Source organism: Parapedobacter sp. 2B3 (assembly GCF_041925275.1).
Taxonomy (GTDB): domain Bacteria; phylum Bacteroidota; class Bacteroidia; order Sphingobacteriales; family Sphingobacteriaceae; genus Parapedobacter; species Parapedobacter pyrenivorans_A.
The window spans coordinates 1-57,671 of record NZ_JBHEUZ010000016.1; the positions used below are offsets into that span (position 1 = coordinate 1).

At 51.9% G+C, this 57,671-nt stretch carries 44 protein-coding genes (1 of these 44 running past the window's edge); 17 read left to right on the plus strand and 27 right to left on the minus strand.

Annotated elements, in window-relative coordinates; translation table 11 throughout:
• Window positions 1-75: 75 nt before the first annotated feature.
• The 4 genes from ACEVG1_RS16535 to ACEVG1_RS16550 are packed head-to-tail and all read right to left on the minus strand — an operon-like array spanning window position 76 to window position 6,828.
• Window positions 76-1,497, minus strand: coding sequence for a DUF4185 domain-containing protein (locus ACEVG1_RS16535; protein ID WP_374744831.1), 1,422 nt, complete (start codon window positions 1,495-1,497; stop codon window positions 76-78).
• Between the two features lie 6 nt (window positions 1,498-1,503).
• Complete coding sequence (locus ACEVG1_RS16540; RefSeq protein ID WP_374744832.1) at window positions 1,504-1,917, minus strand: DUF4945 domain-containing protein; 414 nt, start codon at window positions 1,915-1,917, stop codon at window positions 1,504-1,506.
• Between the two features lie 16 nt (window positions 1,918-1,933).
• A complete protein-coding gene (locus tag ACEVG1_RS16545; RefSeq protein ID WP_374744833.1) occupies window positions 1,934-3,691 on the minus strand; it encodes a RagB/SusD family nutrient uptake outer membrane protein in 1,758 nt (585 codons plus the stop codon).
• Window positions 3,692-3,702: 11 nt separating this feature from the next.
• Window positions 3,703-6,828, minus strand: a complete 3,126-nt coding sequence (locus ACEVG1_RS16550) for a SusC/RagA family TonB-linked outer membrane protein (RefSeq protein WP_374744834.1) — start codon at window positions 6,826-6,828, stop codon at window positions 3,703-3,705.
• Between the two features lie 416 nt (window positions 6,829-7,244).
• Between ACEVG1_RS16550 and hrpB the strand changes: the two genes are divergently transcribed.
• Window positions 7,245-9,710 carry an ATP-dependent helicase HrpB gene (gene hrpB, locus ACEVG1_RS16555; protein ID WP_374744835.1) on the plus strand — a complete coding sequence of 822 codons (2,466 nt, stop codon included), beginning with the start codon at window positions 7,245-7,247 and terminating at the stop codon, window positions 9,708-9,710.
• Between the two features lie 91 nt (window positions 9,711-9,801).
• Here the strand turns inward: hrpB and ACEVG1_RS16560 are convergent, their stop codons facing one another.
• Window positions 9,802-10,059, minus strand: coding sequence for a DUF6364 family protein (locus ACEVG1_RS16560; RefSeq protein WP_374744836.1), 258 nt, complete (start codon window positions 10,057-10,059; stop codon window positions 9,802-9,804).
• A gap of 141 nt (window positions 10,060-10,200) precedes the next feature.
• On the opposite strand from ACEVG1_RS16560, the gene ACEVG1_RS16565 reads away from it, so the two are divergent.
• On the plus strand, window positions 10,201-12,228 hold the full coding sequence (locus tag ACEVG1_RS16565; protein ID WP_374744837.1) for a M3 family metallopeptidase: 2,028 nt from the start codon (window positions 10,201-10,203) through the stop codon (window positions 12,226-12,228).
• Between the two features lie 161 nt (window positions 12,229-12,389).
• Here ACEVG1_RS16565 and ACEVG1_RS16570 read toward each other — a convergent pair whose 3' ends face one another.
• From ACEVG1_RS16570 to ACEVG1_RS16610, 9 genes are all read right to left on the minus strand, one after another.
• Window positions 12,390-12,764: a VOC family protein gene (locus tag ACEVG1_RS16570; RefSeq protein ID WP_374744838.1), complete on the minus strand. Its 375-nt coding sequence runs from the start codon at window positions 12,762-12,764 to the stop codon at window positions 12,390-12,392.
• Between the two features lie 232 nt (window positions 12,765-12,996).
• Window positions 12,997-14,241, minus strand: coding sequence for an efflux RND transporter periplasmic adaptor subunit (locus ACEVG1_RS16575; protein ID WP_374744839.1), 1,245 nt, complete (start codon window positions 14,239-14,241; stop codon window positions 12,997-12,999).
• Between the two features lie 8 nt (window positions 14,242-14,249).
• Window positions 14,250-18,602: a CusA/CzcA family heavy metal efflux RND transporter gene (locus ACEVG1_RS16580; protein ID WP_374744840.1), complete on the minus strand. Its 4,353-nt coding sequence runs from the start codon at window positions 18,600-18,602 to the stop codon at window positions 14,250-14,252.
• A 130-nt stretch (window positions 18,603-18,732) separates the two neighbouring features.
• Window positions 18,733-19,047, minus strand: a complete 315-nt coding sequence (locus tag ACEVG1_RS16585) for a DUF6660 family protein (protein WP_374744841.1) — start codon at window positions 19,045-19,047, stop codon at window positions 18,733-18,735.
• Window positions 19,048-19,075: 28 nt separating this feature from the next.
• Entirely contained in the window at window positions 19,076-20,233 is a 1,158-nt protein-coding gene (locus ACEVG1_RS16590; protein WP_374744842.1) for a PepSY-associated TM helix domain-containing protein, read from the minus strand.
• A 4-nt stretch (window positions 20,234-20,237) separates the two neighbouring features.
• Window positions 20,238-22,826 (minus strand): TonB-dependent receptor domain-containing protein, encoded by a 2,589-nt coding sequence (locus tag ACEVG1_RS16595; RefSeq protein WP_374744843.1) that lies wholly within the window; start codon window positions 22,824-22,826, stop codon window positions 20,238-20,240.
• Between the two features lie 41 nt (window positions 22,827-22,867).
• Window positions 22,868-23,833, minus strand: a complete 966-nt coding sequence (locus ACEVG1_RS16600) for a FecR domain-containing protein (RefSeq protein ID WP_374744844.1) — start codon at window positions 23,831-23,833, stop codon at window positions 22,868-22,870.
• A gap of 59 nt (window positions 23,834-23,892) precedes the next feature.
• Window positions 23,893-24,438, minus strand: a complete 546-nt coding sequence (locus ACEVG1_RS16605) for a sigma-70 family RNA polymerase sigma factor (protein WP_353130307.1) — start codon at window positions 24,436-24,438, stop codon at window positions 23,893-23,895.
• Window positions 24,439-24,665: 227 nt separating this feature from the next.
• Complete coding sequence (locus ACEVG1_RS16610; protein ID WP_374744845.1) at window positions 24,666-24,893, minus strand: hypothetical protein; 228 nt, start codon at window positions 24,891-24,893, stop codon at window positions 24,666-24,668.
• Between the two features lie 152 nt (window positions 24,894-25,045).
• On the opposite strand from ACEVG1_RS16610, the gene ACEVG1_RS16615 reads away from it, so the two are divergent.
• Window positions 25,046-28,519 carry a TraB/GumN family protein gene (locus tag ACEVG1_RS16615; RefSeq protein ID WP_374744846.1) on the plus strand — a complete coding sequence of 1,158 codons (3,474 nt, stop codon included), beginning with the start codon at window positions 25,046-25,048 and terminating at the stop codon, window positions 28,517-28,519.
• A 33-nt stretch (window positions 28,520-28,552) separates the two neighbouring features.
• On the opposite strand, the gene ACEVG1_RS16620 is transcribed toward ACEVG1_RS16615, so the two are convergent.
• A complete protein-coding gene (locus ACEVG1_RS16620; RefSeq protein ID WP_374744847.1) occupies window positions 28,553-28,822 on the minus strand; it encodes a hypothetical protein in 270 nt (89 codons plus the stop codon).
• A 115-nt stretch (window positions 28,823-28,937) separates the two neighbouring features.
• Between ACEVG1_RS16620 and ACEVG1_RS16625 the strand changes: the two genes are divergently transcribed.
• Entirely contained in the window at window positions 28,938-30,068 is a 1,131-nt protein-coding gene (locus ACEVG1_RS16625) for an SPFH domain-containing protein (RefSeq protein WP_374744848.1), read from the plus strand.
• A gap of 30 nt (window positions 30,069-30,098) precedes the next feature.
• Complete coding sequence (locus ACEVG1_RS16630; RefSeq protein WP_374744849.1) at window positions 30,099-31,214, plus strand: hypothetical protein; 1,116 nt, start codon at window positions 30,099-30,101, stop codon at window positions 31,212-31,214.
• A 129-nt stretch (window positions 31,215-31,343) separates the two neighbouring features.
• Here the strand turns inward: ACEVG1_RS16630 and ACEVG1_RS16635 are convergent, their stop codons facing one another.
• Entirely contained in the window at window positions 31,344-32,354 is a 1,011-nt protein-coding gene (locus ACEVG1_RS16635; protein ID WP_374744850.1) for a helix-turn-helix transcriptional regulator, read from the minus strand.
• A 458-nt stretch (window positions 32,355-32,812) separates the two neighbouring features.
• Window positions 32,813-33,109: a hypothetical protein gene (locus ACEVG1_RS16640; protein ID WP_374744851.1), complete on the minus strand. Its 297-nt coding sequence runs from the start codon at window positions 33,107-33,109 to the stop codon at window positions 32,813-32,815.
• Between the two features lie 45 nt (window positions 33,110-33,154).
• Between ACEVG1_RS16640 and ACEVG1_RS16645 the strand changes: the two genes are divergently transcribed.
• The 4 genes from ACEVG1_RS16645 (at window position 33,155) to ACEVG1_RS16660 (ending at window position 37,437) form a co-directional block, all read left to right on the plus strand.
• Window positions 33,155-34,249 (plus strand): slipin family protein, encoded by a 1,095-nt coding sequence (locus ACEVG1_RS16645; protein WP_374744852.1) that lies wholly within the window; start codon window positions 33,155-33,157, stop codon window positions 34,247-34,249.
• Between the two features lie 60 nt (window positions 34,250-34,309).
• Complete coding sequence (locus ACEVG1_RS16650) at window positions 34,310-35,743, plus strand: RtcB family protein (RefSeq protein WP_374744853.1); 1,434 nt, start codon at window positions 34,310-34,312, stop codon at window positions 35,741-35,743.
• An 89-nt stretch (window positions 35,744-35,832) separates the two neighbouring features.
• Window positions 35,833-36,177, plus strand: coding sequence for a YciI family protein (locus ACEVG1_RS16655; RefSeq protein WP_188506337.1), 345 nt, complete (start codon window positions 35,833-35,835; stop codon window positions 36,175-36,177).
• A gap of 3 nt (window positions 36,178-36,180) precedes the next feature.
• The gene (locus ACEVG1_RS16660; RefSeq protein ID WP_374744854.1) at window positions 36,181-37,437 is read left to right on the plus strand and encodes an RNA polymerase sigma factor; all 1,257 of its coding nucleotides are present in this window, start codon (window positions 36,181-36,183) and stop codon (window positions 37,435-37,437) included.
• Between the two features lie 494 nt (window positions 37,438-37,931).
• On the opposite strand, the gene ACEVG1_RS16665 is transcribed toward ACEVG1_RS16660, so the two are convergent.
• Window positions 37,932-39,125: a serine hydrolase domain-containing protein gene (locus tag ACEVG1_RS16665; RefSeq protein ID WP_374744855.1), complete on the minus strand. Its 1,194-nt coding sequence runs from the start codon at window positions 39,123-39,125 to the stop codon at window positions 37,932-37,934.
• Between the two features lie 348 nt (window positions 39,126-39,473).
• Here ACEVG1_RS16665 and ACEVG1_RS16670 point away from each other — a divergent pair, with 348 nt between their 5' ends.
• Together ACEVG1_RS16670 and ACEVG1_RS16675 are read left to right on the plus strand one after the other, a co-directional pair.
• Entirely contained in the window at window positions 39,474-40,382 is a 909-nt protein-coding gene (locus ACEVG1_RS16670) for an alpha/beta fold hydrolase (protein ID WP_374744856.1), read from the plus strand.
• Between the two features lie 152 nt (window positions 40,383-40,534).
• Window positions 40,535-41,314, plus strand: a complete 780-nt coding sequence (locus tag ACEVG1_RS16675) for a hypothetical protein (protein ID WP_374744857.1) — start codon at window positions 40,535-40,537, stop codon at window positions 41,312-41,314.
• Between the two features lie 298 nt (window positions 41,315-41,612).
• Here the strand turns inward: ACEVG1_RS16675 and ACEVG1_RS16680 are convergent, their stop codons facing one another.
• The 4 genes from ACEVG1_RS16680 to ACEVG1_RS16695 form a co-directional block, all read right to left on the minus strand.
• Entirely contained in the window at window positions 41,613-41,813 is a 201-nt protein-coding gene (locus ACEVG1_RS16680) for a helix-turn-helix domain-containing protein (RefSeq protein ID WP_374744858.1), read from the minus strand.
• 4 nt (window positions 41,814-41,817) lie between these two features.
• Window positions 41,818-42,462 carry a DUF2975 domain-containing protein gene (locus tag ACEVG1_RS16685; protein ID WP_374744859.1) on the minus strand — a complete coding sequence of 215 codons (645 nt, stop codon included), beginning with the start codon at window positions 42,460-42,462 and terminating at the stop codon, window positions 41,818-41,820.
• 142 nt (window positions 42,463-42,604) lie between these two features.
• A complete protein-coding gene (locus ACEVG1_RS16690; RefSeq protein ID WP_374744860.1) occupies window positions 42,605-43,570 on the minus strand; it encodes a hypothetical protein in 966 nt (321 codons plus the stop codon).
• Window positions 43,571-43,595: 25 nt separating this feature from the next.
• Entirely contained in the window at window positions 43,596-44,453 is an 858-nt protein-coding gene (locus ACEVG1_RS16695; RefSeq protein WP_374744861.1) for a family 16 glycosylhydrolase, read from the minus strand.
• Window positions 44,454-44,693: 240 nt separating this feature from the next.
• On the opposite strand from ACEVG1_RS16695, the gene proB reads away from it, so the two are divergent.
• Together proB and ACEVG1_RS16705 are read left to right on the plus strand one after the other, a co-directional pair.
• Window positions 44,694-45,728 carry a glutamate 5-kinase gene (gene proB, locus ACEVG1_RS16700; protein WP_374744862.1) on the plus strand — a complete coding sequence of 345 codons (1,035 nt, stop codon included), beginning with the start codon at window positions 44,694-44,696 and terminating at the stop codon, window positions 45,726-45,728.
• A 9-nt stretch (window positions 45,729-45,737) separates the two neighbouring features.
• On the plus strand, window positions 45,738-46,985 hold the full coding sequence (locus tag ACEVG1_RS16705) for a glutamate-5-semialdehyde dehydrogenase (RefSeq protein WP_374744863.1): 1,248 nt from the start codon (window positions 45,738-45,740) through the stop codon (window positions 46,983-46,985).
• Between the two features lie 477 nt (window positions 46,986-47,462).
• On the opposite strand, the gene ACEVG1_RS16710 is transcribed toward ACEVG1_RS16705, so the two are convergent.
• From ACEVG1_RS16710 to ACEVG1_RS16725, 4 genes are all read right to left on the minus strand, one after another.
• Window positions 47,463-48,194 (minus strand): YggS family pyridoxal phosphate-dependent enzyme, encoded by a 732-nt coding sequence (locus ACEVG1_RS16710; protein ID WP_374744864.1) that lies wholly within the window; start codon window positions 48,192-48,194, stop codon window positions 47,463-47,465.
• Window positions 48,191-48,802 (minus strand): MarR family winged helix-turn-helix transcriptional regulator, encoded by a 612-nt coding sequence (locus tag ACEVG1_RS16715; protein ID WP_374744865.1) that lies wholly within the window; start codon window positions 48,800-48,802, stop codon window positions 48,191-48,193. Before ACEVG1_RS16715 ends, ACEVG1_RS16710 begins: the two co-directional genes overlap by 4 nt.
• A 50-nt stretch (window positions 48,803-48,852) precedes the next feature.
• Window positions 48,853-49,116 (minus strand): DUF2024 family protein, encoded by a 264-nt coding sequence (locus ACEVG1_RS16720; RefSeq protein ID WP_374744866.1) that lies wholly within the window; start codon window positions 49,114-49,116, stop codon window positions 48,853-48,855.
• 255 nt (window positions 49,117-49,371) lie between these two features.
• Window positions 49,372-49,605 carry a thioredoxin family protein gene (locus tag ACEVG1_RS16725; protein WP_374744867.1) on the minus strand — a complete coding sequence of 78 codons (234 nt, stop codon included), beginning with the start codon at window positions 49,603-49,605 and terminating at the stop codon, window positions 49,372-49,374.
• A gap of 139 nt (window positions 49,606-49,744) precedes the next feature.
• On the opposite strand from ACEVG1_RS16725, the gene ACEVG1_RS16730 reads away from it, so the two are divergent.
• The 3 genes from ACEVG1_RS16730 to ACEVG1_RS16740 all read left to right on the plus strand — a co-directional run bounded on the left by ACEVG1_RS16730 (window position 49,745) and on the right by ACEVG1_RS16740 (window position 53,618).
• Window positions 49,745-50,332 (plus strand): TIGR00730 family Rossman fold protein, encoded by a 588-nt coding sequence (locus ACEVG1_RS16730; protein ID WP_374744868.1) that lies wholly within the window; start codon window positions 49,745-49,747, stop codon window positions 50,330-50,332.
• 297 nt (window positions 50,333-50,629) lie between these two features.
• Complete coding sequence (locus tag ACEVG1_RS16735; protein WP_374744869.1) at window positions 50,630-52,216, plus strand: ABC-F family ATP-binding cassette domain-containing protein; 1,587 nt, start codon at window positions 50,630-50,632, stop codon at window positions 52,214-52,216.
• A 121-nt stretch (window positions 52,217-52,337) separates the two neighbouring features.
• The gene (locus ACEVG1_RS16740; protein WP_374744870.1) at window positions 52,338-53,618 is read left to right on the plus strand and encodes a sugar MFS transporter; all 1,281 of its coding nucleotides are present in this window, start codon (window positions 52,338-52,340) and stop codon (window positions 53,616-53,618) included.
• Between the two features lie 96 nt (window positions 53,619-53,714).
• On the opposite strand, the gene ACEVG1_RS16745 is transcribed toward ACEVG1_RS16740, so the two are convergent.
• On the minus strand, window positions 53,715-56,747 hold the full coding sequence (locus ACEVG1_RS16745) for a ThuA domain-containing protein (RefSeq protein ID WP_374744871.1): 3,033 nt from the start codon (window positions 56,745-56,747) through the stop codon (window positions 53,715-53,717).
• 183 nt (window positions 56,748-56,930) lie between these two features.
• Between ACEVG1_RS16745 and ACEVG1_RS16750 the strand changes: the two genes are divergently transcribed.
• Window positions 56,931-57,671 carry the 5' portion of a DUF6695 family protein gene (locus ACEVG1_RS16750; RefSeq protein ID WP_374744872.1) on the plus strand. The gene runs 321 nt beyond the window's last position, so the window shows 741 of its 1,062 coding nt (coding positions 1-741); its start codon is at window positions 56,931-56,933; the stop codon falls past the right edge of the window.

The following is a 57,671-nucleotide window of genomic DNA, read 5'->3' on the forward strand; positions in this document are numbered from 1 at the left end:
GAACGGTATGCCGGGTGGTGTGAGAGGTCGGAAAATAGAATAGGAGGAAAACTATTCTATTTTCCTCCTACTCGATTAGAATTCACCCATATCCGCCAGTTCGGCCTTCATCAGGAATACATTGTAGGGCAACCACATCGACATGAGGAAGTAGATATCGTGGCCCGTCACCGATAATGGATGGATATAGGAACCATACAGCTGGGCATATTGGCTGCCCGGCGCCAATGTATAGGGGGCGCTCCAGGGCCCGGTTATGTCATCGGCCGTACGCAGGGTCAGCTCGTACCGGTCGCCGTTGAAATAGGCAATTATCCACTTTTCAAGGGTTTCATTGTAGATGAACGAAAGTTCGCCCACCTTGTCGTCAATCAACACCGTGGCCCTGCCTTCATCGCCCCGTACCCACTGGCCCGCCGTGCCGTCCCAATATTCGTAATCCGGCAGCTTTTCGATATCAGCCTCCAGGAACCGCGCAAGGCGTGCCGGGCTATCACGCCCCGTCTGCGTGCCAACCATGTACACATAGCCCCCCTCCTTGAAGTACCCCACCTGCCCGAACGGGCTGTTAGACGAAAACCCCACGTCTTCGCATCGGCCCCAGGTCTGGCCGTTATCGGTCGATTTGTAAAGCCCCGAATAGTTGGTTACCCACCCTGTCCACGACCGCATATTGAAATAATGCACGTAATCCGCGCCGTTGGCCCGGATGGCCGCCGTGGGGATCGATGTCCAATCGCCATTGCCCGACACGTCTTTTGCGCTATAGATAATCTCGCGGGCATTCCCACCATTATCCGTAGCCATGCCACTCAACGTCAGTCCGTCTTCCAGGTCACCATCTGTCGAGAATGCCAGCACGTTGCTCCGCCAGCTACCGCCGTTGGGTCCGGGGCTGCTCGGATTGGGGGCAAAATCATGGCCGTACGTGTCGCCAAAGAAGAGCCCATATGTTCCCGGCGCCATTTCCCACACCACGCCGAGGTCCGTGCCGCCCACGTTCCATGCGGTAGCGGTATTGTTCGGGCTGGGGAACGCTTCCTCGGCGATGGGCCTTCCGGTTACCCGCGCGATGCGGGTAACTTCGCGGATGAAAAAACCCCATCGGTTGTCTACCTTTAGGGATAACTCGTTCGATACATTCCCGTCATGGTAATGCGCGGTCAGCACCAACCGGAAAGACTCGGGGTCGGACGATTGGATGGCGTATGTGAGCACATACGATGCAGAGAGCTCGGACCGGTCTATCTTGGCTGAAAACTGACCGCCGCCGCTCTTCCTTACCATGAGATAGGCAATGGCATCAAGATCGTTGAAACCCAGCGTGGCAGATACCGTTTTCGCCTCCTTGTCGGGAACGAGGGTCAGCGCCGACGATGTGATTTCATCGCTCGGTACAAAGGGCGGACCATCCTCGCGGCCACATGCGGTCAACAAGCACAGCCACCCCATTATAACGGCGCATACACGCGTACGCTTTGCGTTCCTTGGCCTCATCGCACGTTATTGGACCTCAAGCACCAGGCCGGACGAATAGACCCGATCCGGTTTTCCGGTTTCCCGGGCCTCGTCTGATAGATTGCCGGCGAGCTTGACCACAAACCGGTAGGACATACTTGGATCAATCGGAATCTCAGCTGACGTGTTCTCGCCACCAGCGATGATGACGTCCCGGTAGATATCGTTTTCTACTTTCTGTATACTCACCTCCAATGGACGCCGGAATGCGGGCGATATATCCGCCGGGAAACCCCACGTGATCTTCACTGTATTTCCTGTCTTCGTGTAAGCCAGGTCATCTACGTTAGGCAACGAATGGTCGAAATCTTTTGCATCTACAATGCCTCGATCGTAACAACTTGAAAACAGTCCGATGGCAAGTATAACCAGCAGGACATGAACTGAAAATCGCTTCATAACTAATGATTTGTTATTAATACCCAACATTTTGTGTATAATTCCCTTTCGCCCAGTTGATCTGCGGTTGCGGAATGGGGAAATACTCGTCGCGCCCCGCCGTAAAGCGTGCCACGCCCATCCACGAGAACCTATCTTTTTCAACTTCGAAATAGTCATTCATCGTTTCCTCTAAAATACCCCACCGTTGCAGATCGAAGAAGCGGCGCCCTTCGGCGGCCATTTCCAGGCGGTTTTCCCATTGCATGGCCTTCCACGCGAATTCCTTGGTCCATTCACAATTTACGCCGGGCTTATAGGGTTCGATATGATAGTCAAGCGAAGGCGTTCCATCTGCCATCACCAGCCGGTCCGTGCTGTTGGCCGCACGTTCGCGGATTTTGTTGATCAGCGGCAGCGACTCGTCCCACCGATCCAGCTGGATCAGCACTTCGGCTTTCCACAATAGTACTTCGTCGTAGCGGATCATCCGTTTATTCATCGAGTTAAATTGCCATCCGTCATACAGCAAACAATCGCAATCGGGCGGAACCAACTCCTTGATCGATTTGAAATAGCCATAATCGCCCGCATTTCGGATGCCGGCTTTTTCGAATAACATATTCGGAACATATTTCCACGGCAGGCCGGGCGCGGCAACGGTATGGCTGAAACGCGGGTCGAACGTATTTTCTTCAAAATATGCCGCCTCGCCGTCTGCATAGCTGGTCCCGTTGTAGGTATCAAACAACGGCAGTCCGTCGGGCCCCGTTTTAAACGCATTAGCCATCGTATAGCTGATCTGATGGAAACCACAGCACTGGTAACCACCCCAGTTGAACGGATGGTTCAGGCCTTCACTCCGGTTTATTTTGCCGCCGCTTGAGCTACCGTCATCGATGGAATACTGGATTTCCCAAATCGATTCTTTGGTGTTATTATCAAAAGCGATGTCGAAGTTTTCCGCAAAATCGGGCTGCAGGCCCACCTTTGCACCTTCCTGATCGGTCAATTTATTCAAGTACGTCAATGCCTCGGAAAGCCGTTCCTTGTTCACGTTCGTCACCTGGTTCCGGTCGTCCTGCTCATAGGCCATGAACATGAGTATCCGGGCTACCATTGCGGTCGCTGCATTTTTATCAATCCGTCCCTTCTCGGTTTGTACCGGTGGCAGCAATTCTTCCGCGCGCTTGAAGTCGGCCAGCAGACGCTCCCAAAGGTATTGGTCATTCGGTTGCGACAAGTCCCGGTTAGCAACGGCTTCAAATTCTGCCGAAGTACCGACTACATTTTCATCGATGTAGGGAATATACTTGAAGAATTGCTTTAACCGGAAGTGCGTAAAGGCCCGGAGGAACGTTACTTCACCGATACGGGAATTCTTATCCGGGAATTCCTCCTCCGTAACGGTATTCAACCGCTGGATGGCCGTATTGCACCGCTGGATGATTTGGTAAGACACGTACCACGGATAGTCAAGGGGCCACCCGTTCGGTTGCAACGTGACGAAAATTTCCATATTGTGCCAGCCATCGCCGTCCCAAGTGCCGCCGCCCCCTTTGTATGAATCGTCCGACCGCAAGGAGCCGGTCCACCATGGGGAGAAAGGCGAATCCCACGAGGGGATATCCGTTATCCGGGCATAGGCCGCGGTTACGAACCCTTCCATATCGCTGGGCTTCGTGAGCAGCGACTCATCCAATACTTGTTTAGGTGCCACATTCAGGGAATCGGCACACCCCATCACCGTGGCCAGGGCAAGGAGGGATAATATCGTGAATTTAAACTTTTTCATAATCAAACAATTTAGAAAGTAACGTTAAGACCAAAAGTCAAAAAGAACGGCGTCAGGTAACCGTAGCCCGGCATCTCCGGGTCAATGCTGGTAAACCGATCGTCTCCCCAGCTCTTCTTTAACGTCAATACGTTTCGGGCCGAAGCGTATAAACGCAAATGCTGCATCATCAGCTTGCTCGAAGCAGCTGCGGGAAGCGTATACCCGAGTTCGATGTTACGCAGCTTCAGGTAAGACCCGTTTTCCACGTAATAGCTCGAAAAGCGTTGTTCCGCATTTTGGGTCGAGTTGGAAATGGCAGGGATATCGGAGTTTGGGTTATCGTACGACCAGCCATCCAGTATACGCACTTCGTGGTTCTTGTGTGCCGGCACGGTAATGTTCCACAGGTCAGATTCGCGCTTCCAGGCGTTATCCACCTGGTTGCCGAACACACCTTGGAAAAATACGTTCAAATCGAAGTTCTTGTATCCGAGGTCGAAGGTCACACCGCCGAAGAAGTCGGGGTCGGTGATGCCGATATAGGTACGGTCAAAATCCTGCACAATACCGTTACCGTCCAAATCCTTATACCGGATACGTCCCACCGCTTTGCCAGGTTGTTCGGCGTGGGCATCCACCTCAGCCTGCGTCTTGAAAATACCATCCGCCACCAAACCATACAAGATGTGGGGTGTCCGGCCCAATACCAAATCATACACCCCATCGCCGGGGTATTTATTGATCACGTTTTCGGGCAGGCTGACGATCTCGGTTTTATAGGTCCCCAGATTGGCCGAGATGGCATACCGGAATGCGCGTTGCGGATCGTTGCGGTAACCGATTTCAAATTCAAACCCTTGGTTGTTCATATCGGCGCCGTTGATCCAGGGTTCACCGCCTTCACCCATGGCGGCGATGTAAGGCGTTTGTACCAGGATATCGCTTGTTTTTTTCAAATAGTAACCCAACGATCCGGTCAGCCGGTTATCAAAGAGACCGAAATCAACCGCCACATCGGTTTGTGTGGTGGTTTCCCATTTCAGTGCCGGGTTCCCCAGCCATGTACGGCGATAGCCGGAGTACAGATCTCCGCTCTCATTACCTTCTATGGGATACGAGGTGCCGAAGTAATCGGTGGTAAACGGTGTGGAGGTATAGCCCCGCGGTAGTCCCTGTACGCTTCCGTTTGCGCCCCATCCCGCACGGAGCTTGAGATCGGATATGACCTCATGGCCTTGCATGAACGGCTCGTTGCTGATCCGCCATCCGGCAGAAAACGCCGGGAATATTGCGTATCTATTTTCGGCACCGAAAAGCGATGAGCCGTCGCGGCGTACGGTGGCGGAGAACAGGTACTTCCGGTCGTACACATAGTTTGCCTTGGCAAACAGCGAGAAATACACATATTCATCTGCCGAACTGCCCAGTGAATATTTCGAGCCGGTGGTGATACCGAGGTGGGCGAAATCGCGGTCTTCCAGGTAAACCCCTTCCCGCCGGGCCCAGAAGCCCTCCTGGACAAACCGGGTGTATTCAACACCCGCCACAGCATCGAGGCTATGTTTATCACGGTTCATGTTGTATGACAACGTATTGGTCCACACGTAACTCAACGGATGGGATTGGTCGCTCCGCACGTAATTCTCGCCATCGCTGTTCCGGCCACCGGTTTCCGACCATTCTTTCTCCAGGTTGCGGCTATATGCATTCCCGTAGTCAACGCCGAATTGCGTCCGTGCGGAGATACCGTTCCAGATATCCAGGTCGGCATACACGTTTCCGATGACTTTCACGTAGTTGGCAATATTGTCCTGGTTGTCTGTGAGCACGCGTACCGGGTTGGTAAAATCGTCAAATCCGGCTGCTCCGGCCCATCCGCCGTTGATGTCGTAAACCGGGCCCGCGGGCGGATTGATCAGTGCCCAACGCAGCTCGTTTGCATCGCGGTACTGCAAGTAAGAAACAGCCAGGTTCTCTCCTATCCGCAACCGGTTGTTGATGAGGCTATACTCGTTATTGGCACGTATGGAATATTGCCTGAAGAAGGTGTGTATCTGTGTTCCCTCATTGTCGTAATAGCCCAGAGACAACAAGCTTCTCGACCGCTCCGTTCCGCTGGACACCGTCAGCTGGTGGTTGGTCATCACCGCCGGACGGAGAATTTCGCCCAGCCAGTCCGTGTCGGAGCCGCGGACGGTCTGTTCGGTATTCAACCATTCCGCCGGTTTCACCGATTCCAGTACCGGCCGGCCGTTTTCGTCACGGTGCCATGTAAAATCATAGGTGGCGGGCAAGTTCATCGCCATACCGTACACTTGCTCATCGTAGGCATACGCCCGGAATGTGGCAATGCCATATTGCTCCGCATTCAACAGCGTAGGCCGGTTAATCACGTTGCTCATAGCCACGCTACCGTTGTACTCCACCTTGGTCTGGCCGATCTTACCCTTCTTTGTTTGGATCAGGATAACCCCGCCTGACGCCCGTGCGCCGTAAATACTGGCCGATGCGGCATCTTTCAGCACCTGTATCGATTCGATATCGGCGGAGTTGATGTCGCGGAGGTTCAGGTTTTCCGTCGGCATGCCATCCAATACGATCAATGGCTTTACGCCTCCTGATAAGGAAGAGAGCCCCCGCACCTGTACGGTTACCCCCTCCGCGGGGTTACCCCCGTTGGTGGTGATGTGTACCCCGGCCAGCTTTCCCTGGAGGGATTTCATGGCATTTGCCGATGGATTTTTGGCAATATCATCGGCCGTGGCCATCGCAATCGAACCGGTCACATCGGCCTTCCGCTGGGTCATGTACCCGATGTACACTTCCTGCAGCATGGTCTCGTCTTCCCCCATCACCACGTTGATGAGGGAGAGGCCCCTTACCGGGCGTTCTTCGGTCTTCTTTCCGGTGTAGGAAAACACGAGAACGGCATCTTCATCGGCCACGCCGATCTCAAACACCCCTGTGGCGTCTGTCACGGTCCCTACGGTTGTTCCCTTGATGTAAATACTGGCACCTGCCAACGGCTGGTTGGTACCTTCTTCCGTAACTGTTCCCCGCACCAATTTGGGCTGCCACAGGATGTGTGGCAACGCGGTGGCATAGGCATGAACAGCGAGGCCCAGCAGTAAGCAGGCCAACATGGTTTTGTTCATCGCATTTTTCATAAAATTTATCATAATTGGTAATCGCATTTATCAGGTTCACCCGGATCCATTCCGGTCATCTTCTCGCAATAAAACCAGCACCTTTCGGCTGTGTAACTTAAAACTATCGGTCAGTACGTTGTCAATTCGTCATACGAAGGTCGGTGGTATTCGCGCTCCATCACACCTCTTCGTTAACCAATGATGACTGTATTTTATCATTTCAATGATATTAAATAAGTGTTAAACCCACATTTGAGGGCAAATACACCTTTTTTTTAGCTTATACTGACTGTATTTTATCACAACCTGTTTGCGGTTCCTCCGTGGCGGCACGGCCGGGTTATCTCCGGGTGGTTTGCATTTTCTATCTTTGCCACCTCGAGGTTATGCCGATCGATTTTTCACATATCGCGCTTCCGATTATGGAAATAGTGCCGCAACTGCGGGAGCGACTGGCTGTGCACAACAATGTCGTTGTGGGTTCGCCACCGGGGGCCGGCAAAAGTACCATTGTACCTCTTGTGTTGCTGGATGAACCGTGGCTGCATGGCCGGAAGATCGTGATGCTCGAACCGCGCCGCTTAGCCGCTAGCACCATTGCCCGCCGTATGGCTACCCTGCTTGGCGAAAGTGCCGGCGAAACAGTGGGCTACCGTGTACGCTTCGAAAACCAAACCTCCTCGCGCACACGCATCGAAGTGGTTACCGAAGGCATCCTTACCCGCATGCTGCATCACGACAACGCCTTGGAAGACGTGGGTGCCATCATCTTCGATGAATTCCATGAGCGGCGGCTGCATACCGACCTATCCCTGGCACTATGCCGCGAGAGCCAACAGGTACTGCGTCCCGACCTGCGCATGCTCATCATGTCGGCTACGCTGGATACAGGGCCACTGGCCGATCTGCTCGATGCCCCCGTGGTAAGAAGCCAGGGGCGCCTATATCCCATTACCATCATCCACACCGAAGAACCAGACCGCCGTGAGTTGCCGATACACTGTGCGCGTACCATTACCCGTGCATGCCGGGAGCAACCGGGCGATATCCTTGCCTTCCTCCCCGGCGAAGCCGAGATACGGGCCTGCGAGCAATTGCTGCTGGCCAACCCGATGGGGGCCGCCATCCACCCGCTATACGGGCAGCTCTCTCTGGCAGCGCAACACGCCGCCATCCAGCCCCACCGGGGCGGGCAACGCAAGATCGTATTGGCCACCTCCATTGCCGAAACCAGCCTCACGATTGAGGGTATCGGTGTGGTGGTAGATTGCGGCTACACGCGTACGATGGTGTACGACCCGCCATCGGGCCTCTCCCGCCTCAAGACCGAGCGTATCTCACAGGATGCCGCCGACCAGCGGGCGGGCCGCGCCGGACGCGTTGGCCCGGGCACCTGCTACCGCATGTGGTCGCGTGCCACCGAACAGCGCATGGCTGCCTACCGCACCCCGGAAATGCTGCAGGCCGACCTCACCCCGCTGGTGCTCGATACGGCCAAATGGGGCGTGCAAGACGCAGCACAGCTGGACTGGATCACCCCACCGCCGGCAAGCAGCGTGGCGCAGGCAAACGATCTCCTGCATGCACTCGGCGCACTACGCAATGGCAAGATCACCCCCCATGGCCGTGCCATACATGCCCTGCCCTGCCACCCCCGCATGGCCCACATGCTGCTTGAAAGCAAGCACATGCGTCAACCCGCTCTCGCCACCGATCTCGCGGCACTGCTGGAAGAGCGCGATCCACTCGGCCGTGAGACCGGCATCGACATCAACCTCCGTGTCGAGGCATTACGTCGGCACCGCGCGCACGGCAAACAGGGCAAGCGCTTTGATAACCTCGAGAAAATAGCGCGCTCTTACCGTAAATTGCTCGGCATTGAGGCCGATAACGGCACGGCCGATGCCCATGCCACCGGACGGCTGCTCACCTACGCTTATCCCGAGCGCATCGCCAAGGCACGAAACGACGGCCGGGGCACTTTTCAACTGGCCAACGGCAAACGGGCGGCGGTACCCCAGGGCGATGACCTGGCCCACGAAACGTGGTTGGCCATCGCCTTGCTCGACGCGCGCGATGGACTGGGCAAAATATTCCTGGCATCGCCCGTGTACCCGGAAGACTTGGCTCCGCTCGCCAACGAAACCGAACGCATCGTGTGGGACACCAGAAAGGGAGGCATCATTGCTACGAAAGACAAGCGCATCGGCCATATCACGCTGCAGTCCGTGCCGCTTGCCCAACCTACCGACGGGGCCGTGATGCCCGTACTATACGAGGCCATCCGTACCGAAGGCCTCCAGTTGCTCACCTTTTCCGATGCCGTGGAGCAATGGCAGAATCGCGTTGGCAGCCTTCGGCATTGGCACCCCAACCAAGGGTGGCCCGACATGAGCACCACCACACTCCTACAGCAGCCCGAAGACTGGCTTGCGCCTTACCTAATGGGTATCCGAAAAATGGAAACATTGCAGAAGCTGGATATACACAACATACTCACCAATAGCTTAACCTATGATCAGCAGCAGGTGCTAAACCAACTTACCCCAACAACGCTTACAGTGCCTAGTGGATCGGCCATCAGACTCCATTATTCGCCAATGGGCGAACCGCCCGTACTGGCCGTGCGCCTACAGGAAGTATTCGGTTTGCTGGATACGCCGCTCGTCAACGGCGGCAAAACACCCGTGGTGATGCACCTGCTGTCGCCGGGATTCAAACCCGTCCAGGTCACAGCCGACCTCCGCAGCTTCTGGCAAACCACCTACTTCGAGGTCCGCAAGGAACTCAAACGGCGGTATCCCAAGCATGCATGGCCCGACGACCCGCTCCTTGCCAACGCCGTTCGTGGCGTGCCCAAGAAATCAACGGTTTCCAAAGTGCGCTAGGCAGTTTTCACAATCAACCGCCGGGCGTGGCTAAACAAGGGATACTCCTTATTCAGTACTGCTATCAGTACATTGGCATCGAGGAATAACTTCATTTGCGGGTGGCGAGGTATTCGTCTTTTACAGCTTTGCGGCTGCGCGGCGAACGTTGGTATTCAACGGACCCTTCTGCAAGCATATTCACCCAATCGGAAATGGGCAACTCTTCCAGACTATCGTACGTTTTGTGCGCGAGCTGCCGATAGATAAACTCAGTAAGCCGTGAAAGGCTGATGTGATGGGCATTGGCAAATTCCTTGGCTTGCTTTACAACGTCTTTATCGAAGGAAAGGGTTATTTTGGTATCCATGTCTCACACATTACAGGTTAATACGACAAAAATAAAAATTCAATACGTGCAAACAAAGAGATTCCTTACTTTTAGGTAAGACCAACGGTCTCGCCATTCGGTGTATTTTTAGTAAATTCGCCCATTCATATTTTCAAATACATGAGCAATCCGTTGTTGAAGCCATTTGGCACCCCTTTCGATAGCATTCCCTTTGAGGCCATAAAAACCGAACACTTCAAACCCGCCATCCTGCAATTGATCGCTAACGCCAAGAAGGAAATCGACGCCATCGTCGACGACCCGGCACCCGCCACGTTTGCCAACACCATTGCGGCGATGGAACAAGCCGGCAACGCGCTCAGCATCGCTTCGGCCACCTTTTTCAACCTCGATGCGGCCGAAACGAATGACGACATCCAGCAGTTGGCGCAGGAGCTTTCGCCCATATTGGCAGAATACAGCAACGATATCATGCTCAACGAAGGCCTTTTCAGCCGCGTTAAACAGATGCATGACGAAGCCGACCCCGCCACAATCACGGCCGAGGAGGCACGGCTGCTAGACAAGACCTACCAAGGGTTTGCGCGCAATGGGGCATTGCTTTCTACCGAAAACAAGGAAAAACTCCGCGATATTGATAAGCAGCTGGCCACGCTGACCATGAAATTCTCCCAGCATGTGCTACAGGAGACCAACGCCTACCATCTGCATGTGCAGGAGGCATCGCAACTGGCGGGCCTTCCCGATTCCATCCTGGCGGCAGCCAAGGCCGAGGCAGAAAAACGCGACCTGGAAGGCTGGGTATTCACCCTGCATTTCCCCAGCTACGTACCGTTCATGAAATACGCGGCAAACCGGGCGCTGCGCGAGGAACTCTATAGGGCCTCGGCCACCCGCGCCCTGAAAGACAACGAAAACAACAACGAGGGCATTGTACGCGATATCGTCGACCTGCGCGGCCGCAGGGCCAGCCTACTGGGTTTCGGCACCCATGCCGACTTCGTACTGCAGGAACGCATGGCCGGCTCGCCAGCGATCGTGTTGGGCTTCCTGAACGACCTGCTGGTCAAGGCCAAACCCCACGCCATCCGGGAAGTGGACCAATTGAAAGCCCTTGCCGCGAAAGATGGCATCGGCGAACTGATGCCCTACGACCACGCTTATTACGCCGAAAAGCTGCGGGAGGCGAAGTTCAACTTTTCCGACGAGGCGTTGAAACCCTATTTCCCACTGGCGCAGGTACTCGATGCCGCGTTTGCCGCTGCTGGCCAGCTCTATGGGCTTTCTTTTTCGGTACGTACGGACATCCCCACCTACCACCCCGAAGTAACCGTGTATGAGGTGCTCGAAAATGGCAAGCACAAAGCACTGCTGTATACCGACTGGCACCCGCGCGACGGGAAGCGTGCCGGGGCCTGGATGACCGCCTACAGGGGCCAATGGATGGAAAACGGCCAAAATATACGCCCCCATATTTCCATCGTTTGCAACTTCGCCCGGCCCGTTGGCAATACGCCCTCCCTCCTCACCTTCAACGAAGTAACCACTCTCTTCCACGAGTTCGGCCACGCCCTGCACGGCATATTGGCAGACACCGTGTACGAAAGCCTATCGGGCACCAACGTATATTGGGATTTCGTGGAGCTGCCCTCGCAGTTCATGGAAAACTACTGCTACGAAAAGGAATTTCTCCGTTCGTTTGCGCACCATTACCGAACCGGTGCCCTGCTGCCCGATGCGGAAATCGATAAGATCGTCGCTGCCGCCAATTTCATGGAAGGTTACCAGACCATGCGGCAGCTTAGCTTCGGCTTGCTCGATATGGCCTACCATACCGGCAAGCTGGATGCAGACCTATCCGTCGAACATTTCGAAAAGGCAACCATACGTGATACGCAGCTTTACCCCGACGTACCTGGCACGGCACAGAGTACCGCCTTCTCGCACATCTTTGCCGGGGGATATTCCGCCGGCTACTACTCATACAAGTGGGCCGAGGTGCTCGACGCCGATGCCTTTGCTTATTTCAAAGAGACGGGCATCTTCAACGCCGAGACAGCGGACAAGTTCAAAGCCCTACTCAGCAGTGGAGGTACGGTAGACCCCATGGAGTTGTACATCCGGTTCAGGGGCCGGAAACCCGAGCCCGACGCTTTGCTGAAGCGGGCCGGGCTGATTGCATCTTAGGAGCTGCGGGGCCTGCCGATCATGGAAGCGGCCTCCCCTTACCACAACGCTCCCGCACGCGAAACAGAGCTCGGCATCACTCACCGGCAGCGGCCCAACGTCGCGCACCGGTTTGCCGTTCCCATCCAATAACGTGGCACAGTATCGACATGGAACAGATTTCATGCGTTGTTGAAATGTGGATTGTAAATCAATCCGATAAGGTTACCCCAGGGATCTTCGACTTTCGCCACCACAATACCGCCGCCCACCTCCCTAGGCGCTTCGTGCGGTTCGGCGCCGGCCTCTATGAAATGTAGGTACGCTTCGCGGAGATCCTTCACACCCCAATAGGCCACCACGCTTTCGGGTCTGTGGTCAGGGGCGGTGTCTTCCGGTTGTAATCCCAGTTCAAAGCCGCCGATATCGAACCCGATGTAAAAAGGCTCGTCAAAATAGGGTGGCACGTCGAACGCCCGGGCATACCACCGCTTGGCAGCGTTGAGGTCTGTTACCCGATAAATGGCGGTACGGAGGCCTAAGATGGGATCTTTCATAATCGTTGTCTTTTAAACACCTTCAAATATAAAACTAATTTAATTAGCACACAACTATTATGGAAAAACTTCCCTATCAGCGGGCCGACACAGCTTCCGTGCGTTTCGTTTCAAACAAAATCTGACCTTGTAGGTTTATGCTATGAATAACAACGCAACACGATGGGCATAGAAAATCTTCAAAACCGGGAAGCCAGTGAAAAACCGACTTGTCGCATGGCCCCGACTATCCTCAATGGGCGTGTCCATGTTCTCCGGTATCACCCATCTTGGCATAGACGAAAAATGCTCCCTTCACCACGATGGGTGTGCCCGGCACGATTTCACGGACAGGCGTAATTGCCGTATAGCCCAATCCGGCAGCACCCTTCATCACTTCCATCTTTTCGAAGCGCAAGCCATGGTCGTGTTCCTCTCCACCATGCTCATGCGGCTCTTCTTCCTCCCCGCTAACCAAAAAGATATAATACCTGCCATCGGCGTTCACGATGGCATCGTTGGGCACAGCCACGCTTGCTTCACCCCCCAGATCCACGGTGCCGGTGATATTCATCCCGTCTATAAGCCCCGTCTTATCACCGATTACCTTGCAGTGTATCGCAATGGTTTTGCTCTCGCTGTTGAACGATGAACCGATGTTATAAACCTCAGCCACATATGTTTTGTGCGGGCTGTTGGTTACCACGAAGTCTATTTTCTGACCGACCTTAATAGATGGGATATCCTTTTCAAACACTTGCAAGTCCAAATGCAAGGCCCTGTTTTCCACCAATTCGGCGATGGGCGAAGAAACATCCACATAACTCCCTATCTTCGCGAACACCTCACTCACGGTGCCATTTATCGGACTGGCAACGACCAACGATGATCGAAGGGTGGTAATCGAAAGCGAAGCCGGATGGATGCCCATCAACTGCAATTGTTGCTGCAGCGACGCTTTCCGCGTCTTTAGCGTATTCAATTCGGCAACGGCGCGTTGTAGGTTTTTCTTCGCTCCCACATCCCCTTCGCTCAGGTCCTGTTGCCGGGTGAGTTCCTGTTCGGCAAATTCGATGTCGCTGTTGAGCCGCAGGTATTCTTCCTGCGGCTGTATGAATTGCGGATTGGAAACGGTCGCAATGGCTTGTCCTCTCTTTACGTCATCCCCTATCTCTACGTCGAGGGTCTTTACGATTCCGCCGAACAGCGACGTCACGTTCGCCTTGTTCGTATTGGGTACCCGCAAGAAACCGTTGGCTTTCATCGTGGCAGAAAGCTGCTTCAATTCGACGGAGCCGATCTCAATTCCCACGGTTTTCAGCTGCTCGTCGGTAAGTGTGACTGTATTTTCCGTGTCGTGTGCAGCTTGCGACGTTTCCGACGGCGTACCGTGGTCGTGCCCGCCGCCTGCGGCAGGTTGGTTTGTACACCGATACAGTAATGTGAACGATGCAGCCATCAAAACCCCAAAAAACAACTTATTTATCGTGCGTTGCATAGCATGTCTTATTTATTCATTAGTGAGTGGATAAGCATTACAGTCTCGTTGATTTGCTGTATGCTCCTTAGGTAATTAAGTTTGATGTCGGCCATGGTCTGCAAAGCATGGAGGTATTCCAGGTAAGAAATATCGCCCGTGCCATATCCCAAGCCGGCGGCCTCTATCATTTTATCAGCGTTCGGAAGCGCCTGTTGTTTGAAGTAATCGAACCGTGCCCGGTAATGCGCGTATTGGTTCAGCAAATTGGCCAGTTCCGTTTCCAGCTGTTGCTCCTGCCATTTCGCATCCGCCTCCAGCGATTGCGTTTGAAGGTCAAGCGCACGTATCTTCGCTTGGGACGCCCCAAATGCCAACGGCACAGCGATACCCACATCGAAAAAGCTAAACCGCTGATCCCTGCCATAAAACTGCTCCACCCCATTCTTGCTATGCATCCCGATCAACGAAATATTGTTGTAGCCCACGGTAAAGTCGGGCAATGCGTTTGCCCGTTCTACCTTCTTACGCTGCTCGGCCACCCGGACGTCCTGGTATAGGGCCCGGATACGCGGATGATGTCCAACGGACGGACCCTCGATCGAAGGGCTTAAAAGCAGTGGTTCATCATCCGACGGGGTTTCAATCATAAAATCCTCCTGCACCTGCATGAAGGTCTTCAGGCTTTTATACGCGTTTTGTCTGGAAACCTCATTTTCCTGAACCAATAGAAATATCTCCCCCTTTTTGGTAACGGCGGTATGGACGTCCAGTTTACCGATCTCTCCCGTTTTATACCGCAGTTCGGCAACCCTGATAAAATCGGCATAAATACTGTCTAGGCTTTTCAGCACCGCCGCCGTGTGCGTTAAATAGGCGAGTTGGTAAAAGTGACCCCGTACCTGCCTTTTCAGTTCATTCACCGTCACGGCCCTGGCCAACTCTTCCCTTTTCACGTGTGCTTCGGCCAGCCTTTTCTGCGCCCCGAAGCGCGTGGGAAACGGTACCTCCTGCGAAACCTGCATACCGTCATTGTATTCAAATCCGTCGGTGTTGCCGTATTGGAAATTAAACGCCGTTTTGGGCAGTTCAAAGGCAGCTTTGCTCATCCGCTGGGCCGATTGGATGGCCAGGTCTTTCGACAGGATTTCGGTGTTGTTCCGCAGGGCGATTTCGATCGCCTCGTCCACGTCGATGGTTTGCGCGTTGCTGTTTTGGGACAAACCCAGCCAGGCAAACACCAACAGCGTTCCGGCTTTACATTTACGGCTCCGGGGCCATTCCCTGTTTTTCATAAATACCAGGTACAGCAGCGGGAGTACAAATAACGTCAGCGCCGTAGCGGTAATCAATCCGCCGATAACCACCGTGGCCAATGGTTTTTGTACTTCGGCACCCGCACTGGTGCTCAGTGCCATCGGCAGAAAACCCAGACTTGCCACCGAGGCCGTCATCAATACCGGGCGCAACCTTGTTTTGGTTCCCTCTATGACCCGGGGCACCAGCTCATCCCAGCCCTCCTTTTCCAATCGGTTGAAGGTGGCAATCAACACAATCCCGTTTAAAACGGCCACACCAAACAAGGCAATGAAACCGACACCGGCCGAAATGCTGAACGGCATATCCCGTACAAGCAGCGCAAACACGCCTCCGATGGCACTCATCGGGATGGCGGTGTATACCAGCACGGCCTCCTTGAGTGAATGGAAGGTGAAATAGAGCAACACGAAAATCAAGAGCAGCGCAATCGGCACAGCAACCAACAGCCGGTCGGTTGCCTTCTGAAGATTCTCGAACTGGCCTCCATAGGTAACATAATAACCCGTAGGGAGTTTGACCTGTTCGGCCAATCTATCCTGGATTTCGTTTACCACACTTTCCACGTCCCTTCCCTGCACATTGAAGCCCACATAAATCCTACGCTTGCCACCTTCGCGGCTGATTTGTGCCGGGCCCAGCCGATAGTCGATCGTGGCAATCTGCGAAAGCGGTATCTGGTCTCCGCCCGGAATGGGAATAAACAGGTTATTCACATCTTCAATGGCGCCGCGATGCGCTTCATCCAGCCGTACTACCAGATCAAACTTACGCTCGTTTTCATAAACCACGCCTGCCACTTTGCCCGCAAACGCCGTACTGACCACGTCATTTACCTGCGCTATGTTCAAGCCGTAGTTGGCTATCCGTGTACGGTTGTATTCAATATTAATTTGCGGCAGGCCGGCCACCCGCTCTACCTGGGGGGCTGTGATGCCAGCTACGGATTGGATGACCGTACTCACCCGGTTGGCATATTCCAGCAGCGAATCCAGGTCCTCTCCAAATATTTTCACCGCTACGTCTTGCCTTATACCTGTCATCAGCTCATTGAAACGCATTTGTATGGGCTGGTTGGCCTCGAAAAACACGCCGGGGATGCTTTCCAGCTTTTCCATCATTTCGTTGGAAAGTTCGTCGTACGATTTCTTTGTCTTCCATTCCTTTCGGGGCTTCAGGATAATCATCAGGTCGGTGGCTTCGGGCGGCATGGGGTCTGTGGGCACTTCCGCAGCGCCGGTTTTGCCTACCACCATCCTCACTTCGTCAAACTCCTTGATCATGCGCGATGCCTGCATCGACGTTTCCAGGCTTTGGCTCAATGATGTCCCCTGCGGCAAGATGCAATGGAAAGCGAAATCGCCCTCCCCCAACCTGGGCAGGAACTCACCGCCCATTTTTGAGAATAAAAAAAGGCTTATCGCAAAAAGGCCCACCGCCAACGCGATCACCAGGTATTTTATGCGTATGGCCCGCTGCAGCAACGGTTGGTAGATGCGTTGGAAATGGCCCATCATCCTATCCGCGAAATCCAGCTTCGCAGCGGGGTTTTTGGATAGGCACAGCGCACTCATCATCGGCACGTAGGTAAACGATAGGAGCAGCGCCCCCAAAATGGCAAAACTGACCGTTTGCGCCATGGGAGTGAACATCTTCCCTTCGATTCCCACCAACGTCAATATCGGGATATAGACAATGAGGATGATGACCTCGCCGAAAGCCGCGCTTGTACGGATTTTCCGGGCCGATTCGTACACTTCCTCGTCCATTTCTTGCTGGGTAAGCCGGCCGGCCGATTTCCGCAGACCCAGGTGGTGCATGGTTGCCTCCACCACAATCAACGAGCCGTCCACGATCAACCCGAAATCAATGGCCCCCAAACTCATCAGGTTCGCACTCACACCAAACAGCCGCATCATGCCCAATGCAAAGAGCATGGATAGCGGTATGGCAGAGGCCACGATCAAGCCCGCCCTGAAATTCCCCAAAAAGAGGATGAGCACGAAAATAACAATCAGCGCACCTTCAATGAGGTTTTTCTGCACCGTGCTGATGGCCCGTCCCACCAAGTCTGTCCGATCCAAAAAAGGCTCTATGACCACGTCGTCGGGCAGCGACTGCTGTATTACCGGTATCTTTTCTTTGATGCGGCTTACCACGGCGGCACTGTTCTCTCCCTTCAACATCATGACGATGCCCCCCACGGCATCCACCTCGCCGTTGTACGTCATGGCACCATACCGGGTCGCGTGTCCAAAACGGACTTCCGCCACGTCTTTGACGAATATCGGTATACCACCGGTGTTCTTCACCATGATATCCCCCACATCTTCCAAGGACGTGGCCAGCCCCACCCCCCGGATAAAATACGCATTCGGCTTCTTATCGATATAGGCACCCCCCGTATTTTCGTTGTTGGTTTCCAGGGCAGTGAAAATATCAGGAATGCTCACATCCAGCGCTTTCATCCTATCGGGGTCAACCGCCACTTCATATTGCTTGAGCAAGCCACCGAAACTATTGACTTCTGCAATCCCCGGCGTGCCGTAAAGTTGCCGGGCCACGATCCAATCCTGCATCGTGCGTAGGTCCATGGCAGAATATTTCTTTTCACTGCCGGCCTTCGGGTGGAGAATGTATTGGTACACTTCCCCCAAGCCTGTGCTGACCGGCGCGAGCTCGGGAGTCCCGATCCCTTCAGGAATCTGCGCCTCCGCTGCCTTGAGTTTTTCATTGACGAGCTGCCGGGCAAAGTAGATGTCCACATCGTCTGCGAATACCACGGTCACCACCGAAAGCCCGAACCTCGAAATACTTCGTATTTCTTCTACTTTCGGAATATTAACGAGGCTCTGCTCAACGGGAAAAGTAACCAGTTGCTCCACTTCCTGTCCGGCCAACGTAGGCGATAGGGTAATGATCTGTACCTGGTTGTTCGTTATATCAGGCTGGGCATCAATGGGGATTTCCGTGGCACTCCATACCCCCCAAACGATGAGCGATAAGGTCATCAACCCTACGATGAACTTATTCTTTATGGAGAATTTTATAATACTGTCTAACACGATTGCAACGATTAATGATGAATGAGTAAAGTAAATCGTAACGATTACCGATTCGGGGGACACGACGTATCGCCCAAAACGTGCGCTCAATACCAGCTGGATCAAGCGATAATGACAAAAACATTAAGAATTACGCATTCACCTTTGGCGGTTGCCAAATTTCCCCGAAGTAGCGGGGTGTAAATAGAGAGATGTACGGAGAGATCGGCTTCGCCAGGTCCGTTGCCCTGATTTCGCCGCTATTGATAGCCTCCCATTGGAACACGGCACCCGAGCCCGTTCCACAGCAATTGCACAGGCAAAAGGGGCCGCATAGATCGGCCGCCGCCGGGTGGTCGTGACTGCCCTGTTGAGCCGCAAGGGTTTCTTTCGCATAGCTATCGGCACACGGCATTAGAAATACCGCCAACATGTACAGTGCCAATATGGGAGCAAATATCCTCATGTATCGGACCAAAGGTAATAAAAATACATTATCGGGTGCGCATCTTCGTCCGCTTTCCCCACTTCCTGTTATACCAAATGAAAAAGCCGGTAACGGGTAAGGACGCACAAACCAGCGAAGCGATAAACATGAGGATTTTGCCACCCATACCCATAAACGATCCCACATGCAGGTCGAAATTCATGGCCCTGATCTTTTCCCCACTATTGAGGTCGGCCGTACCGTAGCTCGACAGGAAGTTGCCTGAACTCCGGTCGTAATACGCCCATTCAAAGTGGTAGGTACGGCTTTTCACCTTGCGCACCTGGAAATCAAACGGCGCCGTATCCTTATCGCGGAACCGCATAGAAATCATATCGGCGTCGGGATGGACCGCCAATACATGGGCAAACGCTTGATCCATGGGAACACCCGAAGTTACCTGTTGTGCCTGCGACAGCGGCACTTCCCGCACCACCTTGGCCCGGCCGCCGCTGAATACGAAATAAAAAGAATCGGCCACCCATTGAAAGGAAAACACCAAGCCCGTAAGGGCGAGGATAAGTGCCGGTACAAGCAGATAAAACCCCCATACGTTGTGCAGGTCATAGTTGAGCCGCTTGGTTCTCGCACGCCACTTCACCGTAAAACTTCGGCGGAGTGCTTTGGGGCTCCATTTTTTTGGCCACCAAAGGACTAGTCCACTGATAAGTAACAACACGAAGATCAACGTCGAATACGCCACGATGGGTTGGCCGATCTTATGGCCAAGCAACAAGTGGGTGTGCAGCGCCAATACGATCTGGAAGAACTCGCGGTTGGTATTTTCAACATGGATCACCGCTGCGGTATAGGGATCTACATACACCCGGAAGTTGTAACGGAAATAATCCCAATGGCCAATGCCATCGGGATTAATATCCAACGCCCTAAAGACCCAGCTTCGATCGCGGGCCGGCTGGAAGTCGCACCTGCTTACCGCATAATCCGGCCCCAGCGCATCCTGTACGTTGGTAAGCATTTCCGAAACCGGCCTGAACGCTGCCTGCTGCGGTTGCACGAACAACCGTTCGTGGTAGGCCAACGCTTTAAACTCATCGATAAATACATAGACGCACCCTGTGATGCTCACCACGAAAACAACCAGCCCCGTCAGTAATCCCAACCACAGGTGCAGCCACGCATTCAACCGGCTCAACATCCCCATGCGATCAGAACGAATAGGCGATGTTCAGGTTGGCCTTTGCCCCATTGCCCATGGCATACCGGACCCCGCTGGCATTATACTGGCTGTAAAACGGGAAGTAATCTTTATTAAACAGGTTTTCCACTCCCAAGCTGACCAACACCGCACGATTTACCTGGTAGGAACCACTGAAATTAAACAAGCTGACTGCCTTTACAGGCCCTTGCGCCGTGGCATACGTACCATCGGGTTTGGGGTCAAACCGATCGCGGCTTCCGTTGTAGATCCAGAACAACTGGAGATTCAACCGGTCTACCGGTACGTATTGCACAAAGGCGGTAGCACGCGGCGGCGCGATACGCGCATAGCCGAGGTATGTTTTGCTGCCATCCTCATTTTCAGATTTACCCTCCACGTAGGCATACGTTGCACCCAATGACCACCGGTGGGTCAGGCGCGCATCCGCCGTCAACTCATACCCATATACCCGCTCCGGCGCACGGGCCGGCAATAGGGTACCGTGCTCGTTGGCCACCAGATTCGCCCCCAGTTCGGAGGTACTCACGTAGTATGCTCCCGTCAGATGGAACACCGAGAACCGGCTGCTTGCCCCCACTTCGTAATTGTTGGTGATGATGGGGTCGGTCTGCAACTGCTGCAACGTATTCTGGTCGGCCGCGCGGACAATGCGGCCAAGCTCGTTGAGGCCGAAAGCCTGCGAGAAACTCACAAACGGATTAAATGCCGGAAACTGCGTATAGCGCAGGCCCGCATTGAACATCGTGGCGCTGTAGTCGATCGTGCCACCGGTTACAGCGATGCTCCCTTCTCCATTCGGCCCCTTGGCCAACGTTTGGAAATCAGCAATCTTCACCGAAGCATTCTCATACCGGAGTCCGCCCTTGAAAATCAGGTGTTCAAAAAAGTCCGCCTTGACCTGTAAGTATGGCGCAATGTTGGTCATATCCATGTTGGGTATATATATCCGCCCATCAAGCAGCGGTTGACTGGTCACATCTCCCAACAGGTCGAGGCCATAGGTTACGCTTCCCTTTACAACGCTGCTGTTCCACGGTGTATAAAGGTTCAGCCGGATACCCCTTTTCTTCGAACTGATCTGCGTCTGCCCTGGTCCGTACCAACCATTGGCCTGCGCTACGTAGCGATTGGTAGATAGGAAACGGTTGAAATACCCCGTCAGTTCGAGCGATGAGCCGAACGGCAGCGCTTCCTGGCGATACGTCAGGAACGCATTGTGGTTTTGCGGGGTACCGGAAGGCGCTCCCGGATCATCGCCCTTGATACCCACCGCTGGGCGCACACCATACTCACCTGCTACGTTGATGTAATCACTTTCCTGCAAACTCCGGAAAAAGCTATAGGCCGCACTGATGCTGGCAGCGGGAGTAAACCGGTAAATCGCTTTCGCAAAGAGGTTGGTCGAAGCCGACTGCGACAAGCCATCCTCCTGCGCCAAGATATTCCCCTCACCATCCTTGAAAACCCCCAGGTAATTGTGCGTACCGCTTACCGCATAGGAAAATTTATCCAGCGTCCCATCAAACGACTGCGAAAAGCGGTAGCCTACCGAATTGGCCGGATGGAACGGGTGCGCATTGGTACCTACCGTGGTACGGCCGCCGATCTTCCGATCGGAGCCCGGCGTTTTGGTGATGTAATTGATGATACCCCCACCGGAGCCATTGCCGTAGATGGAGGTAGCGCCTTTGATGATTTCCACGCGTTCGATGATCGCCGGATCGAGTGAGCGGATATCCCGGTTGCCATTCATCAATGGGGTAGACTGCGGCACCCCATCGATTAGCACGAGCACACTGCGCCCCCGGAGTGTCTGCCCCGAATTCGTCGCCTTGTTGGTCGACGGGCCGAGCCCCGGCACCGTATAACCCAGAATTTCGCTGATGGAATTGTTGATGTTCACCTGTTGCTCGATGGTCGCCGCACTCAATACCGTCACCGAAGAAGGTACCTCATCGATGCTTTCCGGCATCCGGCTAGCGGTGACCACCACTTCCGAAAGCTGTCCCTGCTGCTGCAGGGTCACGACCAGGTCAGTCGTCTGCTGCGCCCCCACCGTTACTTGTTCCGTTTGGGGTTGATACCCCACCGCCGAGGTGCGCAGCGAATAGCGCCCCACCTCCATGTCGGCCAGTTTAAACCGGCCTTCGCCGTCGGTCTGCACACTGGCATACCCAGGTATGCCCACCGTTGCATAGGCTGCGGGTGCACCGTCGGGCGTCTGCACCCGGCCCGATATCGAACCTTTGCCGCGTGAAGCCTGGATCAGGATCTGGTTACCCCGGCTACGCGCAGCGATGATGCCATCACCCAGCAGTTGCTGCAGCGCATCGGCCACCGTCACGCCAGCAAATCGGAGGTCTACCGTCCGATCCAGGTCTAAGCCCGTATTGCTATAAGAAAACGAACAATCAGCCGCATCACCGATGCGGTTTAGCGCTTCAGCCAGCGAGATTCCGGTCGCCTGCACCGATATACGGCGATCCAATGGGTTGTTTTGGGCGATTAAAGGCAAGGCATAGAGGCATACCAAAACAAAGGCCAGCGCCATTCGTGCACGTAGGTTAATATTCATATTTTTGTAACGTATACTGGTTAAATTAAACAATTAGTGTATTAGAAAATTATAAGCTCCTTTTCCGATAGGCGATAATGGAATTGCATGACGAAGGCCAGGTCGTCCATCACCGTTTTCAGCGGCGCCTGTGCAAACGACCCCGTAAATGTCATGGTTTTCAGGTCGGGTCGCTCGATGGTGACCGAAACGCCATACCACCGCTGCAGTCGGACGGCTATTTCAGCCAATCGATGGTTGTTGAACACCAGTCGCCCTTCTTTCCACGCGAGCCGATTGCGCGGGATCTCAGCGATCGGCACCAGTGTGCCCGATTTCGCCCAACGCGCTCCCTGCCCAGCGTTCACGATGCGTGTGTCATCGCTGCTTTTTACCTCGAAACGCACTTTACCCGCCTCCACCAGCAACGTATGCGATTCGTCGGGATAAGCCGTCAGGTTGAATGCCGTGCCAAGTACCTCGGTAGTGGTATTTCCCGCGTCAACGACAAATGGCCTGTTCGCATCATGTGCAACGGCGAAGAACCCCTCGCCCACCAACTTCACCAAGCGAGTCCCTTCACCAAACACCTCCGGATATTCCAAGCGGCTACCACCGTTCAGGTGCACCAGGGTTCCATCATTCAGCGTCAGTTGGGCCTTCCTGCCGGGCGGTACGTCAAGTACGCTGAGCGGCACGGCCTCGGGTACGGCTTCATCGTTGCCCACTGGCCAAAGGAATAGGATTATGGCGACCACCGCCGCTGCGCCGGAAAGCAGGACTGCCGGTAGCCATCGTCGTTTTGCCGGGTGGCTCAGGTTTCCTGCTGCTTGCCCCCCTTCCACGGGCAGCCGGCTTTCCATGTCAGTCCACAACCGCGTCAGCTCATCGCCATCGCGCCTAAGCTGCGGTGGCTCAAACGCCTCCATTTCCTCGTCTGCCAACCAGCGTTCCACGGCTTCACGTTCAGCGGCCGTGCACTGCCCCAGGTGGTACTTTTCAATCAGTTGCGGAGTTACGTTTATCATCGCGTTCTGTAGTCATTAACGGATGATGGCAATCTTTTCCTAATGCCTAATGAAAAAAATCAGCTATTGCCAAATTTGGTGATTTCGCCCCGGATAAGGTGAACGGCTTTGTATAAATGGTACTCTACGGTCTTTTCTGAAATACCGAGGCGTACCGCGATCTCCGGCTTACTGAGTTCTTCTTCGTAAGCCAGCCGGTATACTTCCTGGCATCTGCACGGCAATGCCGCAATGAAGCGGCTGATCCCCGCCGTCAATTCGTTGTAATACACCGTATCTTCCGTATCGCAGCAAGCCCGGCAATCGTGTACTTGGCACTGATCCAGGTGCCGTTTCACGGAAGCACAATGCCTGTGAAAATCAAAGATCTTGCGTTTCGCCGCACGGGTCAGGTACTTGATGACCCCCCCATCCACCGGGCCGATATCTTCCCGCCGTTCCCACACTGCCAAAAAAATATCGTGGACCACCTCCTCGGCCAAGCAAAGGTCTTGCATGTGGTGATAGCAATAGTCGCGTAGCTGGATTGCATATAACCGGTACAGCGCCTCGAATCGCTTCCGGTCAATCGGTTGAGGTATATTTGCCGCTGTGTCACCTGTCATAGCGGAGGCAAATATATAATTATTTAGATTAATTTTAAATAACAAGCCCAATCAATTTTCGCCCCTCCGGCTTCGGAATACCAGTTTAGGCATTTAACTACCTGTAGCTGGTCATCAAAAAATCTTCCGAGAATCTCGTCTTTTCATAGATACCCTTCCCCATCGCCGATGCTTGCAGCGTAATGCGCTTTTTACCCCCGTCGGCGCACGGTTCAATAATACCGCCATCACCTCTTCCGGCACCCCCCGTTTCCGGAAGGCGGGTATAATCCCCATGCCATGGATGCCGACGGTATTCCCGTTTCGAAGGTGATGGCGGTACCGATGGCTTCCTCGCCGATGTAGACCGAGTAATAGCCAATCTGGTGCATGGTTTGGATAACCGTTTGGGCGGCGAGCTCGCCGTTGCCGTCAATCAATGCTCTGTAGCGCTGGTACCTGCAAAGGCAGTACACAAAAATAGGGTTAATAGGCAAGTTGACAAAAACCGAAACGGCATTACTTTTTCCAACAGAATATTGAAAATATAAAAATCAAACTTATCTTTACTCCATAACGAAAAAAAGTCATTCGATAACACGCACTTATTCAATTCAACCATCAACCGATGACGACAATCAACCGCTCCTTAAAAATTGCGCTATGGCCACTTTTGGTTGTGCTGGCCGTTATACCGGTGCTTAGCCAGCCACGCAGCAATTATACGTTACTTTGGCAAATCAATGGAAATGGATCGAAAGCCCCGTCCTACCTGTTTGGTTCGGCACACGTCAAAGACAATCGGGCATTCCAATTCAGCGACTCGGTGATGCTAGCCTTGGATGCCTGCGATCTATTCGCCTTGGAACTCCATCCCGATTCAGCGGTCCGGGCGGCACTAGCCTATCGCCAAAAAATAAAGCTGCATCCGAAGAACCACCAACTGACTTCAGAGCAGGCGGCCGAGGTAATCAAACGATATGAGGCGGAATATGGACATACGCCAGATTCATCTATTTTGAACAACCCGCTTCTGATTGAACACCTGATGCGGCCCGTCGCTTCGAAGCCCGACGACCGGATAAGCACTGTGGACACGTATCTTTTGGGTATCGCGCTCACGCGGCATAAGCATCTACGCGGCCTTGAACATATCGATGATTTATCAACGCGGTTCGGTGCTGACAAATCACTCTCGGGCCTGTTTACTGACGACAAGGGCACCCACGATGCCATGCTGGAAGAGGTGCTTTCCGCTTATGGTACGGGTGATTTGGATAAACTATGGCGTGTAATCGGACGCTATGCGACAGCCGACACAACCCTCAAACGCCGAAACGTAGAAATGACCGAAAGCATCATTCAATTGATGGACGAAGGCTCTCTTTTTGCTGTCGCCGGCGTTGCCCATTTACCCGGTGAACAGGGGATTATTGCTCTATTACGGAATGCCGGATTTACCGTGCGGCCTGTGGAAGCTACATTTACAGGTCTAGCAGGCCAGTATGCGGTAGACGTTTCGGCAATGCGCTGGCATCCGGTTAAGGATAGCATCTACGCTTATCAGATAGACCTGCCGCCTGGCCACTTTCATTATGAACGATCAGGTCTTTCTAGCTCACTCCAATATATGGACCTTATCAACGCTTCGGAACTACATGTTTCAACGCGGATCGTAGGCCCTGCCGGCACGATAGACGCCGACGAGTATTTGGAACAAGAGCTAGACCGCTATGTTGCCACGAAAAAAGTGTCTTTGTTAAAACGCCGTTTCTTTAAAAAAAATGGCATCCCAGCACTTGAAATGGAGATGCGGGTAGGGCGAAACTATGAACGGGCACAGGTATTCATCCGCGATAACATTCAATACACACTCAGCCTGTTATATACGTCAGAAAAGGTCGACCCCGCCCTCCCATCGCGTTTTTTTGATTCATTCGCCTTATTACCGTTCGCACCGCACGATACCCCTCAGGCGATTTTCAAACATCCGGTGGGTGCATTTGAAATACGGTTTCCCACGATACCGGAAAAAACAGTGTCCGAACTGGAAAACCCCAATTTCCCCAATCATGAGCCACTTAAGCTACACCTCTTTTCGGCTTTCGACCGGGAAAAGCATGCACTATATGTGGTACGCTACAGTGATTTCCCAACGGGAATGTACCTGATGAACAAAGAAATAGCCATCGACGGCCTTATCCAGCATGCCGTGGGATTAGGCGAACTGATAGGCACAACCAACGAAGTGGTTCGGGCCGGTCTGGTTGGAAAGGCGGCCGCTATCAAAAGCAAGGACGGCGGCCTCGTTGACATGGAGGTGTTTACCCGCGGCAATCGCGTGTACCTATTGATGCGAAACAGTATTTCTGGCATTCGCCCGGTCAATGACGATCATTTTTTCAGTTCGTTCAACATCCTTCCTATCGAGCCGACAACCTTTCATCCGTATGCGCTGGCCGCAGTCGCTACCGAGGTGCCCGGCACGCCCGTCATCCAACCAGCCGACCCCGATGACACCAGCCCTATCATCACCACTTCGCAATCCGCATACACCTTCGATCCAAATTCGGGCACGGTATACGGCATGGAGAACTTAATCTTCGCTGCCTTTGCCAAATTCGATGTCGACACGTTTTACAGTGACATCATCAATAATATGTTAGACGACGACGATGCCATCGTGGAAGACCTCGATATCATTATCGACGGGCAACCCGGCAAAGAATACCACACTGAACGCGCCGTGGCAGGTACGGGAAATCGTATACGCATGTGGGTAAGCGGCGATACTTTCATCATACTCCAAGCGTTGGGCAGCCGAGCGCATATTCATGGCTCCGAAACGGATCGATTTTTTGACAAAGCGTACGCTACACCAAACAACCCCAGCTTTGACGCGCACACCTCGAAAGCAGCAGCTATCATCCGTGATTTGCGGAGTGCTGACACTGCAGCACAATCGCAAGCACACCAAGCCCTCCACTATTACTACACTTTCGATAGTACCGAGGTTGTGTACCTACGCGAAGCGCTTGGCTATTCGTACGCCGATGATGATTCGGTCTCCCAAAATACCAGACGGCAGTTAATCAGCGAGTTAGCCACCCTTCGGGATCGGGAATCTGCGCCCGCACTGCAAGGTCTATTTGACGACGATAGCACATCCGGTCCAATCAAGGCCGCTGTGCTTGAACACATCACCACGTTGGATTCAACAACGTTTGATTGGTATTTCAATACCTTAACAACCAATCCCCCCACCGAACCAAATTGGAACTACGCGCTCTTATCCCCGCTTTACGATTCGCTATCGTATGTTGCCCAACATTTTGAGCAGCTGGCACCGCTGCTGGATGTGGATCATTACCGGCCTTATATCCTTTCGCTCGCGACATCCATGGTACATGCGGACACGCTGGCCAGCCGGCGGTTATCGAACGCTGCAAAGGTCCACCTCACCCAACATGCGCTGTCCGATCTGGACACCTTTCTGAACCAACTCGGGCAGACCGATGTCTATCCGAATTACGGCGCAATGTATAGCTACCTTAACCTCCTACCCGAGTTTGGTACTGCGGCGTCGGTTCAAGCCTTTACAACTCCGTTATTAACATTGGAAGATAACATCCAGTTGCAAGCGTCAGCCGTGGCTGCATGCATCCGAACTGGCATTAGGGTAACCGATGAAATTTTGTACGCACGTCTGGATGACTTGAGCACGAGACGCGAAATCCTTACGGCATTCCACCGCGTCGGTCAGCTAGATCAGGTACCCGTCGTCTACTTTACCAACGAGGCGATAGCTGCCCTCTCGCTGTTCGACTATGCCGTCAACTACTATGACTATCCCGAAAGCGCCAATTTGTTGGGGCTGTTGAGCCAAGGAGAAGATTCGTACTATGCCATGGAGTGGACATGGTTGGACTACGAAGGCAACGTTTTGCGTTATATCGGGATATGTAAGTCCACAGATCTGGCCTTTACCGACGGACAATTTGAATTGTATCCGTGTTACTCAGACTTCGAGGAGGTCGAGCTAGAAACCGATTGGAAAGCATATGCCGAAAAGCTCATTGCGCTGATGCTTGACGCAGGATAAGGCTTTCCTGCCTTCTTAGCCGACCGGCAGTCGTCAATGATCTGCCTTACTGGTATGCAGCGGTATCATCCGGAATTTCTTACCCAGCAGGCTGATCAAACTGTCGGGCGGTATCGGCGAAGCGGCCTTAAAATCGATATCTACCAACGCGTCGTCGACGTACCACATACCGGGTGTTCCAATCCGGTCCACGATGTGCTGCAATGTCGCCTGGCGCACATGCACCGTATCGATGCCCGCCTCCTGCCCGTAAATACGAATGTGTTCAGGCCGCTCCGAAAATGCATATTGGGTAACGTTCACGCAGTTGGAAAGACCAATTTGCACCTGCAATTAAAGAAATTCCAGGGTTTAGATGGAATCCTTCTGGCTCCTCTTTTAAAAAAATCCTGTATCTTTAGTGGCAAATAACAGCAACATGGGACTATTTGATAAACTCCGGAACGAATTTATCGACATCATCGATTGGGTCGATGAGCACAAGGACACCCTCGTGTGGAAATTTCCGCGCTATCAAAATGAAATCAAGATGAACGCCAAGCTCACCGTGCGCGAGTCGCAGGTGGCGGTATTTCTCAATGAAGGCACCATCGCCGATGTATTCATGCCGGGCATGTATACACTCACTACACAAAACATGCCGATCCTCTCTACCCTCAAGGGATGGAAATACGGGTTCGACAGCCCCTTTAAAGCGGATGTGTTTTTCGTGAGCACCCGGCAGTTCACCAACCAGAAGTGGGGAACGAAAAATCCGATCATGCTGCGCGACGAGGAGTTCGGTCCGGTGCGGTTGCGGGCCTTTGGTAGCTACGCCTTCCGTGTGCAAGACGCCGGCCTTTTCCTGAAAACCATCGCCGCAACGAACCCCACATTCGTGGTGGACGATATCAACGAACAGCTGCGCAACCTGGCGGTCTCCCGCTGCATGGACGCCGTTGCCGAATCAAAAATACCCGTCCTGGACCTGGCGGCAAACTATGACGAGGTATCGCAGTTCATCACGGATAAGATCAAGCCCGAATTTGCGGAGCTGGGCTTGGAACTGACCAAATTCCTCATCGAAAACATCTCACTGCCTGCAGAGGTCGAAGCGGCGTTAGACAAAAGAAGCAGCATGGGCATCGTGGGCAACCTGGGGGCCTATGCGCAGTTCCAGGCAGCCAATGCCATGGAAAAGAGCGCCGAGAACCCCGCCAGTGGCGGCATCATGGGGGCCGGCATGGGGGCCGGTTTCGGGGCAGCCATCGGCGGGCAGCTGGGCAATGTGTTCCAGCAGAACACGGCGCAGGGAAGCACACCTCCCCCCACGGCCGGTGCGACAACACCGCCGCCCATCCCCGCGCCCCCCGCATACTATGTGGCCGTCAACGGCCAGCAAACAGGCCCCTTTCCACTCAGCGAGATCCAATCGCGTATCGCTGCCGGCACGATCGTCCGCGACACGCTGGTCTGGACAACGGGTATGGCCGGTTGGTCCGCCGCAGGCGGGGTAGACACCCTCGACATGCTATTCGGACAGACACCTCCACCGTTGCCCGGCGAGTAAGCGCCCCGCGGAAACGAATCACCTACGTCCGTGGAAACGAAAAATGCCGACATCAACGATACGCTGAAGTGCAGAAGCTGCGGCGCAATACTACACTTCGCGCCCGGTACCACCCAGCTGCGCTGCGATTACTGCGGCGCTGCCAATGACATCGCCCCCACCGAACCGGCGGAAATCCGGTCGTTCGACTATGCCGAGTTCATCCAGTCCGATGGCCTGCCGCCAGCGGATACGGTGGAAGCCGACGTGGTGCAATGCGGCAACTGCGGGGCGCACACTACGCTGCCCAACGGGGTGACCAGCGACTCGTGTGGATTTTGTGGCTCGCCGTTAGTGATGGCCAACGCACAGCATAGGCAACTCCTGAAACCGCACTACGTGCTCCCCTTCCTATTTGACAGCCGCGAGGCGGAACGACGCTTCCACCAATGGATTGGCAGGCTTTGGTTCGCTCCCAATGCGCTGATCAAAAACGTAAAGCAAATCCGTCGCGACCACTTCAAGGGCACCTACCTTCCCCATTGGGCCTATGACACCGAGACGACGACCGCCTACAACGGTCAGTGCGGTATCTACTATTATGTAAGTGAATCGTATACCACCACCGAAAACGGCCGCACGGTACAGCGCACGCGCCAAGTACGGCATACCCGCTGGCACTCGGTTTCGGGCCGGGTGCATTGTTCCTTCAAAGACGTGCTCGTGCTGGCCAGCCACAGCCTCTCACGAAAAGTGGCCGACCGGCTGGAGCCCTGGCAGCTAGCCCGCATGCAACCCTTTGACGAGCGGTACCTGAGCGGCTTCCGGGCAGAGACCTATGCGGTCGACGCCCGCGCGGGCCTGGAACTGGCCAAGCAAAAGATGCACCCCACCATCGTGATTGCCATCCGCCGGGACATCGGAGGCGACGAGCAGCACATCGAATACCAGCAAAGCGACTATACCGATATCCGGCTCAAATACAACCTGTTGCCTATCTGGATATCCGCCTTCACCTTCAAAAAGAAAATCTACCAGATCGCGGTCAATGCGAGCACCGGCGAGGTGATTGGCGAGCGCCCGTACAGCGTCGCCAAAATCATCCTGGCTGTTGTTGGTGGCATCATCCTCGTGGTTATTGTTTTCTTGCTCCTGCAGGGCATTTGACCGATAGGTTATCGCAAAAAACACTCGATGATGTCTTACTACGAGGCCCTTTAGCTCGTTCACCCGCAACCTTCAATTGATTCTATTTCCCTATGTTACGACAGGATAACGATAAGAAATGGGCCCTGTTCAGACATATAGCGCACGCATCTGCGCGATGCGTTTTGCCACCCGCTGCTGCAGGTCACGCGGCGATAGTACTTTTATGGCCTCCCCGAAGCCTAGCAGCTCACGCTCCAATTCGAAGTTGAGCACCACGCAGAAGCAGACAATCGTACCCGTTTCGTCTTGTTTCAACAGCTCCTGCGATGCATGCAACGGCTTGGTGAGCACATACGGTGCATGGCGTGGATGAACCCACAGCACCACCTTGCGCCCACGGTCGCGACCCGATTTGGTCACGCCGATAGTATCGGCATAATAGCGTTCGAAGTCCACTCCATCGTATTCGACAAACCCATTGGCAGCCATCTCCTGCACGTCTACCATACGGTCTAGCGCAAGGGTAGCCAGCACCTTGCCTTTTTTCGGCTTGGCAATCAGAAACCAGCGATTCCGGTATTCCTTCAATAAGTAGGGGTAGTAGACCCCCTGCGTGGGTGCAACCGCCTTGAACGATTGGTACTCGATTAGCAGGGGCACCCTGCGCAAGATCGCTTGGTGCAAGGGCGTAATGAAGTGCAGTCCCTTCAGTTGGCCATTTCCCTCAAACTGGATGTGGCTCCGGCCACCCGCGGAGCGCTGTTGCAAGGTATTTTCCAATCGCGCCACCAAATCACTCATGTCTTCGAAATACTGGAACCCATTCAATTGCCGGAGCACCGACACCACGTCACGCAGCTTCTCCATATCCGCATCGTTGATGGGTGAGTTGGAGATGCTGTAGTCCGTGTCGGCATACGTATAGTATTTCCTATCCTTCACCACGATGGGTGCGTTGTAGCCGAGCTTATCGCTCCGCATCAGTTGGATATCCGCTTGGATCGTACGCTTACTCACGCCGTCTTTGATGCCTTCGTATTCATATAGCGCATCCGAAACCTTTTCAATCAGGCCTTCCAACGTCCATTTGCGGTAACGGTTGCGCAAGCAGTTATCGATGGTTTTATAGCGGATGAGCGCAAGTTTATTGGTCGCCATAGCGAATGGTATTGATTTTCGTGCTTCAAATATAACCGTTCCACTGGCAACTACGCAATACAATTGCGCAGTTTTGACTATCGTTCGAATTATTCGAGAAAAGACAAAATTTATACCACTAAGAATCAATCACTTAAAACAAAATCAATCCGTTGTTTCAAGCTGCGCAAAAGTACTGCGTAGCACCACCCGCATCTTTGTACCGTCAGGAATGACAATTGTTCTTTGATAGCGATCCGAGTTGACACGCGGCCCTGGGGCATACGTTTCACAAGGCGTGGCAGTGTGGCCGCCAATGGTGCGCCACATACTGGCCGAGCGATACCCGGATGGTTCCATTAAGCTGCGGACGTGGGTTCGAATCCCACTGCCGGCCAAGGCCGGTATAACTCAAGTGGTTAGAGTACAGCCCCTATGTAGGTTCGAACGCAAGGCCTCACGAATGGCCGTGTTTGGGCCTAGCGGGACTGAGTAATCCTGCTTCCCATTTCGGTTTGGAATAGCAAAATGGCAATGCAAGTGATCAATAAGTTGGGCAGGCACGGCATCCGTGGTGCAACGGGCACCACAACTGCCGTTGGGCCTGCAGCCGGACAACGCAACGGAAGAGACCCTGGCCTCGGATGACCGATGCCTTCCACGCCAACCACCACGCCTCCGGGCGCGGTGGCCAGGCACAGCAGGAATAGGTCTCCCACACGGGAATACACCAGCGCCGCATCCGGCTCCGCCGCAACGACGGGAACACCCGGCATGCCCAACTTTTTTAACAAGAATGGATTAATTAAAACAATAACACTATGAAACGAGTAAACATCACCACCAACACGGTTGGCCTGGTTTTCAAAAACGGCGAATTGAAGCGCGTGCTGCAAAAAGGTGCACACTGGCTTTACTGGGGCGAATGCGTGCAACGCTTCGACATGACCAAAGCATTCTTGCCGGAGCAAGAGCTGCGCACGCTGCTCGCCCACGATGCCCTGGCCGCGCTGCTGGAGGTAGTCGATGTCGCCGACAACGAGCTGGTACTGGTTTACCAAGATCAACGCTTCGGCACTATGCTTACTGCGGGCAAATATGCGTTCTGGAAAGGTGTGGGCAACTACCGTTTCATCCGTACCGCCACCGACCAACTGGAGATTGCGGAAGCGATCGACCGCAACCTGCTGGGCAAGCAACCGCTTTACCAATACGTACGGGTGTATACTGTCGAACCGTTCGAAAAGGGGCTCCTGTTTGTAGACGGCAAGTTCGATCGGGTACTGGAAGCGGGGAATTACGTGTACTGGAAAAATACGATCACCACCACGGTGACCAAGGCAGATATGCGCCAATTGGGCATGGAAATCCTCGGGCAGGAAATCCTCACCAAGGATAAGGCGCAACTGCGCATCAACTTCACGCTCACCTACCAAGTGGTTGACCTGGTGAAAGCTGTGGTACACAACAAGGAGTTTGAGAAACAACTCTACGTGCTGGTACAGCTCGCCCTGCGCGAGTTCATCTCCAACAACGGGTTCGACGAGCTGATGGAAGGCAAGGAAGGCATGGCTGCGGCCGTGAAAAGCACCTGCGCCGCCAAGGCCGAAGCCTTGGGCGTACGGCTCATCGACTGCGGCGTGAAAGACATCATCCTACCGGGCGATGTGAAAGACATCATGAACCAAGTGCTCGTGGCCGAAAAACGCGCACAAGCCAATGGGGTTACCCGCCGGGAAGAAACCGCCGCGATGCGCAGCTTGCTGAATACCGCCAAGCTGATGGAAGACAACGCCATGCTCTGGAAGATGAAAGAGATGGAGCACGTGGAGAAAATCGCCGAAAAAATCGGTGAGATCACGCTCTCCGGTGGCGGCAACATTGTCGGCCAGTTGAAGGAGCTATTCTCCAAATAACTAAAATCACGTACCTTGCCGGGAGGTTTTGCTTTCGGCAAGGTTTTAATTATAAAAGCAATGAATACACCAACAAATCACCTCATCAATAGCGAAGAACTGATGGCTTTGGGGTACACCCCCGGCCGCGCCTTCGGCGTAGCGCTGCTCACCGCCAACAAACATGCGTCCCGGGGCAAGGAACTGCTGCTTGCGCAGCTTGCCGACGTACTGGCCAAGCCAGACGCCTTTGCGACCCACGCCGTATATGGCAAGCTGGCCAAGGCCCTCATCGAAGAAGCCAGCATTCCCGAAGACGCTTACATCCCCCTGCGGGATGCCGGCGCCGACTATGCCATCTATGGCGAACCACATATCGAAGCCAGCGCACGCACCCAGATGGACGTGGCCATGCAACTGCCGGTCACGGTAGCGGGCGCGTTGATGCCCGATGCGCACCAAGGGTACGGGCTGCCCATCGGCGGCGTACTGGCGGTCCATCATGCCGTCATCCCCTACGGTGTGGGCGTGGATATCGGCTGCCGCATGGCGTTGTCTATCTACGACATCCCCGAGGCTTTTTTCGAAGCGAACCCAGCACAATTCAAGCGGGAACTCATCGCGCAGACACGCTTCGGCGCCGGGCATGGCTTCAAGCCCTACGAGCGGGCAGACCACGCCGTGCTCACCGATGCGGCATTCGGGATGACCCCCTTTGTAGCCGATCTGAAAGACAAAGCCTGGGCACAACTGGGCACGTCCGGTGGCGGCAACCACTTCGTGGAATTCGGCATCATCGAATTCGCCAAGGCCGATGATGCGCTGGGCGTACCCGCGGGGAAATACGTGGCCCTCCTCTCCCACTCCGGTTCACGGGGCTTGGGTGCCACGATCGCCGGCCATTATACCAAGCTGGCCAAGGAACTGTGCCGGCTGCCCCATGAAGCCCAAAACCTGGCCTACCTCGGGTTGGATTCCGAAGCCGGACAGGAATACTGGCAAGCCATGACCCTCGCCGGCGATTACGCTTCGGCCAATCACGAGGTCATCCACCGCAAGCTAGCAGCAGCATTGGGTGCGGAGGTGTTGGCCAACGTGGAAAACCACCACAACTTTGCGTGGAAGGAACACTGGAACGGACAGGAAGTTATCGTGCACCGCAAAGGCGCAACGCCTGCGGGCAAGGGCGTGCTGGGTATCATCCCCGGCTCCATGACCGCGCCGGGCTTCCTCGTGCGCGGCAAGGGCGAGGCCGCATCCATCAACTCCGCTTCCCACGGCGCGGGGCGCCAGATGAGCCGTACCCAAGCCATCAAGACCATCAGCCGCGAAGCCATGAAAGCCACGCTCCAGCAACACGGCGTCACGCTGGTGGGTGCCGGATTGGACGAAGCCCCCATGGCTTATAAGGACATCCACACCGTGATGGCCGCACAAGCCGATCTGGTGGAGGTAATGGCAACCTTCACGCCCCGCCTGGTGCGCATGGCCGACGATGGCAGCCGGGAGGATTAAAACAGAATTAATAAAAAATAATTGTCCCCAAACGCAGACGCCGATTGTCTCTGGTATAAACAAAATTTAAGAACAAAAAATCCGTACCAATGAAAGAATTTTTGATGTTGATCCGCGAAGACGCCAATTACGGCGAGTTATCGGCGGAAGAAATGCAGGCCTGTATCGAGAAGCACTACCGTTGGGTAGAAACGCTCCGGGAAAAAGGCCAATTCAAGGAAGCCCAACCGTTGGAAGCCGGCGGCGCCCATATCCGCGGCAAGCAGCGGATCGTATCCGACGGCCCATTCCTGGAGGGCAAGGAATGCGTCAGTGGGTATTACATCCTGCTGGCCGAATCGCTGGAAGAAGCCATCGAGATCGCCAAGGGCAACCCCGATCTGGATTGGGACCGCGCGGTGGAAGTCCGCGAAATCATGCCGATGGAAGATTGACCCATGGACACCAGCGGACAACTTGCGGCGTACTTTTTCCGTGAACACTCGGGCAGGATGGTCGCATCCCTTGCCCGGGTGTATGGCATGGCGCACTTAGACACCATTCTCGATGCCGTACAGGACACCTTCGAGACGGCGCTGACCCACTGGCGTTACCACGGCCCGCCCGACCATCCGCGCGCGTGGCTTTCGCAGGTGGCCCGCAACAAGCTCATCAACGCCCTGAAGCACCATGCACGGTACAGCCACGCGACGGAAGCAGAAGCCCCGTTGCCTGCCCTGTCTACGACCGATCCGGATCCCGTGCTGGCAGACGAGGCCAGTACAGACGGCCAGATCCAATTGCTCGTGGCTTGCTGCCATCCGGCGCTGCGCGAGCGCGACCGCATCCTCATCACCCTGCACATCCTTTGCGGTTTTGGCATACCCGAGCTGGCAAACGCCCTGCAGATGAACCGAGAAGCGGTAAAGAAGGCCTTGCAGCGGAGCAAGGCCATCCTCCGGCAGAAGTCGCTCAAACTGGGCCAGCATGCTATTGCAGCCCTCGCCCCGCAATTGCCCACCGTTTGCACCATCCTTTACCTCCTGTTCAATGAAGGGTACAAGGCCACCCGCAACAGCAAAGGCATCGACTTCGACCTCTGCTATGAAGCCCTGCGCCTTACGAAGCTGCTGCGCCCCGTGGCGACTCCCGAAGCCGAAGTCGATGCGTTGCTTGCCTTGCTATTTTTCGGTGTCGCCCGCTTCCCCGCCCGCTTGGCCGCCTATGGCGATTGGATACCGCTGGAAGAACAAGACCGGTCGTTGTGGAATACGCCATTGATCACCGAAGGATTCCATTACCTCGACCAGGCAAAGCGCAGCGGCTACGCAGGTCGGTATTACCTCGAAGCGCTGATTGCTTCGCACCACTGTGCCGCTCCCCATTTCGCAGCGACCGATTGGAAAACCATCCATGACCTATACCAGTTGCTGGAAAACCTGGCACCCAATTCCACGCTCATCCGGCTGAACAAGCTCATCGCCAAAAGTTATGCCGTGGGGCCGCTGCCGGTCGCCATCGAACTGGAGAACTTTACCGTGGACGGGAGCCCCGGCACTGCATTTCTCCTTGCTGCCATGAAAGGGCATGTTTACCAGCGTGCCGGATGCGCCGCGCAGGCCTGCGCCGCTTATGAAGAGGCGCTATCCCTCGCACAGAATCCGCTCGATAGCCAACTCATCCGGAAGCGGATGGAAACGACTATTGCTAACTAAACCAGACAAACACAAGCCGCGGTGGCTTTTCAATAAACGAACTCAGAGAAGTTACCTATATTGCTCGTCGACGTAACTGTGACGGTATTGATCGGCTTAATTTCTAATCCAAAGCACCCCATTTTTACTTTTGTAATTGCTTATTTTCCCATCGTCAAGAAGTTCCTTGAGCGCTTTCTCCGCACTTTCAAGATTTGTTCCGATCAAAACTGCTGCGATGTATAACAAAGCGGAGTAGTCAAGGATGTCAGACTGTGGTTTCGTTTAAAAGAACTGACACGGTTGGCTTTTTGCCGTGTCTGTTGTCGATGATATCCATCAGAGTTTCCCTGTCCTGGTTGTCGAACGCCTGCAGGCCAACGTCATCTAGGATAGGCAGTTCCACGCCCGTGAAATCCCCGAATCTGCCGGTGGTCACCTATTAAATCTTTATCTCACCCAAAAAGCTAACGATATTTCCGGAAGTGACAAAGCATTTATCCCGGCGAAACGAATCAAAACTGGTCGATATCCGATTGCCATTGGATGGTATTGCTCTTGAGCATGCTCAGCAGAATATTCTGCATTTCCTGTACGAAAGGAACTTCATTGACCGTAGGGTCCACGCGCGAATTGAGCAATAGTACCGCGCTCATGCCGTTTGCATTGTCGCGCATGAAGCCGGTCCTTGTACCGGGCAGGCTGCCGTAATTGTATACGAGGTTTTGATCAGCCCATACACCGATACCCATTGCATAGCTTGTTGAAACTGCCGAAGGGGTAGTCAATGCCTTGAGCGATACACTGTTTAGGATTTCGGTCCGCCCGGCCATCCCATCTATCGATGTTATAAATCGGAGCACGTCACTGGCCGTACTGATCCACCCACCATCGGCATCTCGCCGCGGGAAGGCGATGTTGTATACGTAGGCAGCATCATTGCCCTGCCCATAGTACTTCACCTCCTTCTTTTTCCTTTCGGCCAAGGTCTTCCCCGCCAACTCGGTCCGAATCGCATCGGCATGCGCCGTCACCATATCTCTCACATAGCTGCCGTAGCTCTTGCCCGAAACTTGCTCAATAACCCGGCCAGCAAGCCAGAAGCCTACATTGGAATAATCGTATACAGTACCCGGCGCTTGTGGGTTTGGCCGTGTATTGACTACCCAATCCAGAAACTGATCATTGGTGTAGTTGGGATGCTGATCGATCACGTCGCCACCCGTTGTACCGCCCCAGGACCCGCTTGTATTTAACAATAGGTCCGCGACGGTTATGCCACGCAGGTTGGAATTATACGGTAGGGTACCATATAGGTTACCCAATATCCCGCTATCTCCAAAAATGTGGTCGGATAACGATAGCTTTCCCTCTTGTACCAAGCTCATTACCGCCACCCCCGTGTAGGTTTTACTAACGCTCGCCAGCCTGAATTGATGATCTGGCGTCACCTTTTCTTTCGCTTCAAGATCCGCGTATCCGTAGCCTTTTGCATAGACTAACTTCTCGTTCTTTGAAACGGCCAAACTGGCGCCAGGTATATCGTATTTGGCCATAAAAGCTTCCAATACATCGTCTACCACCTCAAAGTCTTTCTGTTCCGACTTACCCGCTGGCGGTGTACCCTCGTCCGGGCCATTGTCTTTGGAGCAAGCAAATAGTAGGCAGAACGCAAAGCTATATAAACCTAATCTATAAGTTATTGTCATATTATTTCAAGTTTATTGTCCGATTTATTAATAGTTGCATCATTTGTGTTTTCTGTATGTATATCGTAGATTATCCAAAAAGGTCATCAAATAATATTTGCTGAGGAACTCGTATGGTTTTTGCATAATGTTTTATTTGCAGTTCCAACGTGTAAGGTTTGCTTTTTGGCTTATCATGAAAAGCAAAAAACGAGCATCAATTAGTTGCATTGCGGCCCTGACTAATCTTGCTAGTTTCAGTTTCCTAAGAATCTACGGCCGAAAATTGACAAAAAGGTTGAAGGAGGCGTTGCCAACTCAAAATCCATTCGAGAATCTATACGATCTATTTTTTACCTTTAACCATATATGATAGAAAATACGGCACCGGATCACATCCACTATACCATATACCAACCGCCGGGAACGGTCCGCAAGGCGGCTGTCCTCATCCTGCATGGCATGCAAGAGCATAGTGGACGGTATGAAGGCTTCGCTAATCATTTAAAAACGCATGGCTATGCCGTAATGACGTATGACCACATGGGGCATGGGCGCACGGCAAAAGCGAACGCAGAATTGGGCTTTTTCCGCACGGATGATCCCGGCGGGCGCCTGGTGGAGGATGCGGAACGGATGGCGCGCTTCATGGCGCAGCGTTTTGCGGGTGAACGACTGATTTTGGTGGGGCACTCCATGGGTTCGTTTATTGCCCGACTCCTATTGAAGAAGGTTCCGCAGTATTTTGCCGGTGCGATTCTGATCGGAACGGGTGGACCGAATCCATTGGCAGCCCTATTTCGTCCGGTATTAGCTCTAGCGAATCTAATCTCACCGCAATGTCGGAGTAAGCAACTCAATGAACTCTTTTTGAAAATCAACAACAGAAAATTCAGGCATGAAAATCCGCATGACGGAACGAATTGGTTAAGTGTTGACCTTGCCAATAGAAAAGCGTTCCTTCGGGATGAGCTATGCGGGGTATACTTTAGCAACAATGCGTTCCTTGGGCTCATTTCCATCAATGTGGAAGCGACCAAATCGAATTGGGTAAAAAACCTTCCCAAAAACATGCCCTTGCTTTTTGTAAGCGGTGCACACGACCCCATCGGAGATTTTGGCAAAGGCGTGGTAAAGACCGTGCAGGCGCTACGGGAACGTGGCTTTGAGCGGGTTGAGCTAAAACTGTACCCCGGTATGCGCCACGAGGTACTCAACGAGGGCAATCGAAAACTGGTTTTCGACAACATCGTTGCATGGCTGGAGAGAACCAAGTAAACCGGCAGAGATGGAAACAGTGAAAAAGCTGGCCATCAATGTTTTGAAAAGAAAGCCTTAAGCAGTGCCAAGCATGGACCAACGGTAAACACTCATTGTAGCATTATCGTAGCACAATCCGTCTTTATAGACGATGACCAATGTATTATCCAATGAGATGTAAACATAATATCTTGCTATTTGCCGTATTGACAACAGGTTTGTTGATTGCCGGATGTGAGAAAAAAGAGCTTGCACCGAATCCAGAAGAACATGAAGAGTTTGTGAGGCTGGCCTACGCGGCCGATGAAGACGTTTTTCCGGAAGGATTTTACAGAGAAGAAGACCAAGCAAGCACTACGTACTATGTGAATACCATAAGCATAACGCCCCCACTGGATCGGGGAAATGAATGGATAGAATTGCACACCGACGACGAGCACCAGGCACGAACATGGGTAGAATTGAGCAGGGCGAACTCTTCGGGGCAGACCGTTCCACAGGGGGCATCGCAAACGGTTAAATACTTCGAATATCCGGCCCTGATGGCCAGCGGACATGTAATCCGTTTCCGGGTACATAAGTCCAGTTATTTTGAGCCGATGCTGGACAAATTCAACCGTGATAAAACCATAGGCCGCTATAACGGTGTGATGGATATGGCATCGGTAGCCGAGCTGATACAGTACCTTTGGGTGAACTATAACATGAGCATTGGGGGGTACCAGATCGGCGGCAATCGGGTTTTGGAAGCGGAAGGCACGGAGGATGACGCGAAGTATTCTTACCGCATCAGATTGCTTTCCATCACCTACGGCGACTGGGGGCTCCATGACGTAATCTATGTAAACGACTACTATTTTAGCCTTTCGAAAGCAACGGGCATACTTCGGCATGAAGAGACCGCGGAGATTGCAGAAATCCGCGGACATTATAATGAAGGAGGAATGTAAATCAGACAATGGCCACGACCACGAAATGGATACGCATCTATATTTCCGGAGACGGAGAACGTGCTGGACGAATTGATCGAGTTCATCAAAACCGAAAGGGAATGCTGCGATTTCTTTATATTTGGGCGCTCCATTAGCGGGAACCAAAGCGAGGCATGGCTTAACGGATGCCGATTGCGTAAAAGAATTTGTGACGGTGGAACTTGGACGTTAACATGAATGGAGGCAATCAGGTCAATTCCGATTTTTATACTGGCAATACACAAAGACGGTCCGGCAGTGTGGATAGCCGTCCATTTTAGTCGATATCGATAATATCCCCTGGTTTGCAATCTAAAACTCTACATATTGCCTCCAGTGTGTCAAACCTAACCCCTTTTGCCTTCCCTGTTTTTAAAATCGACAGATTGACTATCGTTAGACCTACTTTTTCAGACAATTGCGTCAACGACATTTTCCGCTTGGCTAACATTACATCTAAATTGATAACTATCGGCATATTACTAAATAAATGAGTCGTTTTCTTTCTTTATAGCTATTGCTGTTTTGAAGACTAATCCGAACGCCAACAGTGCCAATCCAATAAAAGTTTCAGCGGCAATAAATCCGACCCCCTTTTGCAACGAATAACCTGAATCATTGAGATTTAACTTAGTTATGCAGTTGATAAAGAGATGTTGAGTGATCGATCGCATTACAGGTAGTAGCATCAACATAGCCGAGCCCCATAAAATTAAAGAGGCGTTCCTCGTTGTAAACACCTTGTCCTTGCGAAACGAACTGAAGAGCCTTTTTATGCATAAAATGAGGAAGCCAATTAGTAGCCAATAAATTAGTTGAGAGGCTTGGTACAATAAAGCAGGCAGCGAAAATAGCTCATCGTAAGATTTAAACCTCAAATCCACAAGAGCTCGGTTAGTCGGCTGAACTACTACTTTCTTCCCAAACCAGTCATCTAAACTCCGTACCCTGCTATCGTCGTGAGGTTTAGCCTGTATATCATACACTGCATAGCCTTTTACACTGTTACTAAGTGCCGGAGCACCTGAATTAAATAACTTAGTCCCCAGAAAAGCGATATAAAAAAGCAATGCGATGGTGGTTAATAAGTCAAGTGACTTAATGGTTCTGCTATCAGAAAGTTTCATATCAATTGCGATTAACGGTTGGTAAAACTAATGATTATTTATAATAATACAATTAAAATTTAATGTTTTATTATAAATAACTCCATCTATGCTTTTCTACGAACAGACTCATGCTGACAAAAGGATTCCCCGATGATATCAATTAATGCGAAGAATCGGCTGAAATGCCCTGTATAGGTCCGATATACTTTCTGGCAACAACCAGGTTGGAAAATTTGATATGATGGGAGACTCCGGGCGGTGTCGTATCGTCGTAAAATTGGATCCACACGTAATTGATGTTCAGCTTCTCCGTTGTCCGCCAGCGAAACCCATCAAATGGCTGCCCTGTCGTATCGTTAAACCAGGAGTCCAAGTCCCAACGCCCATTCGGAAAACCGCCCCCCCAATGCCCTACTTCGATGCCGTCCTGCCATACCCGTAATTCGCCGTTGTATGCCGTGGACGGATGGTTGAGCTTGATCATCAGCTCAACGCACATCCAAGCATCCCAGATTAACTGCCTGGCCTGTGGGCTGCCGTTGACCATATCGTTGCCATAGCATTTCCCGCGGGCACCGGCCCGCATGTCTCCCCAATAAACGTACGTGTCCATGTTGGGCGCATTGACAGGCTCGTAACCTATTGCAATACGCGTATCGCCCATTCCGCAGGTACCTGCGCTGGGCTTTGGGTATGGGAGAGCCGGCTGGTACCCGCCGACCCAGACCGACTCATGATGGATGTATCCTTCCGAACTCGACGGATATTTCACATAGTATCGCACATAAATGACACTGTCAAATCCGGGATCGAACCTTTTGAAAAGGTGCCCGCCGTCGTTTTCGCCTCCTTGATTGGTCATCACGAGTGCAACAGCACCCTTAGCTGGAACGTCCACGGTGTCAAGTCGCATTCCTTCACCGTTCAACACATCATTATACCTAGCCTGTATATTGGCCAGGCCATCGCTGAATTTCTCTGTGAAAAGAACGTCGGCATTTTGTTCGATACCGATGTCACCGGGGTATTTCGCTGCGAGTGAACCCGCAGTGCCGCTGGCCGTAAGACTAGTTAAAGAACCGGAAACCCCAAAACCACCGAGTACCGCAAAGCAAATGATTGGCACCCATTTTTTGCCAGATCCACATCTGCTACTGATAAACACGCACATAGTCTATGATATATTGCTGTGGAAACACCGACGGGTCTATCTGGCCGCCCCATTCGCCCCCCAAAGCCAAGTTGAGTAGCAGGAAGTGGGGCTTTCTAAACGGATTATCTTCCCCTGTTCCGGCATCATCAATAACAAAGGAATGATACTTCTGATCGTCAAAATAAAAGTCGATAGCAGACTGACTCCACTCAATGGCATAAACATGGAAATCCTTAGCGGGCTGAACATGACTGAGGGTCCCCATTTTGGAAGCATGCTTTCTAGTGGCTTTATCTTCATAATGGGCATTCCCATGTACGCGTAAAGAATCATGCCCCACAAATTCCATCATGTCAATTTCGCCGCAGCGGGGCCAACCGATGACAGGTTCGTTATCCCCGAGGGTCCATATCGCGGGCCATACCCCCAATCCGCGCGGTAGTTTTGCACGGACTTCTATCCGGCCGTATTGCCAGGAGGCTTTTCCCTGCGTCACAATACATGCCGAAGTATAAGCTGTCTTTCCTGGCATAAACCGCCAATCCGTACTTTCCGGATTATGGAACTCGTTCGTCCATTCTTCCTTTCTACCTTCAATAATCAGAAAACCCTGCGCTATCCGGACATTTTCTCTACGGGCTACCGTGTAGTATTGCTCTTCGTTATTTCTCACAAGCCCTGTCTGATAGCTCCACCGGGCGGTATCGGGCAATCCGTCTATATCGAACTCATCTGCCCATACTAATTTTTTAAATTTTCCACTACCGCCTTTATACGGCTGCTGTGCCTGCGCAACGGCAATGAGCAGCCAGCATACAACGGTGAGACTTGCAATTTTAAACGTAAAATTTTTCATACACCTGACATTGACTAGTGTGCGTGGCGACGTCCGTGAAGGGCTGGCCTCGTAGCTGGGTTTCCATCTCTGCTATATACGAACTGATGCTATGCGGATAAAGATAGCGATAATTGTTGCAACCGTGTACCCGAGTTTTTACTGCGAATAGGACGATTGGATAGTATGGAAAGTTGATTCGCCAACTTGTTCGCTAGATACGCGGCAATTTGCGATATTAGCAGTCGTTTTCCATAACTCATGAAGAAACCCATCATCGTCATCAAATTTGGCTCAGCCTCGATTACTACGGCAGACGGGGCGGTAGACGAACAGATTATCGTGGAAATAGCGCGGCAGACGGCCAAGCTGCAGGAACATTACAACATCGTGCTCGTATCGTCCGGTGCCGTGGCGGCAGGAAAAACCTACATCCCCCGCTATAAGGGCACACTACCCGAACGCAAAGCAGCCGCAGCAATCGGCAACCCGCTGTTGGTGGGCATCTATGCCACGTATTTCAGGCCATACAAAATCGCGTTGGCACAGAGTCTCTGTGAGCGGCAGCATTTTGCCAACCGCGACCAGTTTCTCCAATTAAAGAACACCTATGAGACCCTGTGGCGTAACCACATCATCCCCATTGCGAATGAAAACGACGTGGTGAGCAACAAGGAACTTAAATTTTCTGATAACGATGAGCTCGCTACACTCATCGCCGTAGGATTCGGCGCTGAAAAGATCCTCTTCAGCACCTCGGTGCCGGGGGTATTGGATGCCGCCGGGCAAGTGATACGCGAAATCCCATTGATCGACAAGCAAGCCCTATCGTTGGCCAGGAAAGAAAAATCGGCCGTGGGCCTCGGCGGCATGACGTCCAAGCTGAATTTCGCAAGGATAGCCAACCAACTGGGTATCGAAGCAGTCATTTTCAGCATGCGAACGGAAGATGCCATCCTGAAAGCCGTGGCAGGCACAACCGGTACCAGCTGCCGGGCCCAGCCCAAGAAAATATCATCGCGCCACAAATGGATGGCTACCGGCAGCCTCATTTCGGGCAAAGTACGGATAGACAAAGGCGCCTTGGAAGCATTGAAAAAACGCCGCAGCCTACTCGCCGTTGGGGTCACGGAAGTAATCGGCGGCTTCATGACCGGCGAGGTGTTCCAGATCGTAGACGAACAGGGCCTCGTACATGCCGTGGCCAAATCCAAAATCGAATCGGCAGTGATCGAGAACACCGTCGACAAAAAGAATATTGAAATTGCACATGCGGACAACATCGTCCTCTTATAACCGTACCCGATGGATAGCATAAAACAACAGTTGGTACAGGCACGCCACGCGAAGAAAGCGATGAGCATGCTGACATTGCCCCAGAAAAAACAGCTTCTGCAAGCTATTTCCGAGGTATTGGTGGCCCACAAGGACGCCATTATCGACCAGAATAAAAAGGACCTGGACCGCATGGACCCGCAAGATCCGAAGTACGATCGGCTAATGCTTACTGGTGAACGGATCCAAGCATTGGCCGGCAGTGTAATCGACGTAGCCAACCTGGAAGACCCGACCGGGAAGATACTGCTCCAAAAAACGCTTGGAAATGGCCTGCAAATCGAAAAGCGGTCGGTAGCGCTCGGGGTGGTGGGCGTCATTTACGAATCACGGCCCAACGTGACGGTCGACGTGGTGGCTCTCTGCATCCAATCGGGCAATGTATGCCTGCTGCGCGGCGGCTCGGATGCTTGGTTTACCAACAGCTACCTCGTCTCACTCATCCGACAAGCCATCGAGGCAGCCGACATCAATCCCAACATCGTGCAGCTGCTCCCTACCGCCCGCGAGCTGATGGGCGAACTCCTCACCGCCAAGGACCATGTGGATATCTTGATTCCCCGTGGATCGCAGGCACTGATTGACTATGTGAGGGACCATGCCAAAGTACCGGTCATCGAGACCGGCGCCGGCGTATGCCACACGTACGTGGATGAAACCGCCGATCTCGATAAAGCTGCCCGCATCGTTGCCAACGCCAAGATATCGCGTCCGTCGGTCTGCAATGCGCTGGATACCGTACTGGTGGACCAACAGGTTGCCGGCCCGTTACTCACCAAACTGGCTCCCTATTTTGCTGCACATCAGGTGGAGGTCCACGCCGATCCGCAGGCCTTCCAGCGGCTCGACGAAGTGGGCTACCCCCACTTGCGGCACGCCACAGCGGATGATTTCGGCAGGGAGTTCCTGGATTTGAAATGTTCCATCAAGGTCGTGGAGGGATTGGAGGAAGCGCTGGATCATATTGCGGATTACTCTTCCAAGCATTCCGAATGCATTGTTTCTACCAATACGGCACATATCGATGCGTTTTTGCAAACCGTAGATGCCGCCGCCGTGTATGCGAATGCATCTACCCGCTTTACCGATGGCGGCGAGTTCGGCTTGGGTGCAGAAATAGGCATTTCAACCCAAAAGCTCCATGCACGGGGCCCATTTGCGTTGGAGAAACTCGTTACCGAAAAATGGCTGGTGATGGGCGACGGTCAAATCCGGTAAACCGGAGGCCGATCGATGGCGCGGTATCCTAGCCCATTCCACAAACCGCCCACTTCAGCACGAATAGGGGCCGTCACATCGGATTGCCCCTGCGCCTTACCCTTATCGAAAGGGGATTTGCACATCAATCAATAACAATGGGATTGCGGCTCGTTTGTATTCCAGCATGCTTTCTAAGTCCTCTGACGGAGAAACGAGCAGGAGTAAAAACTCGCTTCTTTGCTGCTGATAAGGTGGTGTTTAGTGGAGTAGGCTGTTTTTTCTGTGGCCGCTGGTCTAAAATTTCTTCGATCATGTCAATGTTAAGATTATGTAAATGTATCGTACCTAATATGTACTGCAAAGGTACGCTTTACAACCTTACCATTTGTATGCTTAGTGTCATTATTACACACTTAATGATTGTTTTATATCAATATGATTTACAGCAATTTTATAGCGTCATTTAAAGGTGTATGAAGGAAACAAAAATGCAATTCAGCCCTTGTCTTCGTTCCAATAGTAACTATCAGGATATATCCTTTTCCCAAAGACCGCGGTACCGATTCTCAGGATGGTAGCACCTTCTGCGATGGCTATCTCCAAGTCATTGCTCATACCCATCGATAACTCTTTCATTTCTACGTTTGGAATTTTTGAAGCAATGATCTGTTGTTGGATGTCCTTAAGCAGGCGAAAACACCTACGCACGTTATGAGCTTCCGCACTCAACAAGCCGATGGTCATCAACCCTCTTACCTTCAGCGTGCCTAACTGGGCTATTTGTTTTACGATCGCTAGCGCATGGTCGGGGCTTACGCCAAATTTGCTTTCTTCAAATGACGTGTTTACTTGGATCAATACGTCGAGGGTTTTGTTTTCAAACTGTAGCCGTTGGTGTAGTTTTTCCGCCAAATCAAAGCGGTCAAGGGAATGGATGCAGGCGATGTTGTACTTTAAAAGGTCTTTGATTTTATTGGTTTGCAAATGCCCGATAAAATGATTGGTATGTGGAACAGCCTCTAAGGCTGCGAATTTTTCCTTGAGTTCCTGTACTTTGTTTTCAGCGATCAATGTGTAGCCTGCATTCAAGGCTGTTTTGATACGCTCGGAAGATACGGTTTTGGTTGCCAGCAATAATTTTACGTCGCTTGGATTTCGGTTGCTTTCATTGCAGGCTTTGCTTATCCGTTCTTTGATCAGCGAGAGATTGTGTAAAATTTCATTCATACCTCGGTTTTGTGTTCTGGACAATCAATTCGCAAATCCGCAACGTGCAGTTGATGGTTAAGTAATTTGCAGAAATGCCCTTTCCCTTCGTCTGATGATCGATAATAAGCGCACGACATACACATCCGATTAATGGTAATCACTTCGGAATTGTTTAAATGCCGTATGATGTTGAGTAAACTCAACAGCAAATTTTCTTTATCGTCTTCATGTAATTTGTCAATCGGTGTACGGATTTCTTTCGTGAACAGCGAGGTTTCATTGGCTATATCCTGCCCCTTTTTTGTTAGGTTGATAACATAGCTTCTTGTATCGTGTTGCTCATATTCTTTGGTTATCAAATCCTTTTGTTCCAAGGTTTTGATTGTGTCGCTAATCGTAGCTTTGGTCATATTAAATTCGTGTGCCAAATAACTTACTTTTCTTTTGCCTTCGCTGTGATAAAGCAAAAAAACCAACACCTGGACCTGAATAGGGCTTAAGGAAAATTTCTTGCTTTCCTGCCATAGCAACACGCGGAAAGCCTGGGCAATCCGTTCCAACGATGCCACTATTTTGCTTTCAATGCTGTTATTCTGATGCGCTAAATCAAAATCGGATTTGTTCATATTGTTTGGATGCAACGTTAATTCATTACCATGGTTGCCTGTAACACCTTTTAGCCGCAATTTTCCATTTCATAAATGAAATAGCCTTTTTGCCTGATTTCATTTTCCCAATGCGGCTCTACCGTTTCAATATGGCAAAACCTGCATTCCGCTGACGTAAGCGATTGCCCCTGCTGCCCTTTCATTTTGAGATATTCACGACCATAATTGTAAATTATGGATGCATCAACTATCTCTTTGGGTGCGATAATATCAAAGTGCATTACGATACCGTCCTTTTTTGTTACATACGTGTCCCAGACTGCTACCTGCATTTTTTATTGTATTGTATGTTTTAAAAATTAAAATGCCCCACAAAGTTAGAAAGCCTAACTAAAATGAAGGATTCTTTTTATTTCACGTTGTATGGTAAGGTCAAATTTTTGGATAAAACGCTAAAAATCGTACGACTGCCCAAACGATTTGCATTTATCCCAAGCGAACGAATTGAATTTCATTTTCTGATCTTTGAATGTTAACCAACAAAACCCAATAAGTTAGGATAACTAACTTATTGGGTTAAAAAAATTTCAACCTTTTACGTCAGCCATGGAAGCACCGAAGTTGATGTGCAACACATTTCCGTTTGGTGTAACCAACGCCGGAACAGATTTGACACCTGCTTTTTCTGCCTCCTCAATCCTACTCCGTACCTCGCCAATGTGAACTACTTCTACCTTGTCTGCACCGATGAGGTTGATAATGTCGTGCTCTGCGCTTACACAAACAGGGCACCCCGCGTGATAGAAAACTGATTTTGCCATTTTAAACTAACTTTATTGGTTCCGTAGCAATATTGCTTGGGCAAATATAGTTAGTTATCCTAACTAATACAAAGGAAATTTTCAACATTTGCTTTTCGGGTTCTTTCTACACCACGTTGAATGTTGAAATTTGGGGAATATGGAAATAAACAGGATAACCGTATTCTGTGGCTCCAGCTATGGAACCGAAAGGATATACGAAGAACAGGCTCTCCAACTGGGGAAAAAACTGGCGGCAGAAAATATAGAACTGGTGTATGGCGGTGCAAACGTAGGGTTGATGGGAAAGGTGGCAGATGGCGTAATCAACAACAAAGGAAGAGCTATTGGGGTATTACCACATTTTTTAAAGGATAAGGAAATAGCGCATAAAAATCTTACCGAACTCATCCTGGTCGAAACCATGCATCAAAGAAAAAAAAAGATGGACGAGCTTTCTGATGGGGTGATCGCGTTGCCCGGGGGATTCGGCACATTGGAAGAGCTTTTTGAAATGCTGACTTGGGCGCAACTGGGGCTTCACAAGAAACCGATCGCCGTACTGAATGTCAATGGCTTTTTTGACGAACTGCTGCTATTTATGAAGACAATGGTAAAAAAGGGATTTCTTAAGCAAATCAACTTTGATATGCTGATCGTGAGTGGAAACATACCCGGACTGCTGGAAAAGATGAAAAACTACAAAGCACCTGATGTGGGGAAATGGATAAGGAAGGATAACGTCTAACACAAACCATAATTGAACGATTAAGCGCTGTTAAAAGCCCCATAGAACCTACCCTAGGCTTCTTGGCGACGCATATCCGAGCATCATCCCCATTATAGTTGGAACAGCACTTGACTTGTTTACCATCTACTTTTAAAAAATTATCGCAAACGGAGGACTGACGTGCAAGGATAATTTGTATACTTGCAAACTCAACACAATAGGCAAAGCATGTAAAATAGCTTCTTTCAGGCAGAAAAAAAAGGACAACCGGTTGATACCCAACCCAACGTTTCATTGGCTCTATAGAAAGAAATCATGCTTATTGCACAAGACCTCTCATATACACATCCCAACAGAGATTTACTGTTTGAAAACATAAATTTCAAAGTAAACGACCACGAAAAAATAGCCCTGGTAGGAAATAACGGCATTGGTAAATCTACCTTTCTGAAAATCGCTGCAGGGCAATTAAGACCGTCAAACGGCCAAATACACCTGGCCGCAGAACCGTATTACGTTCCGCAAATTTTCGGGCAATTCAGTCAGTTGACGATTGCAAGTGCCTTGCGAATCGAAGACAAACTGAACGCTTTGAAGGAAATCCTGGACGGCAATACGAGCGAAGAAAATTTCAACTTGCTGGGGGACGATTGGACGATAGAGGACCGATGCAGAGAGGCGCTGAGTCAATGGCGAATGACCGGTTTGGATTTATCTCAAAAAATGACAGCATTAAGCGGCGGACAAAAAATGAAGGTTCTTCTCGCCGGAATTTCCATCCATCGACCTGAATTGGTGCTGTTGGACGAACCAAGCAATCACCTGGATACTTCGGGCAGACAACTTTTGTATGATTTTATTCATTCCACCAAAAGCACATTGATTGTGGTAAGCCACGATAGGACGTTGCTAAACCTGTTGGGCACCGTTTGCGAATTGGGCCGCCAAGGAATTAAAGTGTACGGCGGTAGCTACGATTTTTACAAAGAACAGAAACAAATTGAGAGCAATGCGTTGAGCCAAGACATCCACAGTAACGAGAAAGCATTGCGGAAAGCAAAGGAAAAAGAACGGGAAACGGCAGTACGGCAGCAAAAGCTGGACAGTCGTGGAAAAGGCAAACAAGAAAAAGCGGGGGTTTCCCGCATCATGATGAATACGTTAAGGAACAATGCTGAAAACAGCACGTCGAAACTCAAAAATGTCCATGCAGGCAAAATCAGCGGGATTTCGCAAAAACTACACGAATTGCGTGCATCCGTGCCTGACGCTGATAAAATGAAATTCGGGTTTCATGACACAGCCCTGCATAAAGGAAAAAATCTCTTCATAGCAACGGATATCAACGTTGTATACCATACAAAACCTGTTTGGAAAGATAACTTAACCCTTCAAATTACAAGTGGTGAACGCATTGCACTGAATGGTGCAAATGGCTCGGGAAAAACGACATTGATCAAATTGATTTTAGGGCATCTTGAAGCACAGACGGGAACCATTTATAGGGCAGACAAAAAAGCGGTTTACATCGACCAAGACTACTCCTTGCTTGACGACACATTGAAGGTTTATGAACAAGCCCAACAGTTCAACACGTCGGCTCTACAGGAACATGAAGTAAAAATAAGGCTGAACCGCTTTCTATTTGCACAAGAGGGTTGGGATAAACCTTGCTCTGCACTGAGCGGCGGCGAAAGGATGCGTTTGCTGCTTTGCTGTTTGACTATCGGCAACCAATCGCCCGACATGATCGTCTTGGACGAGCCGACCAATAACCTGGACATTCAGAATATTGACATCTTAACCGCCGCCATCAATGAGTATCAAGGTACGTTGGTCGTTGTTTCGCACGATGCGTATTTTCTGGAGGAAATAAATATAAACCGGACCCTAAAGCTTTAGGACAATGCTTAGCAAGTAATTAGGTATCATGATCGGCGTTAAAAGATGAGTGTGGGTATTTGTAATCCACCGGATTTCGCTATTTTAGGCCCGTTCCATTTTCAAGGAGGAGCCTATATTTATGAGCAAAAAATCAATTTTCATCAAAGACGGTGTAAATTACACCACCTCGTTCATGGCGATCAGCGTGCTGTTCCTCACCTGGGGCATTGCGCATGGCTTATTGGATACGCTTGACAAGAATTTCCAAGAACTCTTGCATTTGAAGAAATGGCAGTCTAGCTTTATCCAAGTTTCGCTCTACGGCGCCTACTTTTGCATGGCCATACCGGCAGGCCTGTATACAAAAAAATACGGCTATAAGAAAGGGATCATCTTTGGGTTGAGCCTTTTCGGCATCGGGGCGTTACTCGCGGCAGGCACAGCACCGTTACAGTCATTTGTACTTTTTTTATTCTGCTTGTTGGTGATCGGCGCAGGCCTAGCCACGTTAGAAACGGGTGCCAACCCCTACACCACCAAGTTGGGCCCACCCGAGTCCGCCGAAAGACGGATCAACATTGCACAGTCTTTCAACGGCTTTGCGTGGGTAATAGGTCCGTTGATCGCCTTATCTATTTATGGCAACCGCAGCCATGTGGAAGGCGAGAAAATGATCTCCATTATCCTCCCCTTTGCCATCATTGGATTATCCGTTCTTGCAATTGCCTTTGTTTTTTCAAGGCTAAAGCTACCTAAAATCGACGAGGAAGATTTAATGCATGCCCATGGGGCCGCGCCAACGCCGGGTGGCGACATGGAGATTTCGGATCCTTCGCACCCAGGTTATATCTCAAAGAAACCGTTGTGGCAAAACAGGCATTTCAAACTAGGGGTTGCTTCGCAGGCCTGTTATGTAGCAGCCCAAACCGGTGTTTTCAGCTACCTCATCAATTTTGTGACGGACCACGATATGCACCCGAACTTTGACGTGCAATACGGCCCTTATTTTTTATCGCTGGGCTTCTTTCTATTCATGATGGGCCGTTTTTCTGGCAGTGCATTGATGAGGTATTTTAAACCTTCACGCATGTTGGCCCTTTATGCACTCATGGTATGTGCCCTATTGCCCGTCATATCGTTAAAATTGGGATGGATTTCGTTCGTTTCCCTATACGGCGTGTTTTTTTTCATGTCCATCATGTTTCCCACCATATTTGCCCTGGCCATCAGAAGCCTGGGCACGCATACCAAGCAAGGAGCCTCCTTTTTGGTGATGGCTGTGGGTGGCGGAGCGGTCTTCCCGCCAATAATGGGTTATGTGGCCGACCTATACGGCATGGCGGCGGGCTTTTTCGTTCCCATCCCGCTATTTGCCTTCATTGCTTACTATGCCATCGAAGGGCACAGAATCAAGGCGTAATAAAAGACAGATCAGCGGTTGCCCACAACCAAAGGCAAAAAAAATGAGCAAAGGCACCCTTGCTCATTCTATTAGTCATGGAAGCCTTATCGGCTACTATTCACCTGTTTTCAGCTCCAAGTCGACCGTCTTCGAACCAGTAAGCGGTTTGATACCCATGCCCGGCGAATTGGTGTACTGTGCGTGGATGCGCAGTACGGTTTGCTTATCTCCTTCGCCAGCGGTTTTCGCAACAACGGCTCCGGTTGCCGGCAACGATTTGCGCTTGCCGGCTTCATCATCTGCCAGCGACATGATCCAGCGCACAATCTGGCGCGCTTCTGCTTCTTTCATATCCGGGTGGGCAGCCATGGCAACCTCGCCCCAAACACCGCTACCACCCTGCATGATTTTTTGGGTGAGGTAGGAAGAAGCGTCTTTCTGGTTGCGGTACTTCGAGGCAACCTGCATATACGAAGGGCCGATGCTCGGTTCGCCTATTTTGTGGCATGACTGGCAATCGGATGCCATCATCAAGCTCCGTCCCAAAACGATTTCAGACACCTGCTGATGGCCCAATGAAGCACCAGCCATATCCCGGCCAGTGATATAATCGATAGCCACCACAAGGTTCGCCGTGTCTATCGCCCGCCCATGGTCATCCACATTCACCGTGTAGCCGATCTGCTCGCCGGGGGTATAAAAGCCCGATGTGTTGGTGAGCACGATATCTACCACGGGGTTATCGTTGCCTGCATATACGGACACCGGATTGCTTTCCGCTTGCCCCTTCCCGTCCGATACCGTCACACTGATAGCGTATTCACCCCGGCTCTCCAAGGTATAGCTAAGCACGGGCTCACTGGTTTGGCGGGTAACATCGCCGATTTTCCACGTGTACGTAAGCCCATCATCTTCATAGTCCGTGGCGGCAACCGTGGCCTTTACCGTGAACGGCGTGGCTCCATTGGCCTTTTCTACCTCAATCTCGCCCACCTGGGGAGGAAGGTTACCGGCAATATAATCAATTCGCGAAATACCGGCATCCTCGTTCTTGGCAAACCATCCCCGACCGTACTCCAACACATAAATCTTACCGTCTTTGCCCACTTCCATATCAATGGGGTTGGCAAAAGAAGCGCCTTCCGCAAACGGTTCCATCTTATCGAAATCGCCATTGGGCAAGAGGGTAACCGCTTTGACCCATCCACGAATCCAATCATATATAATCAACTTGCCATCGTAATAGTCGGGATAACGCGTCTCCTTGGGGAACATATCCGTATAATACACCGGGCCGGCCATGGCGTTGCGACCACCGGTACCCACTTGTGGGAACTGGGGCGATGCTGCATAAGGATACCAGATAAATGCGGGTTGTGCCGGTGGCAGTATTTGCAAACCCGTATTGTTGGGCGAATTATTCGCAGGGCTTGCCGGGTCGAATGGCTCACCAAACTCGCCTGTGGCGTAGTTGAACGATCGATACGCATAATTATCGCCAATAAATAGCGGCCACCCGAAGAATCCGGCCTTGCGGGCCTGGTTAACCTCATCGTACCCGCGCGGACCGCGCGTCGCCAAGCTATCATTGGCCGCATCGGGTCCTACTTCGCCCCAATAGAGGAATCCTGTTTTCTGGTCAACGGAAATCCGGTACGGATTGCGGTTGCCCATCACATAAATCTCGGGACGGGTCTTCGCTGTCCCTTCGGCAAACAGATTGCCTTCGGGTATCGTGTAGCTACCGTCGGCCTGCACGTCGATACGGAGAATTTTGCCCCGTAGGTCATTGGTATTCCCGGATGACCGGCGTACGTCATACTGCTCGTATCCGGGCCGGCCGTCCAAAGGCGCAAAACCATGGCTTTTGTACTTCGACGGATCCGGTTGATCAAAAGGCGTGGAATTGTCGCCGGTAGACAGATATAGCAGCCCATCGCCGCCAAACGCAATGGATCCACCGGTATGGCAGCATATCTGGCGTTGCGAATAGAACTGAAGGATGATTTTTTCCGATGCCATATCGAGTTTACCGTCATCATACACGAACCGCGACAAACGATTTACCGACGTGTCTACCGGGCTATAGAAAGCGTACAGATATTTGTTCGTTTCGTACTCCGGGTCTAACGCCAAGCCCATGAACCCTTCCTCAGCATTTACATTGGGCACCCCCGATTGGTGGTATACATCAAGAAAGCCTACTTGTTTCACCGTTTGGCTATCTTGCTGGAAAAGCATCAGCTCGCCACGGCGCTGAGCCACCAGGATATCGTAATTGGGCAGTATTGCCATTTCTGTAGGTTCGAAAAGCTCCCCTGTAACGAGTTGCTTCTTTACAAACCGCTGCGGATTGGGCGGAAGCTGTGTTTTTGCTTTGCTGTAATTAAGTTTTAGGTTTTTGCCCACGGCATACTGGATACCACCCAATATCATCTTGAGGTGCAGCGAATCACTGAAAGACGCTTCGGAGTGCCCTAGGGCTGTATAGAACGAACGCCCGCCATCATACTCATGGTACCACACCATCGGATGGTCGTCGCCATTGTCGCCGCCTTGGTAGCTATCTTCGTCAATCGTAACCAACACGTTGGTTTCCGAACTGAGATTTTTGAAATTATACCATTCGTCATCGTAGCGGAAAGTACTTGGAAGGCCGTCCGTAGCCGGATGAAGGGAATCGACCACATGAAAGGTGGCTTCCTGCGGATGCGGATGGCCTTTGAAGTAGCCACCCACCAGCCTGCCAAACCAGCCCCAGTCGTACTCGGTGTCTGACGCGGCGTGGATGCCCACAAAACCGCCCCCTGCCTGGATATACCGCTCAAAGGCGGCTTCTTGATAATGGTTAAGGACATCGCCGGTAGTACTAAGGAAGATAACGGCCGAATAGTGCTGGAGACTATCATCATTGAACCACTCCGCATTGGTGGTCGTATCAATCGCATACCCGTTTTCGCCGGCAAGCTTGATCAGTGCCGCATTGCCCGCCGGGATAGACTCATGGTAGAAGGCAGCCGTTTTGCTGAATACCAACAGCCGGGGCTTACCACTGCGCTTATTGCAGGAATAACTGGCAAACAATAGGATAGCCGACAAGAAAAATAACAAAGATTTCGTGATACCTCGGTGATTAATTCTTTCCATATTAGGGTTCAATTACATATTGGATTGCAAAAATGACAAATTTTACCATAATATCGTGATAAATATTAAATTGGTTTAGTAAGTTTCCCAATACAAACGCAAAGCATATGCGACAGAACACAAATTCCCAATTCTTTACAGATTTTGACGGTTATTTCACCGCCAAGGAAAAAATGACCGTGAATGGAGGGTAAGTTGGAAGACAACGATGATTTGGCATTGGTGATGGCCTGGCCGGATCAGACGGCGCGTGGCGATGAACGATGGATGGCCATACTTAAACAACTCGGCATTGTAAAAAACCTGAACTTCAAAGTGGGCCATGCCGCGATTGTGTTGATATGCCGCCAAACGGGGGCCTTGGCCTATTTCGATTTCGGCAGGTACATAACACCACGTGGATATGGCCGCGCACGCTCCGTTGAATCCGACCCCAGGCTGGCGTTAGAAACCGAAGCCGCTGTCGACCACAACAGTCATATTGCCAATTTGGATGCGATTTTGGATGAATTGCAGCAAATAGAGGAGGCTACCCACGGGGGCGGGCGATTATTTTTTTCCGTCGCCAAAGGCTTGTCTTATACCGCAGCCAGCCGATTTGCACAGCAACTCGTGGAGAAAGGCCCAATAAAATACGGCGCCGTCGCCACCGGTAACAACAGCTGCTCACGTTTCGTGGCCCAGGTACTGTTGGCAGGCTTTGGAAACCAGCACCCCGCACGGATGCGGATTGGATTGCCCGAAAGCATCAAACCCAGTCCGATGAGCAACGTCGTAAACGCCTCAACTGACCGGACGGTCTACTGCTACCACAAAGGTAAGTTGGAAACCCTACGGATGAACCGTTGGCAATCGTTAGGCTTTCAACTGGACCAACTGCTGCACAACGTCTCGGCAGCCAAGTCCAAAAACCTGCCCTGCGAC

Excerpts from the sequence above, each read along its gene's own strand:
- ACEVG1_RS16735 (WP_374744869.1), top strand. The coding sequence starts at position 50,630 with ATGCTTATTGCACAAGACCTCTCATATACACATCCCAACAGAGATTTA.
- ACEVG1_RS16570 (WP_374744838.1), bottom strand. The coding sequence starts at position 12,764 with ATGAAAGATCCCATCTTAGGCCTCCGTACCGCCATTTATCGGGTAACA.
- ACEVG1_RS16540 (WP_374744832.1), bottom strand. The coding sequence starts at position 1,917 with ATGAAGCGATTTTCAGTTCATGTCCTGCTGGTTATACTTGCCATCGGA.
- ACEVG1_RS16710 (WP_374744864.1), bottom strand. The coding sequence starts at position 48,194 with ATGAATGAAATTTTACACAATCTCTCGCTGATCAAAGAACGGATAAGC.
- ACEVG1_RS16605 (WP_353130307.1), bottom strand. The coding sequence starts at position 24,438 with ATGACAGGTGACACAGCGGCAAATATACCTCAACCGATTGACCGGAAG.
- proB (WP_374744862.1), top strand. The coding sequence starts at position 44,694 with ATGAAGAAACCCATCATCGTCATCAAATTTGGCTCAGCCTCGATTACT.
- ACEVG1_RS16715 (WP_374744865.1), bottom strand. The coding sequence starts at position 48,802 with ATGAACAAATCCGATTTTGATTTAGCGCATCAGAATAACAGCATTGAA.
- ACEVG1_RS16535 (WP_374744831.1), bottom strand. The coding sequence starts at position 1,497 with ATGAGGCCAAGGAACGCAAAGCGTACGCGTGTATGCGCCGTTATAATG.
- ACEVG1_RS16565 (WP_374744837.1), top strand. The coding sequence starts at position 10,201 with ATGAGCAATCCGTTGTTGAAGCCATTTGGCACCCCTTTCGATAGCATT.
- ACEVG1_RS16670 (WP_374744856.1), top strand. The coding sequence starts at position 39,474 with ATGATAGAAAATACGGCACCGGATCACATCCACTATACCATATACCAA.
- hrpB (WP_374744835.1), top strand. The coding sequence starts at position 7,245 with ATGGAAATAGTGCCGCAACTGCGGGAGCGACTGGCTGTGCACAACAAT.
- ACEVG1_RS16685 (WP_374744859.1), bottom strand. The coding sequence starts at position 42,462 with ATGAAACTTTCTGATAGCAGAACCATTAAGTCACTTGACTTATTAACC.
- ACEVG1_RS16625 (WP_374744848.1), top strand. The coding sequence starts at position 28,938 with ATGGGACTATTTGATAAACTCCGGAACGAATTTATCGACATCATCGAT.
- ACEVG1_RS16725 (WP_374744867.1), bottom strand. The coding sequence starts at position 49,605 with ATGGCAAAATCAGTTTTCTATCACGCGGGGTGCCCTGTTTGTGTAAGC.
- ACEVG1_RS16545 (WP_374744833.1), bottom strand. The coding sequence starts at position 3,691 with ATGAAAAAGTTTAAATTCACGATATTATCCCTCCTTGCCCTGGCCACG.
- ACEVG1_RS16720 (WP_374744866.1), bottom strand. The coding sequence starts at position 49,116 with ATGCAGGTAGCAGTCTGGGACACGTATGTAACAAAAAAGGACGGTATC.
- ACEVG1_RS16645 (WP_374744852.1), top strand. The coding sequence starts at position 33,155 with ATGAAACGAGTAAACATCACCACCAACACGGTTGGCCTGGTTTTCAAA.
- ACEVG1_RS16705 (WP_374744863.1), top strand. The coding sequence starts at position 45,738 with ATGGATAGCATAAAACAACAGTTGGTACAGGCACGCCACGCGAAGAAA.
- ACEVG1_RS16680 (WP_374744858.1), bottom strand. The coding sequence starts at position 41,813 with ATGCCGATAGTTATCAATTTAGATGTAATGTTAGCCAAGCGGAAAATG.
- ACEVG1_RS16675 (WP_374744857.1), top strand. The coding sequence starts at position 40,535 with ATGAGATGTAAACATAATATCTTGCTATTTGCCGTATTGACAACAGGT.
- ACEVG1_RS16600 (WP_374744844.1), bottom strand. The coding sequence starts at position 23,833 with ATGATAAACGTAACTCCGCAACTGATTGAAAAGTACCACCTGGGGCAG.
- ACEVG1_RS16655 (WP_188506337.1), top strand. The coding sequence starts at position 35,833 with ATGAAAGAATTTTTGATGTTGATCCGCGAAGACGCCAATTACGGCGAG.
- ACEVG1_RS16695 (WP_374744861.1), bottom strand. The coding sequence starts at position 44,453 with ATGAAAAATTTTACGTTTAAAATTGCAAGTCTCACCGTTGTATGCTGG.
- ACEVG1_RS16740 (WP_374744870.1), top strand. The coding sequence starts at position 52,338 with ATGAGCAAAAAATCAATTTTCATCAAAGACGGTGTAAATTACACCACC.
- ACEVG1_RS16665 (WP_374744855.1), bottom strand. The coding sequence starts at position 39,125 with ATGACAATAACTTATAGATTAGGTTTATATAGCTTTGCGTTCTGCCTA.
- ACEVG1_RS16590 (WP_374744842.1), bottom strand. The coding sequence starts at position 20,233 with ATGGGGATGTTGAGCCGGTTGAATGCGTGGCTGCACCTGTGGTTGGGA.
- ACEVG1_RS16730 (WP_374744868.1), top strand. The coding sequence starts at position 49,745 with ATGGAAATAAACAGGATAACCGTATTCTGTGGCTCCAGCTATGGAACC.
- ACEVG1_RS16575 (WP_374744839.1), bottom strand. The coding sequence starts at position 14,241 with ATGCAACGCACGATAAATAAGTTGTTTTTTGGGGTTTTGATGGCTGCA.
- ACEVG1_RS16595 (WP_374744843.1), bottom strand. The coding sequence starts at position 22,826 with ATGAATATTAACCTACGTGCACGAATGGCGCTGGCCTTTGTTTTGGTA.
- ACEVG1_RS16560 (WP_374744836.1), bottom strand. The coding sequence starts at position 10,059 with ATGGATACCAAAATAACCCTTTCCTTCGATAAAGACGTTGTAAAGCAA.
- ACEVG1_RS16615 (WP_374744846.1), top strand. The coding sequence starts at position 25,046 with ATGACGACAATCAACCGCTCCTTAAAAATTGCGCTATGGCCACTTTTG.
- ACEVG1_RS16585 (WP_374744841.1), bottom strand. The coding sequence starts at position 19,047 with ATGAGGATATTTGCTCCCATATTGGCACTGTACATGTTGGCGGTATTT.
- ACEVG1_RS16650 (WP_374744853.1), top strand. The coding sequence starts at position 34,310 with ATGAATACACCAACAAATCACCTCATCAATAGCGAAGAACTGATGGCT.
- ACEVG1_RS16550 (WP_374744834.1), bottom strand. The coding sequence starts at position 6,828 with ATGAACAAAACCATGTTGGCCTGCTTACTGCTGGGCCTCGCTGTTCAT.
- ACEVG1_RS16745 (WP_374744871.1), bottom strand. The coding sequence starts at position 56,747 with ATGGAAAGAATTAATCACCGAGGTATCACGAAATCTTTGTTATTTTTC.
- ACEVG1_RS16640 (WP_374744851.1), bottom strand. The coding sequence starts at position 33,109 with ATGCCGGGTGTTCCCGTCGTTGCGGCGGAGCCGGATGCGGCGCTGGTG.
- ACEVG1_RS16635 (WP_374744850.1), bottom strand. The coding sequence starts at position 32,354 with ATGGCGACCAATAAACTTGCGCTCATCCGCTATAAAACCATCGATAAC.
- ACEVG1_RS16660 (WP_374744854.1), top strand. The coding sequence starts at position 36,181 with ATGGACACCAGCGGACAACTTGCGGCGTACTTTTTCCGTGAACACTCG.